This is a genomic window from Blastococcus litoris, from assembly GCF_003075095.1.
GTDB lineage: Bacteria > Actinomycetota > Actinomycetes > Mycobacteriales > Geodermatophilaceae > Blastococcus_B > Blastococcus_B litoris.
In genome coordinates this window covers 159,552-216,938 of record NZ_QCZF01000006.1, presented here as the reverse complement: position 1 = coordinate 216,938, position 57,387 = coordinate 159,552, and the positions used below count along the sequence as shown (strand labels likewise).

General features: G+C 73.3%; 50 protein-coding genes, 2 tRNA genes and 1 pseudogene (1 of these 53 cut by a window edge). 20 read left to right on the top strand and 33 right to left on the bottom strand.

Going from position 1 to position 57,387, the window contains the following annotated elements; translation table 11 throughout:
- Window positions 1–361, top strand: the 3' portion of a protein-coding gene (locus tag DCS98_RS14595; protein ID WP_116452084.1) for a carboxymuconolactone decarboxylase family protein. The gene continues 263 nt to the left of window position 1, outside the view; the window shows 361 of its 624 coding nt (coding positions 264–624); its start codon lies off the left edge, out of view; the stop codon is at window positions 359–361.
- Between the two features lie 430 nt (window positions 362–791).
- Here the strand turns inward: DCS98_RS14595 and DCS98_RS14590 are convergent, their stop codons facing one another.
- Both DCS98_RS14590 and DCS98_RS14585 read right to left on the bottom strand, forming a co-directional pair.
- Entirely contained in the window at window positions 792–1,361 is a 570-nt protein-coding gene (locus DCS98_RS14590) for a hypothetical protein (protein WP_097197168.1), read from the bottom strand.
- A 6-nt stretch (window positions 1,362–1,367) separates the two neighbouring features.
- Complete coding sequence (locus DCS98_RS14585; protein WP_097197189.1) at window positions 1,368–1,580, bottom strand: hypothetical protein; 213 nt, start codon at window positions 1,578–1,580, stop codon at window positions 1,368–1,370.
- A gap of 238 nt (window positions 1,581–1,818) precedes the next feature.
- Between DCS98_RS14585 and DCS98_RS14580 the strand changes: the two genes are divergently transcribed.
- A complete protein-coding gene (locus tag DCS98_RS14580; protein ID WP_116452083.1) occupies window positions 1,819–2,118 on the top strand; it encodes a thioredoxin family protein in 300 nt (99 codons plus the stop codon).
- Window positions 2,115–2,282 (top strand): hypothetical protein, encoded by a 168-nt coding sequence (locus DCS98_RS23075; protein ID WP_164704576.1) that lies wholly within the window; start codon window positions 2,115–2,117, stop codon window positions 2,280–2,282. Before DCS98_RS14580 ends, DCS98_RS23075 begins: the two co-directional genes overlap by 4 nt.
- Before the next feature lie 156 nt (window positions 2,283–2,438).
- Here the strand turns inward: DCS98_RS23075 and DCS98_RS14575 are convergent, their stop codons facing one another.
- The 4 genes from DCS98_RS14575 to DCS98_RS14560 form a co-directional block, all read right to left on the bottom strand.
- Window positions 2,439–3,029, bottom strand: a complete 591-nt coding sequence (locus tag DCS98_RS14575; RefSeq protein WP_176523087.1) for a DinB family protein — start codon at window positions 3,027–3,029, stop codon at window positions 2,439–2,441.
- 68 nt (window positions 3,030–3,097) lie between these two features.
- Window positions 3,098–3,706, bottom strand: coding sequence for a cadmium resistance transporter (locus tag DCS98_RS14570; RefSeq protein WP_116452082.1), 609 nt, complete (start codon window positions 3,704–3,706; stop codon window positions 3,098–3,100).
- Window positions 3,707–3,836: 130 nt separating this feature from the next.
- Window positions 3,837–4,085: a hypothetical protein gene (locus DCS98_RS14565; RefSeq protein ID WP_097197170.1), complete on the bottom strand. Its 249-nt coding sequence runs from the start codon at window positions 4,083–4,085 to the stop codon at window positions 3,837–3,839.
- Window positions 4,082–4,474 carry an ArsR/SmtB family transcription factor gene (locus DCS98_RS14560; RefSeq protein WP_116452081.1) on the bottom strand — a complete coding sequence of 131 codons (393 nt, stop codon included), beginning with the start codon at window positions 4,472–4,474 and terminating at the stop codon, window positions 4,082–4,084. Before DCS98_RS14560 ends, DCS98_RS14565 begins: the two co-directional genes overlap by 4 nt.
- A 379-nt stretch (window positions 4,475–4,853) precedes the next feature.
- Between DCS98_RS14560 and mobF the strand changes: the two genes are divergently transcribed.
- From mobF to DCS98_RS14545, 3 genes and pseudogenes are all read left to right on the top strand, one after another.
- Window positions 4,854–8,489, top strand: a complete 3,636-nt coding sequence (gene mobF, locus DCS98_RS14555; RefSeq protein ID WP_116452080.1) for a MobF family relaxase — start codon at window positions 4,854–4,856, stop codon at window positions 8,487–8,489.
- A 159-nt stretch (window positions 8,490–8,648) separates the two neighbouring features.
- Entirely contained in the window at window positions 8,649–8,873 is a 225-nt protein-coding gene (locus DCS98_RS14550; protein ID WP_116452079.1) for a helix-turn-helix transcriptional regulator, read from the top strand.
- Between the two features lie 162 nt (window positions 8,874–9,035).
- Window positions 9,036–9,983, top strand: a pseudogene (locus tag DCS98_RS14545) (tyrosine-type recombinase/integrase); the annotation flags it as partial.
- Between the two features lie 205 nt (window positions 9,984–10,188).
- Here DCS98_RS14545 and DCS98_RS14540 read toward each other — a convergent pair.
- The 7 genes from DCS98_RS14540 to DCS98_RS14515 all read right to left on the bottom strand — a co-directional run bounded on the left by DCS98_RS14540 (window position 10,189) and on the right by DCS98_RS14515 (window position 17,607).
- Window positions 10,189–10,261: transfer RNA gene (locus tag DCS98_RS14540), tRNA-Ala, on the bottom strand.
- Window positions 10,262–10,288: 27 nt separating this feature from the next.
- A complete protein-coding gene (locus DCS98_RS23070) occupies window positions 10,289–10,432 on the bottom strand; it encodes a DLW-39 family protein (protein ID WP_164704575.1) in 144 nt (47 codons plus the stop codon).
- A gap of 63 nt (window positions 10,433–10,495) precedes the next feature.
- Window positions 10,496–10,569 (bottom strand) — tRNA-Ile (locus tag DCS98_RS14535).
- 76 nt (window positions 10,570–10,645) lie between these two features.
- Window positions 10,646–11,302, bottom strand: a complete 657-nt coding sequence (locus DCS98_RS14530; RefSeq protein ID WP_116452078.1) for a DUF3566 domain-containing protein — start codon at window positions 11,300–11,302, stop codon at window positions 10,646–10,648.
- Between the two features lie 79 nt (window positions 11,303–11,381).
- Entirely contained in the window at window positions 11,382–13,850 is a 2,469-nt protein-coding gene (gyrA, locus tag DCS98_RS14525) for a DNA gyrase subunit A (protein ID WP_116452077.1), read from the bottom strand.
- A 59-nt stretch (window positions 13,851–13,909) separates the two neighbouring features.
- The gene (gyrB, locus tag DCS98_RS14520; RefSeq protein WP_116452076.1) at window positions 13,910–15,943 is read right to left on the bottom strand and encodes a DNA topoisomerase (ATP-hydrolyzing) subunit B; all 2,034 of its coding nucleotides are present in this window, start codon (window positions 15,941–15,943) and stop codon (window positions 13,910–13,912) included.
- 257 nt (window positions 15,944–16,200) lie between these two features.
- Window positions 16,201–17,607 (bottom strand): APC family permease, encoded by a 1,407-nt coding sequence (locus DCS98_RS14515; protein ID WP_116452075.1) that lies wholly within the window; start codon window positions 17,605–17,607, stop codon window positions 16,201–16,203.
- Between the two features lie 118 nt (window positions 17,608–17,725).
- On the opposite strand from DCS98_RS14515, the gene DCS98_RS14510 reads away from it, so the two are divergent.
- Window positions 17,726–19,210, top strand: a complete 1,485-nt coding sequence (locus tag DCS98_RS14510) for an SDR family oxidoreductase (protein ID WP_116452074.1) — start codon at window positions 17,726–17,728, stop codon at window positions 19,208–19,210.
- 91 nt (window positions 19,211–19,301) lie between these two features.
- Here the strand turns inward: DCS98_RS14510 and DCS98_RS14505 are convergent, their stop codons facing one another.
- The 7 genes from DCS98_RS14505 to dnaA all read right to left on the bottom strand — a co-directional run bounded on the left by DCS98_RS14505 (window position 19,302) and on the right by dnaA (window position 28,583).
- Window positions 19,302–21,014 carry an ABC transporter ATP-binding protein gene (locus DCS98_RS14505; protein ID WP_116452073.1) on the bottom strand — a complete coding sequence of 571 codons (1,713 nt, stop codon included), beginning with the start codon at window positions 21,012–21,014 and terminating at the stop codon, window positions 19,302–19,304.
- 67 nt (window positions 21,015–21,081) lie between these two features.
- Entirely contained in the window at window positions 21,082–22,032 is a 951-nt protein-coding gene (locus DCS98_RS14500; protein ID WP_116452072.1) for a hypothetical protein, read from the bottom strand.
- Between the two features lie 33 nt (window positions 22,033–22,065).
- Entirely contained in the window at window positions 22,066–22,566 is a 501-nt protein-coding gene (locus DCS98_RS14495; protein ID WP_116452071.1) for a DciA family protein, read from the bottom strand.
- Window positions 22,563–23,741 carry a DNA replication/repair protein RecF gene (recF, locus tag DCS98_RS14490; protein WP_116452269.1) on the bottom strand — a complete coding sequence of 393 codons (1,179 nt, stop codon included), beginning with the start codon at window positions 23,739–23,741 and terminating at the stop codon, window positions 22,563–22,565. The genes DCS98_RS14495 and recF overlap by 4 nt, the downstream gene beginning before the upstream one ends.
- 46 nt (window positions 23,742–23,787) lie before the next feature.
- Window positions 23,788–24,801 carry a phosphogluconate dehydrogenase (NAD(+)-dependent, decarboxylating) gene (gene gnd / locus DCS98_RS14485; RefSeq protein WP_277394617.1) on the bottom strand — a complete coding sequence of 338 codons (1,014 nt, stop codon included), beginning with the start codon at window positions 24,799–24,801 and terminating at the stop codon, window positions 23,788–23,790.
- Window positions 24,798–25,946 carry a DNA polymerase III subunit beta gene (dnaN, locus tag DCS98_RS14480; RefSeq protein WP_241038018.1) on the bottom strand — a complete coding sequence of 383 codons (1,149 nt, stop codon included), beginning with the start codon at window positions 25,944–25,946 and terminating at the stop codon, window positions 24,798–24,800. Before dnaN ends, gnd begins: the two co-directional genes overlap by 4 nt.
- Before the next feature lie 897 nt (window positions 25,947–26,843).
- The gene (gene dnaA / locus DCS98_RS14475) at window positions 26,844–28,583 is read right to left on the bottom strand and encodes a chromosomal replication initiator protein DnaA (protein ID WP_123059666.1); all 1,740 of its coding nucleotides are present in this window, start codon (window positions 28,581–28,583) and stop codon (window positions 26,844–26,846) included.
- A gap of 670 nt (window positions 28,584–29,253) precedes the next feature.
- Between dnaA and rpmH the strand changes: the two genes are divergently transcribed.
- The 8 genes from rpmH to DCS98_RS14435 all read left to right on the top strand — a co-directional run bounded on the left by rpmH (window position 29,254) and on the right by DCS98_RS14435 (window position 34,797).
- Complete coding sequence (rpmH, locus tag DCS98_RS14470) at window positions 29,254–29,391, top strand: 50S ribosomal protein L34 (RefSeq protein ID WP_040338882.1); 138 nt, start codon at window positions 29,254–29,256, stop codon at window positions 29,389–29,391.
- A 1-nt stretch (window position 29,392) separates the two neighbouring features.
- Window positions 29,393–29,773, top strand: coding sequence for a ribonuclease P protein component (rnpA, locus tag DCS98_RS14465; protein ID WP_116452069.1), 381 nt, complete (start codon window positions 29,393–29,395; stop codon window positions 29,771–29,773).
- Entirely contained in the window at window positions 29,770–30,102 is a 333-nt protein-coding gene (yidD, locus tag DCS98_RS24130) for a membrane protein insertion efficiency factor YidD (RefSeq protein WP_116452068.1), read from the top strand. Before rnpA ends, yidD begins: the two co-directional genes overlap by 4 nt.
- Complete coding sequence (yidC, locus tag DCS98_RS14455) at window positions 30,095–31,168, top strand: membrane protein insertase YidC (protein ID WP_116452067.1); 1,074 nt, start codon at window positions 30,095–30,097, stop codon at window positions 31,166–31,168. The genes yidD and yidC overlap by 8 nt, the downstream gene beginning before the upstream one ends.
- A 75-nt stretch (window positions 31,169–31,243) precedes the next feature.
- Window positions 31,244–31,903, top strand: a complete 660-nt coding sequence (locus DCS98_RS14450; RefSeq protein ID WP_116452066.1) for a Jag family protein — start codon at window positions 31,244–31,246, stop codon at window positions 31,901–31,903.
- 74 nt (window positions 31,904–31,977) lie between these two features.
- Complete coding sequence (gene rsmG / locus DCS98_RS14445; RefSeq protein ID WP_241038016.1) at window positions 31,978–32,577, top strand: 16S rRNA (guanine(527)-N(7))-methyltransferase RsmG; 600 nt, start codon at window positions 31,978–31,980, stop codon at window positions 32,575–32,577.
- A gap of 113 nt (window positions 32,578–32,690) precedes the next feature.
- Window positions 32,691–33,734, top strand: coding sequence for an AAA family ATPase (locus DCS98_RS14440; protein ID WP_116452064.1), 1,044 nt, complete (start codon window positions 32,691–32,693; stop codon window positions 33,732–33,734).
- Window positions 33,735–33,762: 28 nt separating this feature from the next.
- On the top strand, window positions 33,763–34,797 hold the full coding sequence (locus DCS98_RS14435; protein ID WP_116452063.1) for a ParB/RepB/Spo0J family partition protein: 1,035 nt from the start codon (window positions 33,763–33,765) through the stop codon (window positions 34,795–34,797).
- A 77-nt stretch (window positions 34,798–34,874) separates the two neighbouring features.
- On the opposite strand, the gene DCS98_RS14430 is transcribed toward DCS98_RS14435, so the two are convergent.
- From DCS98_RS14430 to DCS98_RS14390, 9 genes are all read right to left on the bottom strand, one after another.
- Window positions 34,875–35,879, bottom strand: a complete 1,005-nt coding sequence (locus DCS98_RS14430) for a D-alanine--D-alanine ligase family protein (protein ID WP_116452062.1) — start codon at window positions 35,877–35,879, stop codon at window positions 34,875–34,877.
- A complete protein-coding gene (locus DCS98_RS14425) occupies window positions 35,876–37,171 on the bottom strand; it encodes an aminotransferase-like domain-containing protein (RefSeq protein WP_241038014.1) in 1,296 nt (431 codons plus the stop codon). Before DCS98_RS14425 ends, DCS98_RS14430 begins: the two co-directional genes overlap by 4 nt.
- A 209-nt stretch (window positions 37,172–37,380) precedes the next feature.
- Entirely contained in the window at window positions 37,381–38,550 is a 1,170-nt protein-coding gene (locus tag DCS98_RS14420; protein ID WP_116452061.1) for an N-acetylmuramoyl-L-alanine amidase, read from the bottom strand.
- Between the two features lie 150 nt (window positions 38,551–38,700).
- On the bottom strand, window positions 38,701–39,030 hold the full coding sequence (trxA, locus tag DCS98_RS14415) for a thioredoxin (protein WP_116452060.1): 330 nt from the start codon (window positions 39,028–39,030) through the stop codon (window positions 38,701–38,703).
- Window positions 39,031–39,103: 73 nt separating this feature from the next.
- Window positions 39,104–40,114 carry a thioredoxin-disulfide reductase gene (gene trxB / locus DCS98_RS14410; protein WP_241038012.1) on the bottom strand — a complete coding sequence of 337 codons (1,011 nt, stop codon included), beginning with the start codon at window positions 40,112–40,114 and terminating at the stop codon, window positions 39,104–39,106.
- A gap of 56 nt (window positions 40,115–40,170) precedes the next feature.
- Window positions 40,171–41,886, bottom strand: a complete 1,716-nt coding sequence (locus DCS98_RS14405; RefSeq protein WP_116452266.1) for a hypothetical protein — start codon at window positions 41,884–41,886, stop codon at window positions 40,171–40,173.
- Between the two features lie 80 nt (window positions 41,887–41,966).
- A complete protein-coding gene (gene murJ, locus DCS98_RS14400) occupies window positions 41,967–43,970 on the bottom strand; it encodes a murein biosynthesis integral membrane protein MurJ (RefSeq protein WP_241038010.1) in 2,004 nt (667 codons plus the stop codon).
- Window positions 43,967–46,342 carry a hypothetical protein gene (locus DCS98_RS23065; protein ID WP_164704574.1) on the bottom strand — a complete coding sequence of 792 codons (2,376 nt, stop codon included), beginning with the start codon at window positions 46,340–46,342 and terminating at the stop codon, window positions 43,967–43,969. The genes murJ and DCS98_RS23065 overlap by 4 nt, the downstream gene beginning before the upstream one ends.
- The gene (locus DCS98_RS14390) at window positions 46,339–46,815 is read right to left on the bottom strand and encodes an NUDIX hydrolase (protein WP_116452264.1); all 477 of its coding nucleotides are present in this window, start codon (window positions 46,813–46,815) and stop codon (window positions 46,339–46,341) included. Before DCS98_RS14390 ends, DCS98_RS23065 begins: the two co-directional genes overlap by 4 nt.
- A gap of 121 nt (window positions 46,816–46,936) precedes the next feature.
- Here DCS98_RS14390 and DCS98_RS14385 point away from each other — a divergent pair, with 121 nt between their 5' ends.
- Window positions 46,937–48,424, top strand: coding sequence for a CCA tRNA nucleotidyltransferase (locus DCS98_RS14385; RefSeq protein WP_116452058.1), 1,488 nt, complete (start codon window positions 46,937–46,939; stop codon window positions 48,422–48,424).
- 43 nt (window positions 48,425–48,467) lie between these two features.
- The gene (locus tag DCS98_RS14380; protein WP_116452057.1) at window positions 48,468–49,469 is read left to right on the top strand and encodes a matrixin family metalloprotease; all 1,002 of its coding nucleotides are present in this window, start codon (window positions 48,468–48,470) and stop codon (window positions 49,467–49,469) included.
- 4 nt (window positions 49,470–49,473) lie between these two features.
- Here the strand turns inward: DCS98_RS14380 and DCS98_RS14375 are convergent, their stop codons facing one another.
- Window positions 49,474–50,751, bottom strand: a complete 1,278-nt coding sequence (locus tag DCS98_RS14375) for an MFS transporter (RefSeq protein WP_116452056.1) — start codon at window positions 50,749–50,751, stop codon at window positions 49,474–49,476.
- A 98-nt stretch (window positions 50,752–50,849) separates the two neighbouring features.
- Here DCS98_RS14375 and DCS98_RS14370 point away from each other — a divergent pair, with 98 nt between their 5' ends.
- Window positions 50,850–51,518: a YqgE/AlgH family protein gene (locus DCS98_RS14370; RefSeq protein WP_206340275.1), complete on the top strand. Its 669-nt coding sequence runs from the start codon at window positions 50,850–50,852 to the stop codon at window positions 51,516–51,518.
- A gap of 126 nt (window positions 51,519–51,644) precedes the next feature.
- Here the strand turns inward: DCS98_RS14370 and DCS98_RS14365 are convergent, their stop codons facing one another.
- The 3 genes from DCS98_RS14365 to DCS98_RS14355 form a co-directional block, all read right to left on the bottom strand.
- A complete protein-coding gene (locus DCS98_RS14365; protein WP_116452055.1) occupies window positions 51,645–52,418 on the bottom strand; it encodes a hypothetical protein in 774 nt (257 codons plus the stop codon).
- Between the two features lie 94 nt (window positions 52,419–52,512).
- Window positions 52,513–53,592: an inositol-3-phosphate synthase gene (locus DCS98_RS14360; RefSeq protein WP_116452054.1), complete on the bottom strand. Its 1,080-nt coding sequence runs from the start codon at window positions 53,590–53,592 to the stop codon at window positions 52,513–52,515.
- On the bottom strand, window positions 53,580–54,197 hold the full coding sequence (locus DCS98_RS14355) for a PadR family transcriptional regulator (RefSeq protein ID WP_116452053.1): 618 nt from the start codon (window positions 54,195–54,197) through the stop codon (window positions 53,580–53,582). The genes DCS98_RS14360 and DCS98_RS14355 overlap by 13 nt, the downstream gene beginning before the upstream one ends.
- Before the next feature lie 146 nt (window positions 54,198–54,343).
- Between DCS98_RS14355 and DCS98_RS14350 the strand changes: the two genes are divergently transcribed.
- Together DCS98_RS14350 and DCS98_RS14345 are read left to right on the top strand one after the other, a co-directional pair.
- Window positions 54,344–54,757 carry a DUF5318 family protein gene (locus tag DCS98_RS14350; protein WP_206340274.1) on the top strand — a complete coding sequence of 138 codons (414 nt, stop codon included), beginning with the start codon at window positions 54,344–54,346 and terminating at the stop codon, window positions 54,755–54,757.
- Window positions 54,758–54,976: 219 nt separating this feature from the next.
- Entirely contained in the window at window positions 54,977–57,364 is a 2,388-nt protein-coding gene (locus DCS98_RS14345; protein WP_241038008.1) for a transglycosylase domain-containing protein, read from the top strand.
- The last annotated feature ends 23 nt before the right edge of the window (window positions 57,365–57,387 follow it).

Genomic DNA, 57,387 nt, shown 5'->3' with positions numbered 1-57,387 from the left:
GCTGGCGTGGGGGAAGCGGCTCGCGGGGGAGGCCGGCGACGACGTCGCCGCGGCCGTGCTCCGGGGTAAGGACGACGGCCTGGGAGTGGGCGACCGTGCCCTGGCCCGGTGGGCGCGGCAGCTGGCCCGAGACCCCAACGCGACGACGGCCGGCGACGTCGCTGCGCTGCGGGAGGCAGGGCTGGACGACGCGCAGATCGCCGCGATGACGCTGTACGTCGCGCTGCGGATCGCGTTCTCGACGGTGAACGACGCGCTGGGCGCCCGTCCGGACCAGCAGCTGGTCGCCGCCGCGCCGGAAGCGGTGCGGTCAGCGGTCGCCTACGGCCGGCCGCCGGCGGGCGAAGCGTCGCCGGCCTGATCGTCAGCGGTGGGTGGAGACGAGGGGAATCGAACCCCTAACCCCCGCCTTGCAAAATCGACCGAGGGGTGGTTTGACAGAATGGGCTATGACTGAAAACCCATCCTGACCAGCGCTTTCATCGTCGGCCGTCGTCGGGCGATGTTGGCCGTTTTCGGCCGTTTTGCGGACTATCTGCGGACTGTGTGCGGACTGGACGCATCACAGCCGTCGCTCCGACTGCTGCGTTCGGAGGCGGCACCCGCCCCATCCCCGCAGGAGCCTCTCCGACTGCGCCGGCCGCCGGAAGGGCGCTGCGCGTCCCTGCGGGATGGGCCTGCGGCCCACCCTTCCCCCGGCGCTGCACAGTCGGAGGCGAGCTGGTTATGGGGAAGCGGAGTAGACACTCGGCTGACCGCCCACGTTCTGCTTCGGCGCGGGAGGGCTGACGTCACCGATCCGCTGGTGGCGATGGCGGGTCCTCCGACCAGGATCGGTAGAGCTGGTGGATGCCCTCGGACTCGGCCAGCACGGTGCGCCACCGGGGATTCTGCGGCTCCCCGCCCATCTCAATGCACCACTGCACCGCCGACTCGAGGGTCTGTCGCGGCGTGACGAAGTGCCCGTCAGGTCGGACGGTGTAGAGGTGGAGGTGCGGGAAGGTGGCGTGACTCCGACCGGTCGGGTGCCAGTGCATCGCCCACAGCTTCGCGTTGTCCGGAGTCCTGAACTCGTACAGGTAAGCCGAGGTGGTGACCCGCCAGCGCCCCTGCTCGATGTCGTACCTCTCGGGGTCGGTCGGGACGATCCGATAATGCATGGACGCCAGGAACCGGCAGCCGGCTGCGTCACCACGCAGGAGGAGGCCGTCGCCGCCGTTGAGGCTCCACAGGTGCGTCTTGCCCGCGGTGGCGCGGCCGCCCGGCGAAACGACGATCTTGCCGACTCCGAGGCAGGCAACCGCCCGCTCAAGAGGGGTCAGGAACGCCTCGACCGCTTGATACGGCGACGCTCCCGGCACGAGTCGTCAGCGCACGAGGGGCAGGGCCATGAGCACGTCGAGCAGCCCGGGATGGGCATCAGGATCGACGTCGTCGAACGTGCCCTCGTCCAGGGCGACGAGGAAGTCCTCCCCGCTCAGGTCCAGGGCACGGCGGGCGATCCGGTCGAAGGCGACGGCAGCTTCCTCGGGGGTGAGCTCCTTCGCTTCGACGGACGCATTGCTCTCCGCGATCGACACGAGCACCCCTCCTTCATCCACACGTCCCTCCACAAGGACGTCCACACCCACGTGTCTACAGGGTGCCACCGACGAAGCGATTCGGGGAGTCAAGGCGTATGCGCCCGTCACACGTTCGGGGCGGGCCGTCGCGCTCCCTGGCCGCCCGCGCCCGGCGTCGCACATCTGCCGCGACTGCGCCCGGCCCGCGGCCACGCAACCGCGGGAAGACGGCGCTGAGGCGGGAGGTTCTCCGGGCATGGACGTGACGCTGCTGTACTTCGACGGGTGCACGACCTGGCAGGTGGCTGACCAGCGGCTGCAGGAAGCGCTGGCCCGCGCCGGCCGCGACGACGTGCGTGTGCAGCGCCGCCTGGTCAGCACCCCGGAGCAGGCCGAGGCCGCGCGGTTCCGCGGGTCGCCGACGGTGCTGGTGGACGGGCGGGACCCGTTCGCAAATCCCGCTGCCCCGGTCGGCCTGTCCTGCCGGGTGTACCGCACTGCGGACGGCCTGGCCGGATCACCGACGGTCGACCAGTTGCTCGCGGTCCTGCAGTGAGGCTGCCCGGCCGCCGGCTCGTCGGCACCGACGAGATCCGGTCGTGCGGCTGCTGTGGCCGCGACCTGCCGGTGACGGCCGTGCACGAGCTCGGCGCCACCCCGGGCGTCTACATCTGCCGCCGCTGCGGGTTGTGGGCCGCGACCCGGATCGGCCGCCGGTAGGACGGCACCGCCCGGTGCCCATCCGGGTCGGCGGTCAAGCGATCGGCAGACGGGGAACGATGTCGGCCAGCGACGGGCACCGGCCGACTCCTTGCACGCAAGCCGTCGCGGTGTCTGTTCATCCGGTCCGGTGTTGGCCCTGCGCTGATGGCGGCGTCACCCGGCCGGTCGCTTCGGGGCCGCGGCGGCAAGGGTGAGCTGGCGGCGGTGATGCTCGAAGTGCCGGGCCGGATACCGGTACACGTCGGCCAGCGACATGAAGCCGAAATACGGGTCCCACCCGGTCGGGAACGGCATGCCGCGGTGCAGCGCCTCTTCGGGCTCGCGGTCCAGCTGGCGTTTCAGCGCAGCGGTCGTGCGGTCGGCCAACGACCCCATCCGGGCGTGGTCGAACACCCGCGCCGCGGCCACCGATCCCCAGTAGTTGATGACGTGGAACGGCCGGGTGGTGAAGTTGAGCAGCGCCGCCCATCCCCGGCCGACCGGGGCCGGCAGCCGGCTGACCAGGCGCACCAGCGGCAGCAGCACCCGCACGACGTGGAAGCCGAAGACCATGTGGAACAGCAGCTGCTCGTTGGTCCACCGGGTGCCGTCGCTGGGGCGGCGCAGGTCGGCGGCATCGGCGCCGGCGAGCAGCTCGTGTAGCGACGCCCGGGCCGCGTCCATCTCTCGCGCGATGGCCAGCCGGTCCACCAGCGATTCGCCCGCCGGCGTCGCCCCGGGCACCGTTTCCGGAGATCTGCTCATGTGACCACCGTGGCCGCCACCGCAGGCACAGGCAAGGCGCCTGTCCGCCGCATCCCCCTCCGCCGGTGCTACAGCCCGAACGCGCCGCCCTCGACGAGGATGACGATGCCGAGGCCGATCAGCACCAGCGGGAACAGTACGTGCTCCCAGCGCTCGAGAACCTCGGCGATCGGCTTGCGGGTGGCCACGAACCGGGCCGCAGCGACCAGCACCGCAACCAGGGCCAGGAACACCGCGGAGTAGGCGACGATGCCGGCGGTGCCGACGGTGGCGAACACCGGCACGTACACGCCGATGTTGTCGCCGCCGTTGGCGAACGTCACCGCCGCAACGGTCAGCGCGCTCACCGACTTCCCGGCGACCTTGCCCTCGTCGTCATCGTCATCGTCGTCGTCGCCGCGCCAGGCCCGCCAGGCTGCGAGCAGGCCGAGCGCCAGCGGGATGAGCCCGAAGTACGGGATTGCGGCCTCGGGCAGAAAGCTGCGCGCGCCCAGTGCGACGAGTACCGCCGCGGCCAGGATCGCGCCGAAGCCCAGGTACTGGCCTGCGAGGATCGCTGCGGTGGTGCCGCGCCGGCCGGCGCCGCGGGCGTAGAACAGCGACAGCACGATGATGTCGTCGATGTTGGTGGCCACGAACAGGCCGAGCGCCTGCAGCGTCCAGGTGGCGACGTCCACGAACAAGTTCTCCGATCAGTGTTTGCCCGGGTGGGCGTGGTGCGGCCTTCGGCCGGTCGTGCATGTGTGGGCGTGCCGGCGAGCGGGAGCGTCTGGTGGGTGGGTGCTCCGGCGAGCGGCGCCGGGCGGGTCAGGCGGCGATGCGCTCCCGGTCGGCCGGTGCGTGCAGACGGCCGATGCCGGGCAGGAACCGGCCGGCGCGGGTGGCGAAGGCGAGGTAGGCGGCGCCGTGCACCGCGCGCAGGTACGGCTCCTCGATGCTGCGGACCTGCAGCTGCACCGCGACCACCAGCGCGGCCAGCGCCGCGGCGCCCAACCAGGCCCGCTCGGCGTCGGTTAGCTCGGAGTGCGCGTGGACCTGGGCCGGGGCCACGCTCACCGGACCGTCGTTTCAGCGGTTTCCGCGGCGCCGACAGGCAGCAGCACCGACGAGCCGGCGACCGCGGTCAGCAGTCGGTGGCCGGCGTCGGTGAGCCGGTACATGACCAGCTTGCCGTCGCGGCGGGACGTGGACAGGCCCGCGGTGCGCAGGACGCGGCAGTGGTGCGAAGCCAGGTTTTGCGACAGCTCGGTGATCCAGGCAAGGTCGCACACGCACAGCTCCTCGCCCAGCTGCAGCGCCACAGCGATGCGCAGCCGGGTGGGATCGCCCAGCGCCTTCGCCTGCGCGGCCAGCGCCCGCGCCCGCTCCTCGCCGGTCAGCGCGGCACGGACCGCCTCAGCGTGCGGCAGATCGAGACACAACAGCTCGCAGGTGTCGCCGTTCATCGGTTCCCTTCGCATCCCGGTCGAGTCCAGACCAACATAGCAACAGGCGTTGGTACGAGCGAGCTGCGGCGGGATGTCGCCGCGATCTGGTCGAGGGTCACTGGGGCCGAGCGCGACGTGACGCCAGACCGGACCAGCATTCGCAAGCGGTGATCGTCCTCGTTCACGAGTTCAGTCAAGGCAATGGATTATTGCCAATAACCACCGGCACTGATCATCTAGATGCCGCCACGTGCTGAAAGAGAACGCCAATATTCCGTGAAGAACGGCACGAATGCTACCTTTGGAGGTAGTTCGGGCCCCGCTTTGCGGGGCCCATCGGCGTTTCTAGGGGTGACTAGTTGGTCATTGTCGGGTGGCGTTGAATATGCACGGTGGAATGAAAATCTACGCCGGCGCGCCGGCGGCTGCCCGGCACTACGTGGAGGCTGACCGCGGCCGGGCGGACGACTACTACCTCACCGAGGGCACCGGGATCGCCCGCCGGTTCACCGCCACCGACGGGCGCGTGGCCGAGCTGGCTCCGCTGACCGGCGACACCTACGAGACCTGGGTGGCCGGCCGCGACCCGGAGACGGGCGAGCCCAGGGGGCAGCTGCGCGGCGACGAGCACGCCGTGCGGTTCGCCGAGGTGGTGGTCAACGGCCCGAAGACCTGGTCGCTGGCCGCCGCGCTGCACTCGGACATTGCCCTCGCGTACGAGGCGGCGCAGGACCGCGCCGCCGAGCAGATCATCGCCTGGCTCTCGCAGCACGCCACCACCCGGGTCGGGCCGCGCGGCGGGCAGGTGCAGGTGCCGCTGGAGGTGCTGGAGGCGGCGACGGTGCGGCACTACACCTCCCGGGCGAACGACCCGCACTGGCACCTGCACCTACAGCTGCTGTCCCGAGTGTTCGCGGCCGGGAAATGGCGCGGCCTGCACACCGTCGGAATCCGCGACTTCCTGGGCGCGATCAACGGCATCGGGCACGCCGCGATGGCGTGTGACCCGGCATTGAACGCCGCCCTCGCCGCGAAGGGCTACACGAAGGGCGGTACTGGAGAAATACTGGAGCTCGCCGAGTACACGGGCCCATTCAGTGCCCGGCACGCGCAGATCGCCCGGAATGTGAACCGCTACGAAGCCGAATGGACCGCGGCGCACCCCGGCGAAACCCCCGTCCCGGGGCTGCGCCGGGCCTGGGACGCCCGGGCGTGGGCCGACGGCCGCCCGGACAAGGTCACCGCCCAGCCCGGGGTCGGGCTGCAGGAACGCTGGCGGGCCGAGCTGTCCGCCCTCGGCTACCGCGACCCCGCCAGCCCGGTCGACCTGACCCCCACCCCGATCGGGGCCCTCGATCGCGACGCGCTGGTGCAGCGCGCGCTGACCCGGCTCGCGGCCGGGCGGTCGGCGTGGAACGCCGCCGACATCCGGGGCGAGGCCGAGCGGCTGATCGCCGCCGCAGGCGTCGTCGGCGACGCCGGGGTGCGCATCGAGCTGGCCGAAGACCTCACCGCCCGCGCCCTCGATCGCTGCATGCCGTTGCTGGACCGCGACGGGGTGCCCGAGCACATCCGCGCCTGGACCTCCCAGACGGTCCTCGACGTCGAAGCCGACCTGACCACCCGGCTCGCCGCCCGCGGGGTACCGGACACCGACCTGGCACTCCCGATCGAGGGCGCGGCTGCCGCCGGCCGGTTGGATGCCGGCCAGGCAGCGGCGGTCGCCGCGCTCGCCGGCGACCGGCCCTTGGTGGTGGTGGAGGGCGCCGCCGGGGCGGGCAAGACCACCACGCTGGCCGCCACCCGCGACCTGCTCGAGGCGCAGGGCCGCCGGCTGGTGGTGGTCACCCCCACGCGCAAGGCGGCCAAGGTGGCCGCCGGCGAGGTGGGGACGGCCGCCGGGTCCGCGGCGTCTCTGGTCTTCCAGCACGGCTGGCGCTGGAACGACGAGGGGCGTTGGACCCGGCTCGCCGTCGGCCAGGTCGACCCGGTGACCGGCGGTGTCTACGCCGGGCCGAGCGAGGCGGCGCAGCTGCGGCCCGGGGATCTGCTGCTCATAGACGAGGCCGGGATGCTCGACCAGGACACCGCCCGCGCCCTGCTCACCGTCGCCGACGAATGCCAGGTCCGGGTGGCGCTGCTCGGCGACCGACACCAGCTGTCCGCGGTCGGCCGCGGCGGCGTCCTGGACCTCGCCATCGCCCAGGCCGACCCGGCGGCGCACCTGACACTCGACGCGGTGCACCGCTTCACCCGAACCGACGAGGAGGGCCGCACAACACCCGACACCGGCTACGCCGAGCTGACCCTGGCCATGCGCACCGGCGAGGACCCCGGCGCCGTCTTCGACGCCCTCCTCGCCCGCGGCCAGATCCGGCTGCACCCCGACGCCGCCGCGCTGCAGGACACGCTGGCCGCCACCGCCGCCGCCTCTCATGCCGAGGGCCGACCGGTGGCGGTGGTGGTGGTGGTGGACACCCGCGACCAGGCCGCCCAGTTCAACACCGCCATCCGCGAGCGGCTGGCCGTCGCCGGCCGGGTCGATGACCGGACGGTGGTCATCACCGGGGCCGGGGAGCGGATCGGCGCCGGGGACCGGATCGCCACCCGGCGCAACGACCGTCACCTCGACGTCGCCAACCGCGACACCTGGGTCGTTACCGCCGTCGGCCGCCGCGGCGGGCTGCTCGTCACCCCCGCTGTCACCCCCACCGGCACCGACCCCGGGAACGGGTCCGGCGGTGTCACCCCGGCCGGGGCGAGACCCCGGGTGCTTCCCGCGGACTACGCCACCGAGCACGTCGAGCTCGCCTACGCCTCCACCGCGTACGGCGTGCAGGGCGAGACCGTCACGGCGTCGCACGTGATGGTCGGCGAGCAGACCGGCGCCTCGTCGGCCTACGTCGGGATGACCCGCGGCCGAACGGCGAACACCGCCCACCTCGTCGCCGCCGACGCCGACGAGGCGCGGGAGCAGTGGATCGCCGTCTTCGCCCGCGACCGCGCCGACCTCGGCCCCGCCCACGCCGCCCAGCAGGCCGCCACCGAGGCCGCCCGCTACGCCCCATCCCGCCCGCTGGCCGACGTGCTGGCCGAGCTGCGCACGGCGTGGACCACCGAGCAGCGCTGCCTCCAGCGACTCGCCTACTGGGAACCACAGCGCGAGACGCTCCGCGAGGTGGTCGCGGTCGAAGCTCCCCACGCCGGCGAACTCGCCAACCTCGAAGCCACCCGTGAACGGACGGCGATCACCGCCGAACAGGCCAAGCAGCAGGCCGCAGCCAGCGGCGCGGCCCTCGCCGCCCACGCCGACTGGGTCCGCGACACCCTCCTCGCGCGCTGGGACGGCGAACGCCCCGCCACACGCGCAGCGGCAAAAACCGTGCTCGACGGCCCAGGCCGGCTCGGCCTCCGACGAGGCGCCGTCGCGCGGGCCGGCGAGCAGCTCACCGACTGGGCCGACCGGTGGCGGCCACACGTGCCGTCCCTGCCCACCGAGCGGAAGGACCTCGCGGAGGTTGCCGTCTGGTTCGACGACCGGCCCGCCCTGTGGAGGGCGCTCGACACCTCCGCCCACCAGGCGACCGAACAGGCCGACCCAGAACACGTCCAGCTCCGCGTCGCAGCCGACACCGCCCGGCACGCGGCAGGGCAGGCCAGGCGCGCACTGGCCGAGGCCAGCCGCCGGCGCGAGGAACGACTCGGCCCGTTTGGGCCGGTGGCCTGGGCCCCCGACCCGGCCGGCCGGCTCACCGACCTCCAGCGCGACATCGCCACCACCCGCCAGGAGCTGACCGACGCCCAGGCGCGCATCGCGACCCTCACCGCCGACCCGGCTCTCCGCGCCCAGTCGCCCGAGCGGCTCGATCGCGAGCGCGAGGCCTGGCGCACATGGCGCACGGCCGGCCCCGACCAACGTGGATCGGCGCGCCCGCGGCCGACCGCCCCCGTCCCGGGGGTCCCTCGGCCCGAAGAGGAGCGCCTCGGCTCGTCCCTCGCCCCGCGTGGCAGCGCCCCAGGCATCGGTCGATGAGCAGCGTGGCTCCGCCGGCGACCGCGGGTTCGGCCACGCGGAGCAGGAGAACAACTGGAGGTTTTCGGAAGCATCTGGCGGTCGGCTGTCAGCAAGGGCTCTGAATCGGCGCCTTCTCAGGTGACGGAGCCAGTCCACCCGACCAGAACGGAGCCAGCCATGCCCGACCATCCCGCCAGCCGCGAGCCCGAACTGCTCACCATCACCGAAGCCGCCGAGCTCCTCCGTGCTCCGGTCGCCACCCTGCGGTACTGGCGCCACCTGGGCACCGGCCCCCGCAGCTTCCGCCTCGGCCGCCGCGTCCTCTATCGCCACGACGACCTCCGCAGCTGGATCGACGCACAGCACGGCCAGGTCGCCCCTGGCCCACGAGGCAGGCAGTGAGCTGCCACCACCCGGCGCCCACAGGAATCCACAGAATGCCGATGCATCCACCGAAGAACAGGCGACCGACGGCAAGCTTGGCTCGGCAGATGCTCGCGTGAGCGGTAGAACCCCTCGTGCGCACGCCGTGGCCGGGGATCGAGGAGAGGCAGGTGGTCGGCGATGGTGTCGATCGCGAGAAGACCTGACGGTACGTACCGGCCGCGGTACCGCGACGAACACGGCAAGGAACACGCCCGCCACTTCAAGCGCAAGGTCGATGCCCAGCGATGGCTCGACGAGGTCACCGCGGCCGTGCAGACGGGCACCTACGTCGACCCCAAGCGGGCCAGGACGACCGTTGGAGAGCTGGCGCCCGTCTGGCTCGCCGGGAAGATCAACCTCAAGCCCACCAGTCGGGCCCGCTACGCCGACGTCCTCAAGACCCACGTCCTACCGCGCTGGGGGCACGTCGCGCTGATCCGGGTGACCCACGGCGACGTGCAGGCCTGGCTGTCCGAGCTCTCCGGCCGGGGGCTGGCCGGGGCCTCGGTCCGCAAGGCCCAGGGCGTCCTGTCGGGCATCCTCGGGCTCGCGGTGCGCGACCGGCGCCTGGCGGTCAATCCCGCCCTGGGCGTCGCCCTGCCGCCGATGGGCGAGAAGCGCCGGCGGTACCTCACCGCCGAGCAGCTCGACGCGCTCGCCGAGGCCGCCGGGCCCGGCCGGGTGGCGGTACTGGTGCTCGGCTACTGCGGGCTGCGCTGGTCGGAGCTGGCGGCGCTGCGGGTGCGGCACTTCGACCTGTTGCGCCGGCGGGTCCTGGTGGAGGAGGCGGTCACCGAGGTCGACGGCTCGCGCCTGGTGTGGGGTACGCCGAAGACCCACGGCCGCCGCTCGGTGCCGCTGCCGCGGTTCCTCGTCGACGAGCTCGCCCGGGCGGTCCTGACCCGCCCTGCCGACGAGCTGGCCTTCCCCTCGCCGCAGGGCGCGGTGCTGCGCAACCGGAACGCCCGGTCCGCCTGGTTCGACGCCGCGGCCCGGGCCATCGGGGAGCCCGGGCTCACGCCGCATGAGCTCCGGCACACCGCGGCCTCGCTGGCGATCAAGGCGGGAGCCAACGTCAAGGCGGTGCAGCGGATGCTCGGGCACGCCTCGGCGGCCATGACCCTGGACCGCTACGCCGACCTGTTCGATGACGACCTGGACGACGTGGCAGACCGGCTGGACGCCCTGCGGGCCGCAGCCCGCGGACGAGTTGCGGACCTTTTGCGGACTGAGACCCGGCGGGAGGGTTCGCCGGAGCCCCCGACGGAGGTGAATCCGCAGGTCAGCGGAGTGGAGACGAGGGGAATCGAACCCCTAACCCCCGCCTTGCAAAGGCGGTGCTCTGCCAATTGAGCTACGTCCCCGGGACGACCGCCGTGGCGGCCGGTGGTTCAGCGGGTGGTCGGAGTGCTGACCGCGTTCGGACCCCTGGTGGCCTCGTGCCACAGGTCCGCCTCGGCCTTGCCGCTCGAGCGCTTCCGCACGGCGGCCAGGGCACCGGCGGCGAGTGCGGCCAGCGCCAGCTTCTTCAGCACGCGGAGTGCCTCCTCGACCGGTCGGCGCCGGAGGCTGGTGCAACCGGCGGGCGTGCACACGGGTGGGCCTGGGAGGACTTGAACCTCCGGCCTCATCCTTATCAGGGATGCGCTCTAACCGCCTGAGCTACAGGCCCGTGAACCTCGGACAGCTTACCTGGCCCGTTCGCGGCGCTGACCGCGGGGGCCGAGGCGTTCGACAGAGGGCGGTCCTCAGTCGCGCTCGGAGAGCGTGAGCTCCAGGCCGCCGACCAGGTCGGAGCAGAGGTTGTAGATGAACGTGCCGACGGTGCACAGCGCGGTCATCAGCACGATGTTGATCGCGCCGATGATCGCTGCACCGCCGAACACCAGGCCCGGGGTGACGACGTCGCCGCCACCACCGTCACCGGACGCCGACCCGATCTGGCCGAACAGGTCGTTGAGGGTGTCGAAGACGTCGAGCGCGTTCAGCACCCCGTAGAGGATGCCGACAGCCACCATCCAGATGAAGAACAGCGCGATCGACAGGACCAGCGAGATCTTCAGCGCCGACCAGGTGTCGATGTGCCGCAGCTGCAGCCGCGCCCGACGGGGACCGCGTCCGCCGCCCGACCGCGGGCCGCGGCCCCGGGAGCCCTTGCCACTGCCCGGATCCGCCTCGGCCCCCGCCGACGACCCGGCCGCCGCGGCACCCGCCTGCGGCGCCCCGGCGGGCTGGCCCGCCGCCGGCGTGCTGCCCGTGCCGGGACCCTGCGCCCGCTGGCTGCCCGTCGCCGGGATGGTCTGCGTGGCGGATGCGGGAGGAGTGGCCGCCGGAGCGCCCGTCGACGCAGCACCGTCCCCGGCGGGGGAGTCGGTGCGCACCGAACTCTGCGTCCGGTCGCTCATGCCTGTCTCCCCATCCCCGGGCGGCGCACGCCGCTCCCCCGGCGTGACCGGGTCGGCCACGCTGTCATCTGCACCCAGATTAGGCGTCGGGCTCGTCGTTGTCCGTCGTACGGGCGATCGCCACGATCGACACGTCCTCCGGCAAGTTCATGAGCTTGACACCCATGGTGGCGCGGTCCTTGTTGTGCCGCACCCCGTTGACCGGCGTCCGGATGACACCGCCGCCGGACGTGATGGCGTAGAGCTCGTCGCCGAGGGTCACCGCCAGCGCGCCGACGAGGGCGCCCTTGCGCGCCTTCGGGTCGGCGGTCAGCACGCCCTTCCCACCACGCCCCTGGTTCGGGTAGTTCTCGATCCCGGTCCGCTTGGCGAAGCCCCGTTCGGTGGCGACGAGGACGTCGACGCCCTCCTGCACGACCATCATCGACAGCAGCTGGTCGTCCTCGCCGAGCGAGATGCCCCGGACGCCCTCGGTCGCACGGCCCATGGGACGCAGCGCGGTGTCGTCGGCCGTGAACCGGATGGACATCGCCTTGCGCGTGACCAGCAGCAGGTCGGAGTCCTCGCTGATCAGCGAGGCGCCGACGAGCTCGTCGCCGTCCCGCAGGTTGATCGCGATGACGCCGCCCTGCCGGGGGGAGTCGAAGTCGGTCAGCCGGGTCTTCTTCACCTGCCCGCGGGCGGTGGCCAGGACCAGGTACGGCGCGACCGAGTAGTCCTTGATCTGCATGACCTGGGCGATCTTCTCGTCCGGCTGGAACGCGAGGATGTTCGCCACGTGCTGGCCGCGGGCCGTGCGGTTGGCCTCCGGCAGCTCGTAGGCCTTCGACCGGTAGACCCGCCCCTTGTTCGTGAAGAACAGGATCCAGTCGTGGGTCGAGCCCACGAAGAAGTGGTCGACGATGTCGTCCTGCTTCAGCTGGGCGCCCATCACGCCCTTGCCGCCGCGGCGCTGGGAGCGGTAGAGGTCGCTCTTCGTGCGCTTGGCGTAGCCGGTGCGCGTGATGGTGACGACGACCTCCTCCTCCGCGATGAGGTCCTCCATCGAGACGTCGCCCTCGTTGGCGACGAACTGCGTGCGGCGGTCGTCGCCGTACTTGTCGACGATCTCCTTGAGCTCGTCGCGGACGATCTGCCGCTGCCGCTCGGGGGAGTCGAGGATGGCCTGCAGGTCGGCGATGCGGGCCTCGATCTCGGCCAGCTCGTCCATGATCCGCTGCCGCTCGAGGGCGGCCAGCCGGCGCAGCTGCAGGTCGAGGATGGCGACGGCCTGGATCTCGTCGACCTCCAGCAGCTCCATCAGGCCGGTGCGCGCGGCGTCGGCGGACTCGCTGTTGCGGATCAGGGCGATGACGGCGTCGAGCTGGTCGAGGGCCTTGGCGTAGCCGCGCAGGATGTGCGCGCGCTCCTCGGCCTTGCGCAGGCGGTAGCGGGTCCGGCGCTGGATGACCTCGATCTGGTGGTTGACCCAGTTGCGCACCAGCTCGTCGAGCCGCAGCGTGCGGGGCACGCCGTCGACGATCGAGAGCATGTTGCAGCCGAACGACGTCTGCAGCTGGGTGTGCTTGTAGAGGTTGTTCAGCACGACCTTCGCGACGGCGTCGCGGCGCAGCGTGATGACCAGGCGGCGCCCCACGCGGTCGCTGGACTCGTCGGCGATCTCGCTGATGCCCTGGAGGCGGCCCTCCTTGACCGACTCCGCGATCGACTCCGCGAGGTTGTCCGGGTTCACCTGGTACGGGAGCTCGGTGACGACGAGCTGCACGCGGCCGCGGGAGTCCTCCTCGACCGTGACGACGGCCCGCATGCGCACCGAGCCGCGGCCGGTCCGGTAGGCGTCCTCGATGCCCTCGCGGCCGACGATCAGCCCGTACGTCGGGAAGTCCGGCCCCTTGATCCGCTCCATGCACGCGGTGAGGGCTTCCTCGGCCTCGGCCTCGGGGTGGTCGAGCATCCAGAAGACGGCCTCGGCGACCTCGCGCAGGTTGTGCGGCGGCATGTTCGTGGCCATGCCGACCGCGATGCCCGCGGAGCCGTTGACCAGCAGGTTGGGGATGCGCGCGGGCAGGACGACGGGCTCCTGGGTGCGCCCGTCGTAGTTGCCCTGGAAGTCGACGGTCTCCTCGTCGATGCCGGCCAGCATCTCCATGGCCAGCGGCGTCAGGCGGCACTCGGTGTAGCGCATGGCGGCCGCCGGGTCGTTGCCCGGGGAACCGAAGTTGCCCTGGCCGTCGATGAGCGGGTAGCGCATGGACCACGGCTGGGCGAGCCGGACGAGGGCGTCGTAGATCGCCGAGTCGCCGTGGGGGTGGTAGTTGCCCATGACCTCGGCGACCGGGCGGGCGCACTTGACGTAGCCGCGGTCGGGGCGGAAGCCCTGGTCGTACATGGCGAAGAGCACCCGCCGGTGCACCGGCTTGAGGCCGTCGCGCACCTCGGGCAGGGCGCGGCCCACGATCACGCTCATCGCGTAGTCGATGTAGCTGCGCTGCATCTCCTGCTGGAGGTCGACCGCCTCGATGCGGTCGCGGGTGGGGATGTCCGTCACGGTTCAGGTCCTCGGGTTCGTTGCGGAGATGCGGAGCTGGGGCCTCGGACGTCGAGGCTCTAGACGTCCAGGAACCGGACGTCCTTGGCGTTGCGGGTGATGAAGCTCCGCCGGGCCTCGACGTCCTCGCCCATCAGGATGCTGAAGATCTCGTCGGCGGCCGCCGCGTCCTCCAGGGTGACCTGGCGCAGGATGCGGGTCTCGGGGTTCATCGTGGTCTCCCACAGCTCGCTGGCGTTCATCTCGCCGAGCCCCTTGAACCGCTGGATCATCTCGTCCTTGACCTTGCGGCCGCTCTCGGCGCCGGCCTTGACGACGGCGTCGCGCTCCTTGTCGCTGTAGGCGTACTCGTCGCCGATCTTGCCGCCCCACTTGATCTTGTACAGCGGCGGCTTGGCCAGGTAGACGTACTGGCCCTCCACGAGCGGCCGCATGAACCGGAACAGCAGGGTCAGCAGCAGCGTGCTGATGTGCTGGCCGTCGACGTCGGCGTCGGCCATCAGCACGATCTTGTGGTACCGGAGCTTCGAGATGTCGAACTCGTCGTGGATGCCCGTGCCGAAGGCGGTGATCATCGACTGGACCTCGGTGTTCTTGAGGACCCGGTCGATGCGCGCCTTCTCGACATTGATGATCTTGCCGCGGATGGGCAGGATCGCCTGGAACATCGAGTCGCGGCCGGACTTCGCCGAGCCGCCGGCCGAGTCGCCCTCGACGATGTAGACCTCGGAGTTGCGCGGGTCGGTCGAGCGGCAGTCGGCCAGCTTGCCAGGCAGGCCGCTCACCGAGAGCAGGCTCTTGCGGGCGAGCTTGCGCGCGTCCTGCGCGGCACGACGGGCCCGCGCCGCGGACGTGGCCTTGGTGATGATCGTCTTGGCCTCGGTCGGGTTCGACTCGAACCAGTGGCCGATCTGGTCGTTGCAGACCCGCTGGACGAAGCCCTTGACCTCGGTGTTGCCGAGCTTGGTCTTCGTCTGGCCCTCGAACTGCGGGTCGCCGAGCTTGACCGAGACGATCGCGGCGAGACCCTCGCGGATGTCGTCGCCGGTGAGCTTGTCGTCCTTCTCCTTGAGCAGCTTCTTCTCGACGGCGTACCGGTTGACGATCGAGGTGAGCGCCGCGCGGAAGCCCTCCTCGTGGGTACCGCCCTCGTGCGTGTTGATGATGTTCGCGAAGGTGTGCACCGACTCGGAGTAGGCGTCGGACCACTGCATCGCGACCTCGAGGGACATCGCCGTGTCGTTCTTGCCGACGCCGTCGGCGGAGAAGCTGATCACCGACTTGTGGATCGGGGTCTTGCGCCGGTTGATGTGGGCGACGTAGTCGACCAGGCCCAGGTCGTAGCGGTAGGTGATCTCGGTGGGCTCGAACGCCTCGTCCTCGTGACCCGGCGCCGGCGCCTCCTCGGCGACCGAGGTCTCCTCGGCCAGGCCGGTGTCGGCCTTGCCGTGCCCGGGGCGCTCGTCGCGCAGCACGATGGTCAGGCCCTTGTTGAGGAAGGCCATCTCCTGCAGGCGGCGGTTGATGGTGTCGAACGAGTAGGTGGTCGTCTCGAAGATGCCGCCGTCGGCCCAGAAGGTGACCGCCGTGCCGCGCTTCTTGGTGGGGCCGACCTCCTCCAGCGGGCCCGGCTTGGCCTCGGCGTAGGACTGGTGCCACTCCTTGCCGTCCCGCCAGACGCGGACGTCGAGGCGCGTGGACAGCGCGTTGACGACGGTGACGCCGACGCCGTGCAGACCGCCGGAGACGCCGTAGCTCTTGCCGTCGAACTTCCCGCCCGCGTGCAGGACGGTCATGATCACCTCGACGGTCGGGCGCTTCTCGACCGGGTGCATGTCCACGGGCATGCCGCGCCCGTTGTCCTCGACCCGCACGCCGCCGTCGGCCAGCAGGGTCACCTTCACGGTGTCGCAGTAGCCGGCCAGGGCCTCGTCGACGGCGTTGTCCACGACCTCCCAGACCATGTGGTGCAGGCCGCGCTCGCCGGTGGAGCCGATGTACATACCGGGGCGCTTGCGGACCGCCTCGAGCCCCTCGAGGACGGTGATGGAGCTGCCCGAGTAGGCATCCTGGGTCTGCGGTGCTGCAGCCACGTGCGGCCTTCCTTTCGCGCAACCGGGCACGCGACACCCCCGCGTGAGGGAGGGCGTGGAGGCGCACAACGGCGCTGAGCCGGTTGCTGGCGGTTTCTGTCACCGAGGATACCGGGTCACCGGCGCCGAATGCCGCCGTCCACGCCCTGACGTCGTGTCTGAGCCCCTTGCGGCTCGTCCGCCACCTCCGGTGCTGCCCGGCCCGGGGACACGCCGTCCCCGGGCCGCTGGACCGATCGCGGCGGGTCGGGGGCTCCCTACGGGCGGTCGCCGGACAGCGCCGCCGGGTCCAGGTCGGGCGTCCGCCCGCCGCTGCGCCGGTTCACCAGGACGGTCACACCCCACAGGACGACGCCGATCGCCAGCAGGACGCCGGCGATCCGGTACTGCTCGGCGGGGCGGCCCGCCCACGGCGAGGCGAGGAACGCGCACGCCAGCGCGCCGACGACCGGGAGCACCGTGGGCGTGCGGAAGTGGTCGCCGTCGACGTGCTGCCGGCGCAGCACCAGGACGGCGACGTTCACGACCGTGAAGACGACGAGCAGCAGCAGCGCCGTCGTCCCCCCGAGGGCCGGCACGGCACCGACGAAGGTGACCAGGCCGAACGCCAGCGCCGTCGTGAACAGGATCGCGACGGTCGGCGTGCGCCGGCCGCGGTGCACCCGCCCCAGCACCGGCGGCAGCACCCGTTCCCGGCCCAGCCCGTAGACCAGGCGGCTGGCCATGAGCATGTTGATCAGCGCGGTGTTCGCGACGGCGAACATCGTGATGACGCCGAAGATGCCGAGGGGGAACCCGGGTGCCCCGGCCTCGACGACCTGCAGCAGCGGGGTCTCGCCCTCGCTGAGCCGGTCGGCGGGGACGAGCGCGATCGCGGAGATGGACACCAGCACGTAGATGAGGCCGGTGATGCCCAGCCCGAGCAGGAGCACCTTCGGGAAGATCCGCCGCGGCTCCTTGCACTCCTCGGCCATGTTCACCGAGTCCTCGAAGCCCACCATCGCGAAGAACGCCAGGCCGGTCGCCGCGATCACGCCGGTGAGCACCGACTTCTCGCCCGTGTCGAACTCCGTCACCCGCGAGAAGTCGCCGTCACCGATGCCGAGGGCCCAGGCCCCGATCCCGATGACGATCAGCAGGCCGCTGAGCTCGACGCAGGTGAGCACCACGTTGGTCTTGACGCTCTCGCCGACCCCGCGGTGGTTGACCAGCGCGATCAGCGTCATGAAGCCCAGCCCGATGAGCGTGATCCCGATGCCGTCGCCCAGGTCGAGGCCCAGCACCTCGGCGGCGTTGGCGCTGAACGCCCGGGCCGCGGTGGACGCCGACGTGATGCCCGAGCTCATGACGGCGAAGGCGACGAGGAACGTCAGGAAGTGCACCCCGAACGCCTTGTGCGCGTAGAGCGCCGCCCCGGCCGCCTGCGGGTACTTCGTGACCAGCTCGAGGTAGCTGAAGGCGGTCACGAGAGCGACGAGGAAGGCGACCAGGAACGGCAGCCAGACCACGCCGCCGACCTCGGCGGCGACGGTGCCGGTCAGGGCGTAGATGCCCGTGCCCAGGACGTCGCCGACGATGAAGAGCAGCAGCAGACCGGGGCCCATCACCCGCTTGAGCGCGGGCTGACCGTCGGTCGTCCGGTCCTCCGTCGCGGCGTCGGCCATCGGGACCTCCTACGGGATGCGGGGTTGACCACCGTCGCCGGGGCGCGTCCGATCGTCGCGCTCCGCCCGGGCTCCCGCGATTCGAGCGCGCCGTCCCGATCGCGGCGACACTCGGGGCATGGCCGCCGAGGAACCGAAGCTCTGCCTGGTCACCGGCGCGACCGGCTACATCGGCGGGCGGCTGGTCCCCGAGCTGCTGGAGGCCGGGTACCGGGTCCGGGTGATGACCCGGTCCCCCGAGCGGCTGCGCGACCGGCCGTGGGCGGGCGACGTCGAGGTGGTCCGGGCCGACGCGACCGACGCCGGTCAGGTGGCGGAGGCCTGCGCCGGCGCGGACGTCGTCTACTACCTCGTCCACGCCCTCGGCGGCGGGCCCGCCTTCGAGGAGACCGACCGGCGAGCGGCCCGGACCATGGCGGAGGCGGTGCGGGAGGCGGGTGCCGGCCGGCTGGTCCACCTCGGGGCGCTGCGGCCGCAGGGCGAGGAGCTGTCCCCGCACCTGCGCTCGCGCACCGAGGTCGCCGAGATCCTGCTGGACTCGGGCGTGCCGACCGTCGTGCTGCGGGCCGCGGTGGTGCTCGGGTCGGGGTCGGCGTCGTTCGAGATGCTCCGGTACCTCACGGAGCGGCTGCCGGTGATGGTCACGCCGCGCTGGGTGCACAGCCGGATCCAGCCCATCGCCGTCCGCGACGTGCTGCGCTACCTCGTCGGCTGCGCACGGCTGCCCGCCTCGGTGAACCGGGCCTTCGACATCGGCGGGCCCGACGTCATGAACTACGCCGAGATGATGCAGCGCTACGCCGTGGTGGCCGGCCTCCCCCGCCGCCGGATCCTGCGGGTCCCGCTGTTCTCGCCCTCGCTGTCGAGCCACTGGGTCGGGCTCATCACGCCCGTGCCGGCGGGGATCGCCCGCCCGCTCGTCGAGTCGCTGCGCAACACCGTCGTCTGCACCGAGCACGACATCGCCGAGTTCGTCCCCGACCCGCCGGAAGGGCTGCTCGGTTTCGACGAGGCGGTCCGGCTGGCCGTCGCCCGGGTGCGCGACTCCGCCGTCACCACCCGGTGGTCGGGCGCCTCGGTGCCGGGGGCGCCGTCCGACCCGCTCCCCACCGATCCCGACTGGGCCGGGGGCACGCTCTACGTCGACGAGCGCACCCGCGCGACGACGGCGGACCCGGCCGAGCTCTGGCGGGTCGTCGAGGGGATCGGCGGCGACACCGGCTGGTACTCCTTCCCGCTGGCCTGGCGGGTGCGCGGCTGGCTCGACCGGGCGGTGGGCGGCGTCGGCCTGCGCCGCGGGCGGCGCGACCCGCAGAAGCTCTTCGTCGGCGACGCCCTCGACTTCTGGCGGGTCGAGGAGCTGGAGCGCGGCCGGCTGCTGCGGTTGCGGGCGGAGATGCGCCTGCCCGGGCTGGCCTGGCTGGAGTTCCACGTGGAACACGGGGACACCGCCGACGGCGCCACCGTCCTGCGCCAGCGCGCCACGTTCGCGCCGCACGGGCTGACCGGGCACGCCTACTGGTGGGCGATCGCGGCCTTCCACGGCGTGGTCTTCGGCGGCATGGTCAAGGGCATCGCCCGCGCCGCGGAGCAGCGCGGCTGACCCGCGTCCTGGCTCACCGTGGCGGGTCCTGGCTCACCGTCCACCGTGAGCCAGGACCCGGAACGATCAGGTCTCCTGATCATCACGGGGCTCAGACCAGCAGCTGGGCGGCGGCCAGTTCCCGGTAGAGCGGGCTGCTGTCCACGAGCTCGTCGTGCGTGCCCCGCGCCACGACCCGGCCCTGGTCGAGCACCACGATCTGGTCGCTGTCGAGGACGGTGGACAGGCGGTGGGCCACCACCAGCAGCGCGCGGTCCGCGGCGGCCGCGGCCAGCGTCTGCCGCAGCAGGCCCTCGTTGCGGGCGTCGAGGCTGGCGGTCGGCTCGTCGAGCAGGAGCAGGTCCGGCCGGGCCAGCAGGGAGCGGGCGATGGCCAGCCGCTGCCGCTCGCCGCCGGAGAGCAGCACGCCGTCGTCCCCGACGAGCACGTCCAGGCCGCGCGGCGACCGCCGCACCACCTCGGTGAGGCCCACGTCGGCGAGCACCGCCCAGAGCTCGGGATCGGTCGCGTCCGGCCGGGTGAGGAGCAGGTTGTCCCGCACCGAGCCGGCCAGCACCGGCGCCTCCTGCTCGACGTACCCGAGCCGGGCCCGCAGCGCCGCGCGCGGCAGCTCGCGGACGTCGGTCCCCGCCCACCGGACCGCCCCGGACCCCACCGGGTAGAAGCCCTCGATCAGCGCCAGGACGGTCGACTTCCCCGCCCCCGACGGCCCCACCAGGGCGACCCGGCTGCCGGCGGGCACCTGGAGCGAGACCCCGCGCAGCACCGGGGTGCCGTCCGGATAGGCGAACGAGACGTCGTCGAGCTCCAGCAGCGGCGCACCGGCCCGCGCGGTGCCGACCGCGGGCCGCTCCGGGCGCTCGTCGTGCTCGGGCTCGAGGCCGAGGATCTCCTGGATCCGGGCGAGGGCGCCCAGGCCGGTCTGGATCTCGGTCCAGGCGTGCACGAACCGGCCCAGCGGCATGACCAGCAGGAACAGGTAGAGGATGAAGGCGACCAGGTCGGCGACCGCGATCGAGCCGGTCGCCACGCGGTACCCGCCCAGGCCGAGCACCGCCAGGAAGGCCCCCTGGACGGCGATGGAGCTGGCCGGGGACACCAGAGCCTGGAGCCGCGCCACCTGGACACCGGCGGCGTAGGCCCGGCCCGCCGTCTCGCCGATCGACGCCACCTCCCGCGTCGTCGCGCCGCTGGCCCGGATCGTCCGGACCGCCGAGAGCGCCCGCTCCAGCGCCGCGGTCATCGCCCCGACGGCCTCCTGCGCCTGGCGGGACAGCCGCCGGACGCCGCGGGAGACGCTGATCGCCACCGTCATCCCCGAGCCGACGGCGACCACGGTGACCAGCAGCAACCAGACGTCGACGAGCGCCATGGCGACGAGGGCGCCGACCGCGATCACCACGGAACCGGCGATCTCGATGACCCCCGAGGTGACCGTGGCGCGCAGCAGCGTGGTGTCGGCACCGACGCGCGACATGAGGTCGCCCGTGCGCCGGCGGTCGTACTCGACCACCGGCAGCCGCAGCAGCCGGTCGGTGAGCGTCCGGCGGGTGCCGAGGACGACGCCCTCGGCCGTGCGCTGCAGCACGAACTGCTGCGCCGCCCCGAGGAACGCCCCGGCGACGAGGACACCCACCAGGGCCGCGACACCGGGCAGCAGCGACCGGCCCGCGCCGACCGCCTCGATGACCCGCGCGACCAGCGCCGGCTGCGCCAGCGCCGCGACCGCGCCGACCAGGGAGAGGCCGGCCGCGAGGCCCAGCGCCCGGCGGTGCGGCCGCAGCAGCGGCAGCAGCTCGCGCACCCCGACACGCACCGGGCGAGCGGGAGCCGGCTCCGACGTGCCGGGCGCTGTCAGCGGACCGGCCCGGTCAGTAGCCGGCGGCGAGCGCGCCGACGATCGCCGTCAGCAGCCGGGCGTGGTGCTCGATGAGCTGCGGCCGGTGCCCGTCCGGCCGGACGGCGGCGACGTAGCCACCCGCCATCCCACCCCGACGGTCCTCGGCACGGGTCCAGAACTCGTCGCCGTCGTCGCTGCCCAGGAGCAGTCCCTGCACCGCCGGGTCCTGGACGAGGCGGCGCACCTGCGGACCGTCCTCGGCGACCAGCAGCTGCCAGCGGCTGTCGAACGCCTCGTTCCCGCTGGGCAGCGGGACCAGGCCGCCGGTGCGGTGCTTCCAGAGCCGCGCCGGTGACAGCCGCATGCCCGGGACGGCGCCGAGCAGGGGTGCGGCCGTGATCGCGTACTTGGCCACCCACTGCTTGCCCCAGGGGTAGACCACGTCGAAGGCGACCAGGTCCACCGCGCCCGCGCGGCCGCGCAGCACCGCGGCCGCCCGGGCCTCCTTGCCGGGGCGCACCGGTGATCCGGCCATCAGCTCGGTGAGGTCGGCGTCCTCGGGGCCGCTGCCGTCCGAGATCGTCCAGCCGTGCTGGAGCGCCCAGCTCTGCGCGCCGAGCTGGTCCCCCTCGTAGGTGAACGCCCGCGTCATCTCGGGGTCGCGCTGCCGCCGGCGGCCGCCGAAGAGGCCACCGGTCCGCTCGGGGGCCCCGGTGGCGGGCGGGGCGGCGGGCGGCGTGGCGGGCGGGGTCCACGACGGGTCGACCCCGGCTCCCCGGTCGGGCGTGGCCGCCGGCAGGTCCCAGCCCGGCGGCTGCCACGAGGCGCCCTCGGCGGTGTGGTCGCTGTCGCGCGGCTGCTTGCGGCGGTCGGCGAAGTTGGGCTGGTCGGCGGGCTCGTCGCCCGAGAGATGGGCCGGCTCCTGCCAGCCGCGACCCGCCTCGTCGTCGTCGAAGCCGTCACGGTCCCGCGGGGTGCTCATCGGTGCCCTTCCGTCGCCTGTCGTGGAGTCGTCTCAGCCGTACGTGTCGCGCGGCCCCCGTCCGCGCACGGAGCGCGGGCCCTTCTTCCAGCTCGGGGCCGTCGGTCCCACAACGCGCAAGCGGGTCACGACGTCCCCGCCGACCTGCGCGCGCAGCTTGCCGAGGATCGTCGGCGCCAGCAGCCGCAGCTGCGTCGCCCACGCCGTGGACTCCGCGACGACCAGCAGCTCGCCCTCGGTGAGGGTCTCGGGGCGGCAGTGCTCGGCGATGTCGGGGCCGACCAGTGCCGACCACCGGCCGAAGACCGCGCCGACCCGGGTGCGCTCCGACCAGTCCTGCTCGCTGACCAGCGAGTCCACCAGCTTGCCGAGCGGCTGGGGGTCGTCGGCTCCCGGTCCGGCACCCGTCCACTTCCGCCGGGGACCGGCGATCCGCCGGCGCGTGGGCTGCGGCCGCGCGGCCGACGCGGCCCGTGCGGCCTCGAGCGCGGCACGGGCGATGTCGCTGGGGCGGGCAGGCCGCTCCTCGCTCACGGCGCCCTCCCCTCGCCCGCCGGTACCGCGTCCTTGACCAGGACGGCGTACCCGCCACCCACCTCCACCCGCGCGCCGCGCAGCTCCTGCGGCACGTCCTCGAGCACGGCCGCGGTGATCAGCGTCTGCTCGGCGGAGGCCGCGACGGTGGCCAGGGCGGCCCGCCGTTCGGAGTCGAGGGTGGCGAAGACGTCGTCCAGGACCAGGATCGGGTCCTCGCCGTCGGCCCTCAAGAGGGCGAAGGTCGCGAGCTTCAGCGCCAGCGCCAGCGACCACGACTCCCCGTGGCTGGCGAACCCCTTGGCCGGCGCCGGCCCGAGGTGGATGACGAGGTCATCCCGGTGCGGGCCGACGAGCGTCATGCCGCGGTCGAGCTCGTCGCCCCGCCGCTCGGCGATCCGCTCGCGCATGGCAGCCGTCAGCTCGGCCGCGGACGGCACGGGGCCCTCCGGCGTCACCGCCGTCCCGTCGCCGGCCAGCGGCACGGTCGAGGTGTAGCCGAGCCCGGCCACCGCCGCTCCCTCGCCGGCGACCCCGGCGTAGGCCAGCGCCATGTGCGGGGCGAGGTCGGCGACCAGCTGCAGGCGGGCGGCCAGGAGCTGCCCGCCGAAGTCGGTCAGGTGGCCGTCCCAGACGTCGAGGGTCTCGATCGCCTTGCCGCGCGCGAGTCGCGCCGTCTTGAGCAGGGCGTTGCGCTGCTTGAGCACGCGGTCGTAGTCCGACCGGACGCCGGCCAGCCGGGGCGTGCGGGTGACCAGCAGCTCGTCGAGGAACCGGCGGCGCTCGGTCGGGTCGCCGCGGACCAGGCTCAGGTCCTCCGGCGCGAACAGCACGGTGCGCACGAGGCCGAGCAGCTCGCGCGGGCGGGGGAGCGGGGCGCGGTTGACCCGCACCCGGTTCGCGCGGCCCGGGTTGATCTCGATCTCGACCAGCAGCTCGCGGTCACCGCGCCGCAGCGCCGCGCGGACGACGGCCTGGGGGTCGCCGTGGCGGACCATCGGCGCATCGCTGGAGACCCGGTGGCTGCTCATCGTCGCGAGGTAGCCGACCGCCTCGACGAGGTTGGTCTTGCCCTCGCCGTTGCGGCCGACGAACACCGTCGGGCCGGGGCCGAGCGCGAGGTCCACGCGCTCCCAGCTGCGGAACGACCCGAGCTGCAGGTGCCGGACGTACACGGTCACCCTCCCCCGGGGCCGCAGTGGCCACGTCGGCCCTGCTGGTTCATGCGGGGCGCTCGGCCTCCTGGGCCTGGACGGCGTGGACCGCGTGACCACCGAACTGCTGGCGGAGGGCGGCGACGGCCTTCATGGTCGGCGAGTCCTCCTGCCGCGAGACGAAGCGGGCGAACAGCGACGCCGCGATCGTCGGCATGGGGACGGCGTTCTCGATGGCCTGCTCGACGGTCCACCGTCCTTCGCCGGAGTCCTCGGCGTACCCGGTGATGCGGTCCAGGCCCGGGTCCTCCTGCAGCGCGCGGACCAGCAGGTCCAGCAGCCACGAGCGGATCACGGTGCCCTGCGTCCAGGAGGCGATGACGCCCGGGACGTCCTCGATCAGGTCGACGGCGGCCAGCAGCTCGTAGCCCTCGCCGTAGGCCTGCATCATCGCGTACTCGATGCCGTTGTGGACCATCTTGCTGAAGTGGCCCGCCCCGACCGGACCGGCGTGCACGAAGCCCGCCCCCGGCATGGCCTGCCCCGACTCGTCCTCGGGCGACGGCGGCTTGAGGGCGTCGAAGATCGGCTGGGCCTTGGCGACGTCCTCCTTCGTGCCGCCGACCATGAGCGCGTAGCCGTTCTCGAGGCCCCACACGCCACCGGAGACGCCGGCGTCGATGTAGCCGATGCTCTTCTCGCGCAGCATGACGTCGTGCAGCTGGTCGTCGGTGTACTTGGAGTTGCCGCCCTCGATGACGACGTCACCCGGGCTGAGCAGCTCACCCAGCTGCTCGACGGTCGACCGGGTGGGCTCGCCCGCCGGGACCATCACCCACACCACGCGGGGAGCGGACAGGGCCTCGACCAGCTCGGGGAGGCTCTCCACGTCGCGCTTGCCCGGCGAGTGGTCGTACCCGACCACCTCGTGACCGGCGCGGCGCAGCCGCTCGGCCATGTTGCCGCCCATCTTGCCCAGTCCGATCAGCCCCAGCTGCACGACGGAAGTCCCCTCTTGTCGATCTCGGATCCAGTGCCCATCGTGCTGGCCGCGGGTTCGTACCGCGACACCGGGGCTCACCCCGGGAGGCGCACCGGCATGATCAGGTAGCGGTAGCTCCCCGTGCGCTCGGCCGGACGCGACTGCTGGTCGTCGTCGGCACCGGGGTCGTCGACCCCGGAGAGCACGGCCGGCTTGAGCGGGCTGGTGAAGTCCATGCGCGCCCGCTCGCTGTGCACGGCGGCCAGCCCGTCCAGCAGGAACGTCGGGTTGAAGCCGATGGTGAGGGGCTCGCCGTCGAACTCGACGTCGCAGCGCTCCTCGGCCTGCCCCTCCTCGTCCGTGCCCCCCGCGCGCAGGGTGACCTGGCCGGGCGTGAACTCGCAGCGCAGCGGGGTTCCCCGCTCGGCGACGAGGGCCACGCGCTTCGCGGCGTCGGTGAACAGGCCCACCGGGAGCGTGGCGTGGGAGTTCGACTCGTTCGGCATGATCGCGCGGTACTTCACGAACTCGGCGTCCAGCAGCCGGGTCGTGGTCTGCCGGTCCTTCCCGGACAGGCCGAGGATGCCCTCGCCGGAGCTCCCCGACGACAGCGAGAGCACGATCTCCGGCCCGCTCGTCAGCGTCTTGGCGGCGTCGGCGAGCGTGCGCGCCGGCACCAGGACCGCCGCGGACACCCCCGGGGTCTCCGGGCGCCAGGCGAACTCGCGCACGGCCAGCCGGTAGCGGTCGGTGGCGGCGAGGGTGATCAGGTCGTCCTCGATCTCCAGGCGGACACCGGTGAGCATGGGCAGCGTGTCGTCGCGACCGGCGGCCACGGCCACCTGACCGACCGCCTCGGCGAAGACGTCGCTGTCGACCAGCCCGGCCGACGACGGCATCGACGGGAGGGACGGGTAGTCCTCGACCGGCAGCGTCGGGAGGCTGAAGCGGGCGTTGCCGCAGGTGATCGAGAGCCGCGGGCCCTCGGCGGTGATGTCCACCTGGTGCGGGGGGAGCGCCCTGGTGATCTCGGCGAGCAACCGGCCGGGGACGAGGACGCGACCGGCCTCGGTGGCGTTCACGTCGACCTCGGCGCGGGCGGACACCTCGTAGTCGAAGCCGGAGACCGACAGCTGGTTGCCGTCGACCTCGAGCAGGATGCCGGCGAGAACGGGTACCGACGGACGCGGCGGCAGGCTGCGTGCCGTCCAGGCGACGGCGTCGGCGAGCACCTCACGTGCCACCCGGAACTTCATCTCTCGACCCACCCGATCTGTTCAGCGTCCACGGCGCACCGGTGCAGGAGCGCGGAGCTGCGCCGCCGGTGCGGTGCTCATCGTGCCTGTTGCTGTGCCTCCGGGGGAAACCCTGTCCCTCGATGAGTGCTCCTGAGCAGCGTCGGGCCCCTCGGGCCGCAGCTTCCCCACCCAGAGTGTGGTTCGAGAAATCTCCGAGATAACTCCCTCATCCTCGTCATCACTGGTGTGGAAGCTGGGGATCGAGGCCCTTCGTGCTGCTCAGGGCCGGAATGGGCCTGTTGGCCCGTTGTGGGTGGTGACCGCTCCACCTGTGTCGACACGTGGACATCTCGACGGTTGCCCACCGTCCCCCGGCGGCGTCCACCCTCTGTCCCCTGCCTCTCCCGGCGCGATCCCCAGGTCGTGCCCAGGGGGTGCGCCGGCGGAGACGGTCGTGGACGGCACGTGGATCCAGCCGGCGCACATAAGCCCAGGTCAGCGAGGTGTCAAGGGGTTGTGTGGATGCCCGGTGATGGGCTAGGGGTGGGCGCCGGAAGTCACCGGTGGTGACGTCACGGGCACGAGATCTCCCCAACCTGTGCACATGTCTGGGGACAACTTCTCGACGAGTAGACGACGGTCACCGGCCGGATACCGGCTGCTACCGCCTTCGATGGCGGCATCTCCGGTGTCGACTTCTGTCCACCGCTGTGGACAAACCCTGGGATAGGGGTTGAGGGATGACTTGGGGTAGCCGGCGGATGACCGACGAGCGAGGGTTGGGCACGGCACTGGTCGCGCCGAGTGGGGCCCGGAGGGTCCCGCGCAGTCGAAGGACCCCGTCCCTCTCACCCCTCGCAGGCTCGGGGCGAGCCTCCGGACGGGGCCACGGTCGTCGTCGACCTACTGCCGGGCGCGGCTCTTGATGCGGGCGGTGAGCTCGGTGACCTGCGTGTAGGTGGCGCGGCGCTCGCTCATCAGGTTGGTGATCTTCTTGACCGCGTGCATGACCGTGGTGTGGTCCTTGCCGCCGAAGGACGCACCGATCCGAGGCAGCGACAGCTCGGTCAGCTCGCGGCACAGGTACATCGCGATCTGGCGGGCGTTGACCAGCGTCCGGCTGCGGTTGGAGCCCTGCAGCTCCTCCATCGTCACGGAGAAGTACTCCGCGGTGGCGGCCATGATGATCGCGGCGGTGATCTGCGGGCCCTGCTCGTCGCTGATCAGGTCCTTGAGCACCAGTTCGGCCAGGGGCAGGTCGACCTGCTGCTTGTTGAGCGACGCGAACGCGGTGACGCGGATGAGCGCCCCCTCGAGCTCGCGGATGTTGGTCTGCACCTTGCTGGCGATGAACTCCAGCACCGCGTCGGGCACCTGCAGCCGCTCGCCCCACGCCTTCTTGCGCAGGATCGCGATGCGGGTCTCCAGGTCCGGCGCCTGGACGTCGGTGATCAGGCCCCACTCGAACCGCGTGCGCAGCCGGTCCTCGAGCGTCGTCAGCTTCTTCGGCGCCCGGTCGGAGGTGATGACGATCTGCTTGCTGGCGTTGTGCAGCGTGTTGAACGTGTGGAAGAACTCCTCCTGCGTCCGCTCGGCGCGCTCCAGGAACTGGATGTCGTCGATGAGCAGGAAGTCGATGTCCCGGTAGCGCCGGCGGAAGTCCTCGGCCCGGCCGGAGTGGACCAGGTTGATGAACTCGTTCGTGAACTCCTCGGTGCTGACGTAACGCACCTTGACGTTCGGGAACATCCGCGCCGCGTAGTGGCCGATCGCGTGCAGCAGGTGCGTCTTGCCGAGCCCGGACTCCCCGTAGATGAAGAGCGGGTTGTAGGCGCGGGCCGGGGCCTCGGCCACCGCGACCGCCGCGGCGTGGGCGAACCGGTTGCTGTTGCCGATGACGAAACTGTCGAAGACGTACTTGGGGTTCAGACCCGGGTCCAGCCCGGCCGGGCGGCCGGACTCGGGACGGCGCCCGCGGCCTCCCCCGCCGGCGGCACGACCGCGCTGGTCGGTGTCGGCCGGTGCGTCGAGGTCGAAGGGGAGGACGTCGGCCGGGCCGCCGTCGTCCGAGCCGCCCCAGTCACGGCCGGTGGGCTCGGCGCCCCAGGTCGTGGTGGCCCAGTCCTCCGGGGCCCCGCGGTCGACCGGCGCACGGTCGGCCGGGCGCAGCTCCCGGACCTCGGAGTCGGCGCGGGCCGGCTCGTCGGCGGAGTCCCGGTCCCACGGTGCGGAGCCGACGGCGTCGGCGCGGACACCGAAGGCGCTGCGGCCGTCGTCGGCTCGGTCGCGGCTGGCCCGGTCCTCCTCGGCGCGCTGTGCCTCGGCGGCCGACCACGGTCGGCGGGTGGGCTCGTCGTCCTGGATCTCGGTCTGCGGGCCGGCGGGCGCGTCCTCGAGCTGGACGGCGACGCGGATGTCGCGGCCGAACTGCTCGGACAGCGCCTCGGCGAGGACCCGGCGCATCCGGGACTCGAGCACGGTCTGGGTGAACTCGTTGGGCGCCGCGAGCACTGCGGTGTCCTCGACCAGCATCAGCGGACGGGTGAGGTTCAGCATCGCGTTCTGCTGAGGGGACAGGCTCGTCGCCAGCCGCTCGCGGATCTGGTCCCAGACGGTCGCCAGGTCCAGCGTGGCATCGGCCATGCCGTTTCTTCCTCCCCGATCGGTGTCGACCCCGGTCCCTCGTCCGGTTCCCCGGCGTCCCCGGCACCGGTGGACGGTCCAGGAGGACCACCCGTTGTGGATGCACGGACGCACTGGGTCCACACCGGTGTCCACAGGCTGTGCACGGCCGGCGAGCGAGGCTGCCGGGGCCGGGCGCGGGTCCGGCACCGATGGGCATCGCTGCTGGTCGGAGGCCAGTGGAGGCGGGAGGACGGACGGTTCGACGGTCGGTTGACCGAGGGGGTCGGCCCGCGCGCCGTGACCATGACGTCCGACGCGGAGCGACGGCGACGCTAACAGCCTCATCCACAGCCCGGCAACGCTCCTGCGACGCGCCCGGGCGCGTCGGCTCCGGCGTGCCGCCGCGCTCCGGCACCGCGCCGGGGGGACCATGCGGAGTCGCGATCCGCCCGGTTCCCGGCAGCGGCGTTTCCTCGGCTATGCTGGCGGGAGTCTGTGGACGGTTCCGGCCGCCCTCGCTGCCCGTGCGGTGCCCCCGCGCAGGTGGAGAACGCCGGTGAACCGCTCCGCAGTGACCAGCTTCCGGGGTCGGCAGGGGCGCGGCACATCGCCGTCCGTCCCGGTCGCCCCGCGCGCGCCCGCCCACCGGTGGGTGCGCACCGCCGATGTCGTGTAGTGGGAGTACCTCGTGAGCAAGCGCACGTTCCAGCCGAACAACCGCCGACGGTCGAAGACCCACGGCTTCCGGCTGCGGATGCGTACCCGCGCGGGCCGGGCGATCCTCGCCGGCCGTCGGCGCAAGGGTCGCGAGAAGCTCTCCGCCTGACGTGCTGCCCGCGCAGGCACGCCTGCGCCGGCGTCCGGAGTTCACCGCGGTCGTACGGACCGGCAGGCGCGCCGGGCGGCCGACCATGGTGCTCCACTACCTCCCCGAACGGCCCGAGCAGTCGGGTGGCGACGTCACGTCCCCACCCACCGCCCGGGCCGGTTTCGTGGTCGGGAAGACGGTGGGCAACTCGGTGGTCCGCCACCGCGTGACCCGCCGCCTGCGCGCGGTCGTGCGCGAGGAGCTGCACCGGCTCCCGCCGACCGCCGACCTCGTCGTCCGGGCCCGGCCCGAGGCGGGTGCGGCCACCTCCGGGCTGCTGCGCCGCGACCTGGAGTCCGGCCTGGACCGCCTGCTCGGCGACCGGGTCCGGCAGCCATGATCGGGCGCGCGCTCCTGGCCGGCATCCGCTTCTACTCCCGGGCGATCAGCCCGGCGCTCCCGCCCCGGTGCCGCTTCTATCCCACCTGCAGCGCCTACGCGGCCGAGGCGATCGGCCGGCACGGCGCGGCGCGCGGCAGCTGGCTGGCGCTGCGACGGCTGGTGAAGTGCGCGCCGTGGCACCCGGGTGGCGTCGACCTCGTCCCGGACGCCGTCCGTGGAACCGGGGGGCCCGCCCGCTCGTCGGGCACTGCAGCGCCGCAGACACCGCACCACCGAGCCGACCCGCCGGCCCACCGCCGGGCGAACGAGGAGTCCTCCGTTGCTTGACTGGCTGTACACCGCCATCTCCTGGGTCATGGCGCGGTGGCACTCGCTGTGGAACTGGCTGTTCGGCGACCCGTCCCCCGAGAGCGGGCTGGGCGGGCTGGCCTGGGTGCTGGCGATCGTCTTCCTCGTCGTGACGATCCGCCTCATCCTCTTCCCGCTGTTCGTGAAGCAGATCAAGTCGCAGCGGGCCATGCAGGAACTCCAGCCGGAGATGGCCAAGCTGCGCAAGCAGTACGGCAGCGACCGCCAGGGTCTGAGCCAGGCGATGATGGCGCTGCAGAAGGAGCGCGGGGTCAACCCGCTGGCCGGCTGCCTGCCGATCCTGCCGCAGATCCCGGTCTTCCTGTCGCTGTTCCACGTCCTGCGCCGGCTGCAGCCGGGTGCCGAAGGTCTCTACAGCTGGTCGAACGAGCTCACCGACGAGGCCGCCCGCGCGAAGCTCTTCGGCGCCCCGATCTCCGCGTCGTTCAACATGACCGGCGAGAAGGAAGCGGCGATCCTCGCGATCCCCGGGGTCACGTACACGAACATCCGCATCGTCGCGTTCGTGCTCATCGTGATCATGTGCTTCACGACGTTCTTCACGCAGAAGCAGATCATGAAGCGCTCCGGCCCGGTCGAGGGCCAGGCCGCGATGGTGCAGAAGATCCTGCTCTACGTCATGCCGGCCGGTCTGTTCGTCTCCGGCTTCCTCTTCCCCATCGGCGTCCTCCTCTACTGGTTCACCAACAACCTGTGGACGCTCGGCCAGCAGTTCTTCATCCTGCGCAAGATGCCGCCGCCCGGCTCCGACGCAGCGAAGGCCAAGGCGGCGGCGGACAAGCCCGTCATCGACCCGAAGACGCTGGCCCCGAAGCCCGGCGCGAAGCCGGTCCGCCCCAAGGCCGGCCGCCCCGTGACCCCGCCCGCTGCAGACACCGCGCCGGCCGCCGACACCGCTCAGGCCGGCGACGGCGCCCCGCCGACGGACGACGGGTCGGCCAACGGTCGTCCGCCCGGCAAGGCCGGCGGAGCCACGCGGGCCGGCCAGGCGCCGCCGAACCGGGGGAAGCGCAAGCGCCGCTGAGCGCCTGCCGCCCCCGACGCCCCACAGACCACCGGGTCCGCCCGGAACGCCTGCACCGACCTGGGAGGAACCCCCGTGAGTGCCCCGCAGCAGCCCACCGACACCGCCACGGACAGCGAGACCAGCACGGCGCCCGGCACCGTCCTCACCCCGGCCGCGAGCGGCGTCGGTGATCCCGACCTCGCCACGGACGACGCCCTCGGTGCCGACGCGGTCGTGGAGGACGCCGACACGGACGAGGCGGACGAGGCGGATGAGGACGACGACGCCGGGGACGACCTGCTCGTCCGCGAGGGCGACGTGGCCGGCGACTACCTCGAGCGCCTGCTCGACATCCTGGACAAGGACGGCGACATCGACCTCGACGTGGAGGGCGACCGTGCGTCGGTGGCCATCGTCGGCGGGAAGCTGACCGATCTGATCGGCCCCGATGGCGCCACCCTCGAGGCGCTGCAGGAGCTGACCCGCCTCGCGGTGGCGCAGTCCACCGGGGTGCGCAGCCGTCTCATGCTCGACATCGGCGAGTTCCGCGCCCGCCGCCGGGCGGACCTCACCGCCCTGGCCGGCGACACCGCCCGCCGGGTGGCGTCCAGCGGCCAGCCCGAGCGGCTGTCGCCGATGAACCCGTTCGAGCGCAAGGTCGTCCACGACGTCATCGCCTCGGTGTCGGGCGTGCACAGCGAGTCCGAGGGCGAGGAGCCGAACCGCCGCGTCGTGGTCCTGCCCGACAAGTGACGGCTCAGGGCGGCCCCGCCGGGGAGAGTGCACCGCCCGCGCCGGCGTCCGCGGCGCGGGTCTTCGGTGACGCGTTGCCGCTCGCGGAGCGCTACGTCGGTCAGCTCGCGTCGGACGGGGTCGTGCGCGGCCTGATCGGCCCGCGCGAGGTGTCCCGCCTCTGGGAGCGGCACGTCCTCAACAGCGCGGCCGTGGCCGAGGCGGTGCCGGACGGCGCCCGGGTCGTGGACGTGGGCAGCGGTGCCGGCCTGCCCGGGATCCCGCTGGGTCTGGCCCGGCCGGACGTCGTCCTCACGCTCGTCGAGCCGATGGCGCGGCGGGTGGAGTTCCTCGACCAGGCGGTCGCCGCGCTCGGTGCCCCGACGGGCCGCACGTGGCGGGTCGTCCGGGGTCGGGCGGAGGAGCGGTCCGTCGTCACGGCGGTCGGACCCGTCGACGTGGTCACCGCTCGCGCCGTCGCCCCGCTCCCCCGGCTGGTCGGCTGGTGCCGGGGGCTGATGCGGCCCGGGACGCAGCTGGTCGCCCTCGTGGGCGCCCGGGCGCTGGCCGAGCTCCCGGCGATGCTGCCCGAACTGACCGCGGCCGGGATGCGTGACGTGCATCCGCGGGCCGTCGGTGCCGAGCTGGGGGACGCTGCCACTACCGTGGTGGTCATGACGCGCGGGGCACGGTGAGCCTGCACATCGCTGTTCCACGTGGAACAGGTGCAGTTGCGACCCGTTCCACGTGAAACGGGGGCGCAGATGACCGTGCCGCCCCGACGCAGGCGAACCAGGAAGGACCCGCGATGACCGACCCCGGTGAGCGGCTGCGCAGCAGCCTCGCCGCCGACCAGGCGTCCGCTCCTTCCTCCGCCGGGATGGCGGACTTCGACAGCCCCATCGCGATGGAGGCGCTGCGCGCCACCCGCGTGCTGCACGCGGCCGACCAGGATCCCTTCCCGGCGCCCAGTCGCATCCGGGTCATCACGATCGCCAACCAGAAGGGCGGCGTCGGCAAGACCACGTCGACGGTGAACCTGGGGGTGGCCCTCGCGCTCTACGGGCTGCGCACGCTGGTCATCGACCTCGACCCGCAGGGCAACGCCAGCACCGCCCTCGGGGTGGAGCACACGGTGGGGACGCCCTCGGTGTACGACGCCCTGGTCGGCGACAGCTCGCTGGCCGAGGTCGTCCACCCGACGACGGCGAGCCCCAAGCTGCTGTGCGTCCCGGCGACCATCGACCTGGCCGGCGCGGAGATCGAGCTGGTGTCCGTGGTCGCCCGCGAGCACCGGCTCCGGCGCGCGATCGAGGCCTACGTGCACGAGCTCCCGCCCGAGCAGCGGCCCCACTACGTGCTCATCGACTGCCCGCCGTCGCTGGGCCTGCTCACGCTGAACGCGCTGGTCGCCGGCGACGAGGTCCTCATCCCGATCCAGTGCGAGTACTACGCGCTGGAAGGGCTGGGCCAGCTGCTCAACAACATCGACCTGGTGCGCCAGCACCTCAACCCGGGGATCTCCGTCCGGACGATCCTGCTCACGATGTACGACGGTCGGACCAAGCTCGCCGACCAGGTGGCGGACGAGGTGCGCAACCACTTCGGCGACCTCGTCCTGCCGGCGGTCATCCCCCGCAACGTGCGCGTCTCCGAGGCGCCGGGCTACGGGCAGTCGGTCCTCACCTACGACCCGGGGTCGCGCGGCTCCACCAGTTACGTCGAGGCGGCCCGCCAGCTCGCCGAGCGCGGCGTGGACCTCCCGCCGCTCGAGCGCACGGGCATGGCCGGCGTCAGCCCCGCTCCTCCGGTCGCCGCACAGCACGCAGTCAGCACGCAGGAGAGCCAGTGAGCAGCCCACGGGTGAGCGGAGAGCGGTCATGACGAAGCGCGGCGGCCTGGGCCGGGGCCTGGCGGCCCTCATCCCCACGAGTGCTCCTCCCGAGCACACCGCGGCGGCGGCCGCCGCTCCCGCCCCGCCGGCTCCCGCCGCGGAGACACCGGCGGTCAGCCTCGTCCCCGACCCGGCACCGCCGGCCGAGGGCACGGCGCCCTCGCCGGTGCAGCCGGTGGACGACGCTGCCGGCGCCGTCGGTGTGCCGGGCGCGCAGCTGCGCGAGGTCGAGGTCACCTCCGTCGTCCCCAACCCGAAGCAGCCGCGGCAGGTCTTCGACGACGAGGCGCTGGAGGAGCTCACCCACAGCGTCAAGGAGTTCGGTCTCCTGCAGCCGATCGTCGTCCGCGAGAACGGGGACGGCGCCTACGAGCTCATCATGGGTGAGCGCCGGCTGCGGGCCGCCCGCGCCGCCGGGCTGGACACCGTCCCGGCCATCGTGCGGGACACCACCGACGACGCGATGCTCCGCGACGCCCTCCTGGAGAACATCCACCGGGTGCAGCTCAACCCCCTCGAGGAGGCCGCCGCCTACCAGCAGCTGCTCGAGGAGTTCGGTGCCACGCACGAGGAGCTCGCGGGCCGGATCGGGCGCAGCCGCTCGCAGGTCACCAACACCATCCGGCTGATGAAGCTCCCGGTGAAGGTCCAGACCCGTGTCGCGGCCGGCGTCATCTCGGCCGGCCACGCCCGTGCGCTGCTCGGCCTGCCCGACCCCGAGGCGCAGGACGCCCTCGCCACCCGCATCGTCGCCGAGGGCATGTCGGTGCGCGCCACCGAGGAGGCGGTCGCCCTGGCCGCCGCGGAGCGGCCGACCGCCAAGCGGCGGACGCGGAACATCTCCGCCCCGGGGGTCGAGGAGCTCGGCTCCCGCCTGTCGGACCGGTTCGAGACCAAGGTCAAGATCCAGATCGGCCGGTCCAAGGGGAAGATCGTCGTCGAGTTCGGATCGGTCGACGACCTCCAGCGGATCATCGGCGTCATGGCCCCGGAGATCACCGGACGGCGCCCCGAGGCCTGATCCGCCACACGTACGGAGAAAGGCGGGGAAACGTCACTGACGTTTCCCGGCCTTTCTCGTCGGCCGGCCTCCGGTCGTTAGCGGGCCATCGCCGCGCGGCGCGCGAGCAGACCGGCGAGGACCTCGCCCAGCTCGTGGCCGGCCGCCTCGACCGACATCGGGAACATGGACGTCTCGGTCATCCCCGGCGAGACGTTCACCTCGAGGAAGTGGACGTCGCCGTCCGGGGAGACGATCGCGTCGGTGCGGGACAGATCGGCCAGCCCGAGCACCTCGTGCACGCGGACGGCCAGCGCGGCGGCGCGGGCGGCGACGTCGCCGGACACCCGGGCCGGCGCGTGGTACTCGGTCAGCCCGGGTGTGTACCGGGCGGTGTAGTCGAAGACGCCCGACGCCGGGGCGATCTCCACCGCCGGCAGCGCCTGCGGCCCCTCCCCCAGGTCGATCACCGAGATCGCCAGTTCGGTGCCCTCGACGAAGCGCTCCACCATGACGGTGTCGCCGTACGCGAAGCAGCTGACCATCGCGGCCGGCAGCTCCTCGACGTTGCTCACCTTCTGCACGCCGAGCGCGGAGCCGCCGGAGGCGGGCTTGACGATCAGGGGCAGGCCGAGGCGGGCGACCATCAGGTCGAGGACGGCGCCGGCGCCGAGCTCGCGGAACGTGCTGTGCGGCAGGGCCACCCAGTCGGGCGTCGTGGCACCGGCGGCCCGGACGACGGACTTCGCGGCCGGCTTGTCCCATGCCAGCCGGCAGGCGGCGGCGGGCGAGCCGACGTAGGGCACGCCCGCGAGGTCGAGCACCGCCCGCAGGGCGCCGTCCTCGCCGGTCGCGCCGTGCAGCGCGATGAACACGGCGTCCGCCGGCGAGGCGGCCAGCCCGGGCAGCAGGTCGGCGTCGGCGTCGCGGATCTCCGCGTCCACGCCGGCGCGGGCCAGCTCCTCCCACACCTGCGTCCCCGACGAGAGGCTGACCTCGCGCTCGAAGGTCAGGCCGCCGCTGAGGACGACGGCGCGCAGCCCGACGGCGGCGTCCCGTGCCGGCGAGGGGGCCGTCGACCGGTCTGCTGAGGGATGGGTCATGCCCGTCCGTCCTCGTAGGTGTCGCTGTTGGCGGGTCCGACGATCGTGCCCGACCCGGTGAACGGCGCCTCGGCGCCGGGCCGGACGGCGCGGAAGGTGCCGGTGTCGACCGTGTCGAAGGTGGAGTGCAGGTCCAGCTCGGCCTCGATGACCCGGGCCAGGCGCCGCACCCCCTCCCGGATGGCGTCCGGCTCCGGGTAGCAGTAGGACAGCCGCATGTACTCGCGACCGCTGCCGTCGGCGTAGAAGCCGATGCCCGGGACGTAGGCCACCAGGGCGTTCACGGCGCGCGGCTGCATGAGCTTGGCGTCCAGGCCGTGCGGGAGCTTGAGCCACACGTAGAAGCCGCCGTCGGGGCGGGTCCAGGTCGTGCCGGCCGGCATCATCGCGTCCAGCGACTCCAGCGTGGCATCCCGGCGCTCCCGGTACAGCTCGGTGAACAGCTTGATCTGCTCGCGCCACGGCTGGGTGTCCAGGTAGCGGGCGACGGCGTACTGGGTGAGCGACGGCGGGCAGAGCACCTGCGCCTCCGTGGCCAGGACGAGCTTCTCGCGGACGGCGAGCGGCGCGAGCACCCAGCCGACCCGCAGCCCCGGCGAGAAGGTCTTGGAGAACGAGCCGAGGTAGATGACCCGCTGGGAGTCACGCGCCCGCAGGGCCCGCATCGGCTCGTGGTCGAAGCCGAGCAGGCCGTAGGGGTTGTCCTCCACGATCAGCAGGTCGTACCGCTCGGCGATGGCCATGACCGCCTCGCGGCGGGGCTCGGTGAGCGTCACGCCGGCCGGGTTGTGGAAGTTCGGCACGGTGTACAGGAACTTCACCCGGTCGCCGGCCGCCCGGCACTCGGCCAGCGCCTGCTCGAGCGCCTCGGGGATCAGCCCGTCGTCGTCCATGGCGACGTGCCGGACCCGGGCCTGGGCGGACTGGAAGACGCCCAGGGCGCCCACGTAGGAGGGCGCCTCGGCGAGGATGACGTCACCGGGGTCGACGAAGACGCGGGTGACCAGGTCCAGGCCCTGCTGCGAGCCGACCGTGACCACGACCTCGCTCGGCGAGGCGTCGGAGATCCCCTCGAGGGCCATGACGTCGCAGATCCGCTCGCGCAGGCGCGGATCGCCCTGCCCGGAGCCGTACTGCAGCGTCTGGGCGCCCATCCCGGACACCAGGTCGCCGATCATGGAGCCGACGGCGTCGAGGGGCAGCGCGGTGACCGCGGGCATGCCCCCGGCCAGGGAGACCACCTCGGGCCGGCTCACCACGGAGAAGAGCGCCCGGATCTCCGAGGTCTTCATGCCGTGCGTGCGTGCTGCGTACCTGTCCGCCAGCGGGTCAAGCCGCGGATGCCGCGGCACGACGTGGGGATGCGCACCGTGCGTCAGGTGCGTCCCCTGCTGACCGGGACCGGCGGGTGAGCCGGGCGGGGTGGTGGGCACCTTCACGAGTGTAAGGACGCCCGGCGGCGGCACGACCGGGCCGCCTGCAGAAATGGACTGGAATCGGGCTAGATGCGCTCGGGGAGCACGAAGGTGCCGGTGGGCGGGTCCGCCTCGGCCGGCAGGTAGAGCCGCTGGACGGCGGCCAGGACGGCGGAGGCGACCGCGCTGCGCACGCGGGCGTCGAGCAGCAGCAGACGGTCGACCGGGTGCGAGAGGTAGCCGCAGTCGAGGCGCACGGCGGGCATGCGGGTCATCCGCAGCAGGTCCCAGGTCTTGGGGTGCGACCCGAGGTCCAGCATGCCGGTGCGGGCGAGGACCTCGCGGCGGGCCAGGTTGGCGAACTCCTCGCCGACCGTGGACGAGGCGCCCGACCCGGTGCCGTAGTAGTAGCTGGCCACCCCGCGCGCGTGCTCGGAGCTGTGCGCGTCCAGGTGCAGCGCGATGAACAGGTCGGCGCGGGCGTCGTTGGCGAACGCGGTGCGCTCGGCCGGTGACGGGTTCTGGTCGCGGCCCCGGGTCAGGTAGACCGTGGCGCCGGCCGCGGCCAGCCGTCCCTCGATGCGCGAGGCCAGGTCGAAGACGAGGTCGGCCTCGGTGGTCTCGCCCTCGACGAAGCCGGTCTCGGCTGCGCCGTGCCCCGGGTCGACCACGATGCGGCGGCCGATCAGGTGCGGGCCGCTGTCGACGAACGAGGCGCTCTGCCGCAGCAGCTGCGGCCGGCCGCCGGTGACCTTGCGGCCGAGCTGGCGCAGCGCCCGCAGGGTGGCCGGGCCGCAGGTGCCGTCGGCGGTGAGGCCGTAGTCGCGCTGGAAGGTGCGCAGCCCCACCTCGGTCTCGGGCCCGAAGACGCCGTCGACGGGTCCGGCGTCGTAGCCGAGCTCGTGCACCCGCTCCTGGAGGCTGATGACGTCGTCGCCGCGGATGGGCCGCTCCGGGTCGTAGCGCAGCAGCCGGTCCCCCAGCGACCAGCGGGCCTCGTTCAGCGCCCGGTAGGTCTCCTCGCCGACCCGCCCGTCGACCGACAGGCCCCGGTTCTGCTGGAAGTGACGGACCGCCAGCTCGGTGGCGGCGTCGTACTCCGCGTCGTCCAGGGCGATGTTCGGCAGGGTGGCCATGGCGTGCGGCGGCCGGGCCTGGGCGGTGCCGTCACCGTCGGGCAGCAGGCCGAGGCTCCGGAGCGCCGTCTGCACGTCGGCGACGGCGGGACCGCGGTCCCCGAGGCGCAGGATCTGCATACGGCTGTCGGCTCCCATCGTGTCCCTGATTGTCGTCCTCGCGGACCGTGACGGCCCACCGGGGTCCACCCGGACGAGCAAGGGGCCCGCCCGTCCGGGTGGACGGGCGGGCCCCAGGTGGCTCAGCGTGAGCCCCGGCCTGGCCGGGGATCAGCGGATGTAGTCGGCGAGGTCGTTCAGGATCGCGCCCTTGGGCTTGGCGCCGATGATGCTCTTCACCGGCTTGCCGCCCTGGAACACCGTCATGGTCGGGATCGACATGACCTGGTAATCGCGGGCGATCTGCGGGTTCTCGTCGATGTTCAGCTTGGCGATCGTCAGCTTGTCGCCGTGCTCGGCGGCGATCTCCTCGAGGACGGGGGCGACCATCTTGCACGGGCCGCACCACTCCGCCCAGAAGTCGACGAGCACGGGCTTGTCGCTGCCCAGGACGTCGCTGGCGAAGCTGGTGTCGGTCACCGTGACGGTGTTGCCTGCCATGGGTCGTTCTCCCTTGTCTCGGCTTGCTGGGTGCCTGTCGGGTCAACCGACGGGCAGGTGGATGTATGCCCGGTCAGCGCTCGTCGAACGTGTCGGCGAGCCAGCGCTCGGCGTCGATGGCTGCGGCCGCACCGGTGCCGGCAGAGGTGATGGCCTGCCGGTAGATGTGGTCGACGACGTCGCCGCAGGCGAAGACGCCGTCGATGTTGGTGCGGGTGCTGGGGTGCTCGACCTGGATGTAGCCCTCGTCGTCCAGCTTGAGCTGGCCGGCGAACAGCTCGCTGCGCGGGTCGTGCCCGATCGCGACGAACATGCCGCTGACCGGCACGGTCTCGGTGGTGCCGCTGGAGACGTCGGTGAGCTGCACGGCCTCCACGGTGCTGTCGCCGAGGACGTCGGTCACCTGCTTGCCGAGCTCCCAGCGGATCTTCTCGTTGTCCTGGGCGCGCTTGACCATGATCTTCGACGCGCGCAGCTCGTTGCGCCGGTGGACCACGGTGACGCTCTTGGCGAAGCGGGTCAGGAAGGTGGCCTCCTCCATCGCGGAGTCACCGCCACCGACCACGACGATGTCCTGGTCGCGGAAGAAGAAGCCGTCACAGGTGGCGCAGGCCGAGACGCCGCGGCCGAGCAGCCGCTCCTCGTTCTCCAGGCCGAGGTACCGGTACTTGGACCCGGTGGCCACGATCACCGCGTGCGCGCGGTGCACCTCGTCGCCCACCTTCACGATCTTCGGCTCGGCGGTCAGGTCCACCTCGGTGACGTCGCGCGCGACCAGCTCGGCGCCGAACTTCTCCGCCTGGGTGCGCATGTCGTCCATGAGCTGCGGGCCCTGGATGCCCTCGGGGAAGCCAGGGAAGTTCTCCACCTCGGTGGTGGTCATCAGGGCGCCGCCGAACTGCGAGCCCTCGAACACCAGGGGGTGCAGGTTGGCGCGCGCGGCGTAGGTGGCAGCGGTGTATCCGGCCGGACCGGACCCGATGATGATGAGGTCGCGGACGCCGTCGTGCTCGGCGGGCGGGATCGCGGGGTTCGCGATCTCCTCCGTCGTCACGGCGGGGCCAGGGGTCGGGAAGTCACTCACGGGCGGCACAACGAGGATCGTAGGGGCGGCATTCCCCGGCAACGCGCTGCCCTGGCCTACCCGGCCGCCCGGACCCCGACCTCGGAGATGTTCGCGGAGAAGCCGCCCTCGCTCGGCACCAGCCCGGTCAGCCACACCAGCACGTACCGGGCCGACACGGGCTCGTCGAAGGCCAGCTCGGTCTCCTGGCCCAGTTCGGCGTCGGCGACCGGGGCGAACCCGTCCAGCCCCGCGTCGGCGGAATCGCCGGTGCGGATCTCGACGGTGGCGCCCGGCGCGCTGGTCGTGATGGTGACCGCCGCCAGGTCCTGCGCGGAACCCAGGTCGAGGAGGAGGCCGACGCCGTCCTTGAGGTTGCCGAAGGCCGGCGAACCCCGGTACTCGTAGGTCGACCACGACGTGACGGTGTCGCCGTCGAAGGCCAGCTCCACGTCGCCCGGGTTGTCGGGGTCGCCGTCGCCCTGCGGGTCGAAGACCTCGGCGCCGGCGATGGCGACGGCCGCGCCGGGTTCCGCCGCGGCGCCGGTGCCGGAGCCCTGGGCCGGCACGCTCGACGACGGCGTGGAGCCCGGCGTCTCGTCGACGTCGCCAGCGACGGAGATGACGCCCTTGCCGAACCAGAACGCCAGGGCGGCGACCACGAGGAGGGCGAGCAGGGGGAGGCCGACGACGACCAGGCGGTGCCGACGGGCGCCGTCCTCGTCGATGTCCGTGGTGCCGGTGGCCGGCTCCTCGTAGCCCTCGTCCAGGACGCCGAACGTCTCGTCGTCGTAGCGGGTGGGCGGGTTCGGCACCGCGGACCCGGCGTAGGCGCCGGCGGCGGGCGCGACCGATCCCGCGGCGATCGTGTCGCCGCCGAGCGCGGCGGGGGCGACGGTGGTGTCCGTGACCGGCCGCACCGGCGGCACGGGGGGCAGCGTCTGCGGGTCGAGCCGCACGGCCTCGCCCGCGGTACCCGGGGTCGCGCCGTCCGCGGGGTGGTCGGAGGGCTGCTCGGCCTGCCGGTCGCGGAGCCGGCGCAGCCAGCCGCTGTCGGTCTCCTCGGCGCGGGCGGCGGCCGACATGGGGCCCGGGCGCGACCGCTCGGCCAGCAGCGAGGCCATGGCGGCGACGCTGGAGAGGCCCTGCCCGGGCTCGGCGGAGCGCGCCCGGCGCACCAGCGCCACGAGGTCCGACGGGCCGGTGAGCCGCCGGGGGCCGGGCTCCGACGGGTCGAGCCCGGTCAGGCAGGCCTCGAGCAGGGCGCCGAGGGCGGTGATGTCGCCGTCGATCGTGCCGGTCGCGGCGGGCACGGCGCGAAGCCCCACCAGGCCGTTCGGGCGCAGCACCACGTTGTCCGGGGTGAGCCCGCCGACGGCCAGGCCGACGCGGTGCGCCTCGGCGACCCCCTCGGCGAGGCGGCGCAGCACCGTGCGGACCTCGCGGTCGGGCATCGGCCCGCGGGCGAGGCGCTCGGCGAGGGTCTCGCCGTCGATCCACTCGTTGACGACGTACGCGGCGCCGCCGGGGCTGGCGGGGTCTCCCGTCCCCTCGGAGGCGTCGTAGACCATCGCGAGGGCCGGGGTGGCCAGGCCGCCGGCGGTCAGCGCGCGGCTGATCCACGCATGCGCGGCCGGACCGGCCGGGGTGTGCACGCGGATCGCGACGTCGCGGTTGAGGACGCGGTCCTTGGCCCGCCAGCACTGGATGACGCCGGTGGGGGTGGGCTCGTCGGGGCCGATCTGGTCGAGCGGCCGGTAGCGGTCCGGGAGGCCGGTGGTCGTCGATGTCATCGACACTGTCGACCCCCTGTCCTGTGGCGGCCGCCGACGCGAGCGCTCCGACGGTGGCGGTGCACCGCGCGAGGATCCGCTCACCCGCGCTCCCTCCGACCCCTGAGCGCCGCGAGGGGCTCCCGGACCTCGGGCACACGGGCGATCACGAGACCCGCGAGAGCCACACCGCCGATGACCACGGTACCGACCAGGACCGTCCCGAGCGACCCTGCCAGGGCCGTGCCGAACAGGTCTTCGGTCACGTTCCGGACAAGGAACCCGGCACCGCCCGCGACCACCGACACCGCCGCCATGCGCAGCACCGGCCCGAAGGTGGTGCGCGAGCTCAGCCCGCCCAGCCGGCGCCGCAGTGCCAGGTCGCCGATCACCCAGCCCGCGACGTAGGTGACGCTGGTGACGAGCATCAGGCCGGCCACCACGTCGTCGGGCCCGACCACCGCGGGCACGAGGAGCAGCAGGGGGACCCGGACGGCGACCATGCCGACCTGGATCAGGGTGGGGGTGCGGGCGTCCTTCATCGCGTAGAAGACCCGCAGCTGCAGCAGCGTCACGGCCATCGGGAGCAGCCCGAACGCGCCCACGGCGAGGGCCACGCCGATGCTCTCCGCCTCGGCGACGGACGTGTTGCCCCGCGCGAAGACGACGACCGCCAGCGGGGGGCCGAGGACGACGAGCACGGCGGTGACCGGCAGCAGGCCGAGCGCGGACAGCCGCGTGCCGAGGGAGAGGTCCCGGACGACGCCGTCGACGTCGGAGCGGGCCGCGGCCCGGCTCATCCGCGGGACCAGGGCGGTCAGCAGCGCGACGCCGATGATCCCGTAGGGCATCTGGAACAGGAGGCTGGCGATCGCGAGGGCGCTCGAGCCCAGGCCGCCCTCGCGGCCGGCCTCGTTGGCGATGCGGGTGGCCACGACGACGCCGATCTGGCTGACCGCCACGTAGCCGATCACCCAGAGACCGAGCGTCCCGGCCTCGCGCAGCCCGGTCTCGCGCCACCGCCAGCTGGGCCGCAGCGGCACGCCCGCGCGGCGCAGGAGGGGCAGCAGGACCAGGGCCTGCACGGCGATGCCCAGGGTGGTCCCGACGCCGAGCAGCCAGACCTGGCCCGGCGTGATGGTCACCTCGGTCAGCTCGCCGGGGTCGCTCGCGGCGATGAACAACCCACCGGTGGCGATGACGACGACGTTGTTGAGCACCGGCGCCCACGCGGGGGGTCCGAAGACGCCGCGGCTGTTGAGGATCGCCTGGGCGAGCGCCCCGATGCCGTAGAACACGATCTCGACCAGCAGGATGCGGGCCAGCCAGTTCGCCAGCTCCACCTGCTCGGGGTTGTCGGAGATGCCGTAGAGGGCGGTGAGCAGCGGCGCCGCGAGGACCGCGATCCCGGTGACCACGACCAGGCCGGCGGTGGCCAGGGTCATCAGGCGCTGCGCGTAGCCGACCCCGCCGTCCCGGTCGCGCTCCTGCGCGTGCACCAGCAGGGGGACGACGACGGAGGTGAGGACGCCGCCGAGCAGCAGCTCGTAGACGATGTTCGGCAGCGTGTTGGCCGTGTTGTAGGCGTCGTTGACCAGCCCGACGCCGAGCGCGGCCGCCAGCACCATGGTGCGCAGCAGCCCGGTGATCCGGGAGACCAGCGTGGCGACCGCCATGGTCCCGGCGGCGCGCAGGATCCCCCCGGCGGCGCCGGGCGCCCCCTCCCGCTGGTCGGCCTCCTCCTCGGTCTCCGCGGCCGGCCCGCGGGGCACCGGCGGCAGCACGGTGATGACCTGGGTGAAGTTGTCGTCGGCGGCGGGTACCCAGCGGTTGCGCAGGGGTGGCACCGGGGGCAGCGGCCGGGCGGCGGGCCGCGGGGTCACCGACGGGGGGACCGGCGGCTGGTCCGGTGCCGTGGTCCGGGCGGCGTCCCCGAACGGCGTGGACGGTGGTGGGGCGGCGCGGTAGGGCGGTGGCGGCAGGCCGGGTCCGCCCCCGCGCCGCGGGGGACGGGGCGCCGGAGGCGGGACGGGCGGCCGGCCGGCGCGCACCCGCTCGTCGGCCGGCCGCCCGTCAGCCGGCCGTTCGTCGGGTTCCGCGGTCACACCGGGCTCCGGTTCGGCGGCGGCAGCAGGGGCGCGCCCTCGGGGCCGCCGTCCGCGGCCCCCTCGGCGGCGGCGCGGCGGCGGCGCAGCACGAAGTTGACCAGCCGGCGCAGGAAGAGCACCCCCAGGAGCCCCGCCGCACCGATGGTGATGATCAGCGAGATCGAGCCATAGGCCGTGCTCTTCACCTGCAGCGAGATCTCGTCGCCGAGGGCACGGCCACCGGGTGTCATCAGCTGCGCCCGGACGGCGAACCCGCCCGCCTGGCGCACCTCGGTGGGCACCTGGAGGGTCGAGCGCTGCCCCGGCAGCAGCGTCTGGGTGCCGATGTCGCCGATGGACAGGCCGCGGCTGCCGCGGGTGCGCACGTCGAGCCGCACCTCGACGGTCATGGGCAGGTCGTTGCGCACCGTCAGCACCAGCGGGGCGTCGCTGGAGCCGAGGCTGTAGGTGCCGTCGGCGGGCGCGAGCAGGGTCACCTGCTGCAGCGCGCGGTCCAGCGACGCGTGCAGCGCCGTGGCGACCTGGCGGAAGTCCTCCGCGTCGTCGCGCCGCGTCGCCGCGACGGTGCGCGCGATCGCGGCGTCGTAGCTGCGCAGCGCGGTGTCGTCGTCACCCACGACGGCGCCCGCGAGATCCTCGCGGGTGGTCACGGCCGCGACGACCTCGAGCATGCCGGCCGGGTCGAGCGACGAGGCGTCCGGCAGGCCGGTGAGCTCGCCGGCGGGGGAGGCCGGCCCGGCCGAGAGCCCGGCCAGCGTCGCCGCGCGCAGCCACGGGAGGCTCGCGGTGTCGGCCATCATCGAGCCGGCTCCCTCGGGTCCGGCCTCGACCTCGCGCGGCGGCGCCACGAGGACCGTCTGCTCCGTGCCCGCCGGGGCCTGCAGGCTGAGCAGGGCGAGCTCGGCGAGGTAGCGCTGCTCGGCCATCCGCGCCCCGCCGGGGGTCTGCTCGGCCGAGCCCACGACCGCACCCAGGGTCGGGTCGGCGACCAGGACGTCGAGCGGCCCGGCAGCGGTGGTCACGGCGGTGCGGGCGGCGGCGGTGGCGTCGGCGAGGCCGGTCGCGTCGTCGCCCTCGGAGACCGCGCCCGCGTCGAGGACCACCTGCCGCACACCTCCGGCCTGCAGGACGGGAACGGTGTCGGCGCGCAGGGAGCCGCCGGGCGCCCAGGCCAGGTCGGTGCGCGGCTCGACGTCGAGCGCGTCGGCGAGGATGGCCGCCCCGGCGCTCTCCGTCGGCTCCTCGGGCTCCGGTGCCGACGACTCCGCGGCACCGGTGGACTGGGTGGCCGCCGCGCCGTCCTCGCTGCGGGTGCTGCCGGGCGGGTCCTGGGCGGTGCCCTCCGGGGTCCCGGGCAGGCTCCGGGTGATGACGTCGGGCAGTCCGGCACCGGTGAGGGCGTCCGCGTCCACGTCGCCGTAGGGCAGCGCCACCACCGGGTGGACGGCCGCGGCGTCGGCGAGCCGGTCGAGGAACGCCGCCGCCTCCTCCGTGCCGCGGCCCGGCCGGCCGTCGACCTCGTAGGGCCCCGCCGCCATGAGCTGCAGCTCCTCGACCAGCGCCGGGTCGACGGCCAGCGCGACCTGCAGGACGGGGGCGATCTCGGCGCCGGCGCCGGTCACGCCGCTGGGCAGCCGTTCGACCACCGCGAGCGCCCGGTCCAGGCGCCCGCCGCTGCTCACGGCATCGGCGAGACCGTCGTCCCGGAAGCCGCCGGACGGCGTGCGGTGGGAGGGCTCGACGATCGGCCACAGCCAGGCGACCGCCGTCGTGGCCTGGGGCGCGGTCGGTTGCTGGACGACGTAGGTCGACAGCTCCCCGACGCGGCGCTGCTCGACCCCGTCGACGACGCCGTTGACGTTGAGCAGCACCGGGTAGACGCCGTCCTCGGTCAGGCGCAGCTCCTCGGCGGCGACCGTGTAGCTGAACGGCAGCTCGCCCCCGGGTGCCAGCTCGCCGTCGACCGGGGTGAACGGCGCGAAGACCGTGGTGGCCGGGTCGGGGTCCTGCTGGTCGGCGGCGAGTTCGGCGCGGGTGGTGAGGACGGCGCCGCGCTGCAGCCGGACACCTAGGTCGGTGATCGTCGAGCCGCCGGTGTTCGTGAGCGTGCCGGTGACGGTCACCAGCGAGCCGGGCGTGATGGTTCGCGGCTCGAAGCGGCCGACCTCGATGGCCACCGGCCGGTCGGCGTCGACGGCCTCGTCCTCCCGGGTCGACGGGTCCTGGTCGGCCGACGGGTCCTCCGCGGTCAGGCCCGGGAGGCCGGCCGGGGCCGCCAGGGCGGGCGCCGCGGGCCCGAGCACCGCGAGACCGAGCGCCGTGGCGAACAGGGGGGCGACGGCGGCGCGCGGCAGCGCCGTCGGCGTCACGCGCTGTCGGCCAGCAGTGCCGGCGCGCGCTCGACGAGTGCCCGTTCGTCGGCGTAGGCGAGACGGCCGCTGAGCTCCTCCAGCGGCACCCAGGCAACCTCGGTGACCTCGACGTCGGCGTCGGAGAGCGCTCCGCCGATCGCGCGGAGGAGGAAGTGGTGCACGGTCTTGTGCACACGGCGGCCGTCGGCGACGAACCAGAAGTCGATGATCCCCAGCGGGGCGACGACCTCGCCGATGATGCCGGTCTCCTCCGCCACCTCCCGGACGGCGGTGTCCTCGGGGGTCTCCCCGGCCTCGATGTGGCCCTTGGGCAGCGACCAGAGCAGTCGCCCGCGCCGGTCCGTGCGGCCGATGAGGGCGGCACGGGGCCCCGTCACACCGTCGTCGGCGACCACCAGGCCCCCGGCTGAGGTCTCGTCGACCCGGCGGAGCCGGCGGCCGGGGCGCCCGCGCCCGCCCGTCCCAGCCATGCCAGGAGGGTAGCGCGCGTGCGGCGACAGCTCCGGGAGCACGGAGCCGACAGGAGCGAGCACGGCGGCGGGTCCGGAGCCCGACCGAGGTCGCAGGGCCACGGCACTACCCTGACTCGTCGTGTCCGATGAGCCGTCGCGTCCTCCGTCGCCCGAGCCGGTCCCCCCGGCGGTGCAGGCGACGGTGCGGGAGCTCGTCGACCTCTCCCCCGTGCTGACCGAGCTGGGCGAGCGCTTCACCGCCGCCGGCTTCGAGGCGCACCTCGTGGGCGGCTCCGTGCGGGACGCGCTGCTGTCGGCCGGTGCCGGCGTGGCGCAGGTGCCCGGCGATCTCGACGTGACGACCGACGCCCACCCCGACCAGGTGCTCGACCTGCTGCGCGGGTGGGCCGGTTCCACGTGGAACACGGGGATCGCGTTCGGCACCGTCGGGGCGGAGGTCCGCGGGGTCCGGCTGGAGATCACCACCTTCCGCGCGGACCGCTACGACCGGGAGTCCCGCAATCCCGAGGTCGCCTGGGGGGACTCCCTCCTCGACGACCTCGTCCGGCGCGACTTCACCGTCAACGCGATGGCGGTCTCCCTGGGCGCGGACCGGACGGTCACCGATCCCTTCGGCGGGCTCGGGGACCTCCTCGCCCGGCGGCTGCGCACCCCCGGCCCGGCCACCGACTCCTTCGCCGACGACCCGCTGCGGATGCTGCGCGCGGTGCGCTTCGTGGCGCAGCTGGGCCTCACGCCGGCCGACGACGTCGTCGCGGCGATGACCGCGATGTCCGGCGAGCTGGCCCGGATCACCCCGGAACGGGTCCAGGCCGAGCTGTCCAAGACCCTGCTGCAGGACTCCCCCCGCGCGGCGCTGGAGCTCTTCGTCGGGACCGGTCTGGCCGACGTCGTCCTCCCGGAGCTGTCCGCGCTGCGCATGGAGATCGACGAGCACCACCAGCACAAGGACGTCTACACCCACTCGCTCACGGTGCTCGACCAGGCGATCGCGCTGGAGAAGGCCGACCCCGGCTCGGGGTCCCCGGACCTGGTCCTGCGGCTGGCGGCGCTGCTGCACGACATCGGCAAGCCCGCCACCCGCCGCCACGAGCCACGCGGCCGCGTCTCCTTCCACCACCACGAGGTGGTCGGCGCGAAGCTGGTCCGCAAGCGGCTGGCCGCCCTGCGCTACTCCAAGGAGGTCGTGGAGGCGGTCTCCCGGCTGACCTTCCTGCACCTGCGCTTCCACGGCTACGGCACCGGGGAGTGGACCGACTCCGCCGTCCGGCGCTACGTCACCGACGCCGGCGACCTGCTCCCCCGCCTGCACAAGCTGGTCCGCTCCGACTCGACGACCCGCAACCGCAGACGGGCGGCGGCGCTGTCGGCGACCTACGACTCCCTCGAGCAGCGGATCGCCGAGATCTCCGCGAAGGAGGACCTCGCGCGGGTGCGCCCGGACCTCGACGGCAACGCGATCATGGAGCTCCTCGGCCTGGGCCCCGGACCCGAGGTCGGCCGGGCGTGGCGGTTCCTCAAGGACCTGCGGCTCGAGCGCGGTCCGCTCGACCGCGACGACGCGGAGGCGGCGCTGCGCGAGTGGTGGGCGGCCGAGCAGGGCTGAGCCCCGGCTCCAGCTCGCCCCCGGCGTTGCCGACAATCCTCCCGTGGACCAGCAGCCCGACGGGCACGGCGACCCGGGTCGTCTCCCGGCCTCGCCGACCGGCCGGGTACCGCAGTGGGTGCTGGACGAGGCGGCCGGCCTCCGCGTGGAGCCGGTCCCCTGGCGCGCGCCGGTTCCGCCGCCTCCCCCGCCGCGGCGCCGTCGCGGCCGGTCGGTGCTGCGCGCGCTGCTCGTCGTCCCCCTGGTGGTGCTGCTGAGCCTGGGCGCCTCGGTGCTGGTGGGTCCGAGCACCTGGCCGTGGACCCGGGTGTCCCCCGACCTCCCCTCGGCCGCGCCCGAGGTCACGCCTCCGACGCCCACCTCGCCGCCGGACCGCCCGACACCCGGGTACGAGGCCGCCCGCACACCGCTGGGCCGCCCCCTGCCCGCGCCGCCCGAGGGCGGCACCCACTCCTTCATCGCCGTCCAGCCCGACGGCGTCACCCCCGTGGCCTACGACCCCTGCCGTCCCGTGCACTACGTCGTCCGGCCCGACAACGCGCCGGCCGGCGGCGAGGAGGCCGTGCACGCGGCGTTCGCCCGCCTCTCCGAGGTGACGGGCCTGCGGTTCGTGCACGACGGCGGCAGCGACGAGCCGTCGACGCTGGACCGCCCGATCTTCCAGCCCGAGCGCTACGGGGACCGCTGGGCGCCGGTGCTGGTCGCCTGGGAGACCGAGGAGCAGAACCCGGCGCTGGCCGGGGACACCGTGGGCCAGGCCGGCAGCGTCGCGGTGGCGCTGGGCAAGGGCACCCAGGTCTACGTCACCGGCACGGTCTCGCTGGACGCCGGCCGGATGCCGGAGATCCTGTCGTTCCGGGACGGCGCCGAGACGGCGCGGGGCATCATCCTGCACGAGCTCGGCCACCTCGTCGGCCTCGGCCACGTCGACGACCCCGAGCAGCTGATGTACCCCGAGGCACGCCGCGAGGTCCCCGACTTCGCGTCAGGCGATCTCACGGGGCTCGCGGTCCTCGGGAGCGGTCCCTGCGTCCCCGAGCTCTGAGGCCTCAGCGGGCCAGGCGCGCGAACCCGACCGCGGCCAGCAGGTAGCCGACGGCCACCACCACCGGCACGAGGGACGAGATGCCCGACTCCGGGAGGACGAGCGCCCCGATCAGCAGGGCGAGCACGAAGGTCAGGTTGAAGAGGGTGTCGTAGACCGAGAAGACCCGGCCGCGGTAGTCGTCCTCGACGGTCTCCTGGAGGGTGCTGTCGACGCAGATCTTCACCCCCTGTGCCACGAAGCCCAGCAGCACGCCGACCACGACCACGGCGACGGTGCTGAACCGCAGGCCGAGGACCACCTGGGCGACGGCGCCGAAGACCAGCAGGGCCGGCACCCACCGGCGGGTGCCGATGGCCCGCACCACCGGGGGCGTCACCACCGCGGCGAGCAGCGTCCCCACCGCGGCGGCGGCCACGACCTGCCCCAGGCCGAGGATGCCGCCCGGGAAGAGGCCACCGCCGTCGGCGAACGTGTTGCGGTAGAGCAGCAGCGTCGTGAGCGTGAAGATGCCGTAGCAGAGCCGGTGCAGGCCGATCGCGAGCAGCGCCGCCGCCGCCGGTGGGAGCGCCGCGACGTGCCGCGCGCCGGCCACCATGCCCATGACGGTGTCGCGGGCGGTCTCCCGGGCGGAGCGGTGGACGGCAACCATGTGGTCGGGCCCGAGGTAGGGCCGAGGGAAGCCGCTCACGACGACGGACGCGGCGAGGTAGGGGACCGCGGAGGCGAGGGCCATTGCGGCGTACCCCGGGTCGGCCGCGCCGGTCGCCTCCAGCGCCAGGATCGCCGCCGCTCCCCCGACGACCGTGGCCACGCCCCCGGCCGTCGTCGACAGCGCGTTGGCGGCGACGAGGGAGGGCTCGTCGGTGGTGTGCGGGAGACCGGCCGACAGCGCCGAGAGCACGAACCGGTTCACGGAGAAGACCGCGAGGCCGGCCGCGTAGAAGGTGGCACCCTCGACGCCGCCGAGGACGAGGGCGGCGACGACCGCCACCAGGCCCGCGCGGACGAGGTTGGCGCGCAGCAGCACCTGCCGGCGGCTCCACCGGTCCAGCCACACCCCGGCGAACGGCCCCACGAGCGAGTACGGGAGGAGGAGGACGGCGAAGCCCGCGGCGATGTCCAACGGCTCGGCGGCCCGCTGCGGGTTGAACAGCACCGTGCCGGCCAGCGCGGCCTGGAAGACGCCGTCGCCGAACTGCGACAGCAGCCGGGTGCCCAGCAGTCGCCGGAAGTCGCCCCGCTGCAGCACGTGGCGGACCCCGGTCTGCACCTGCGGCACCCGGTCACCCTACGGGCGGGCCCGTCCGGGAGGCCGCGTATCCGCAGGCCGCGAGGGATCCGCCACCGGGAGCGCGCGGGTGGGGCACACTTGTCCCGATGACCCCGGCGCCCTCGTCACCCGACCCCGAGTCCGGCCGCCCGGTAGGGCCGGCGACGGGGCGCCGACGCGTCCCCGCGGTACCCGTCCTCGACATCGGCCGGCTCGACGACGTCCGCCCCGGTTCGCTGCTGGTCGCGATGCCGGCGCTGACCGATCCCACCTTCGCGGGCACCGTCGTCTACGTCCTCGACCACTCCGACAACGGCACCCTGGGCGTGGTCCTGGGCCGTCCGAGCCAGGTGGAGATCCGCGACGTGCTGCCCGGCTGGTGCGACCTCGCCGTCTCCCCCGGGGTGTTCCACGTGGGCGGACCCTGCGAGACCGACACCGCGCTGTGCCTGGCCACGTCCCCCGTCGTCGTCGCCGACGGCGAGGGCCCGCTGCGCAAGGTGGCCGGCGACGTGTACCTCGTCGACCTCGACAGCGACCCGGACGACCTGCAGACCGAGCTCAGCGGCCTGCGGGTCTTCGCCGGCTACGCGGGCTGGTCGCCGGGCCAGCTGGCCGGGGAGATCGCCGAAGGTGCCTGGGCCTGCGTCCCCGGCCGGCCCCACGACGTGCTGAGCGAGGCGTCGGGCCCGGAGCTGTGGCGCGCGGTCATGGGTCGGCAGACCGGCCGGCTCGCGGTGCTCTCGACCGCCCCAGCAGACCCATCCGTCAACTGAGGGTGTCCGGATCGCTCCGGATCTGGTAGGAAAGTGCCTGGGAGAGGGCGGTCTGGGGAAGAGGCCGCCCTCTCCCGCTGTCTGGGGCCCCGTCCGATGCGGACGGGGCCGTCGTCATCTCCCGGGTCATATCCCGAGCAGGGCCGCGACGTCGGCGTGCTCGGCGGCGTCGGCGGTCTCCTCCTCGGCGGGCAGGTCGATCCGGCGGATCCCGTGGTCCGACAGCGTGATCGTCACGTCGAACCCGGCGTCGGCGACGGTGGTCACGAACTGCGTGAGCAGGTCCTCGGAGGCGTCCACCGCGATCGTGCGGCCGCCGGGCGCCCCGAAGAGGGTGGCCAGCCGGCTGTCGATCGACCGCTGCCCCTGCCAGGTCCAGTCGCCGTCGAGGAAGGCGCGCGGGTCGTCGTCGCTGCGTGCGGACAGGTTGAGCAGCACCTCGGTGAGCACGTCCACCAGCAGCGCTGCGCCGTCGGCCTCGGTGCCCGAGGTGGTCGGCCGCCGCAGGTAGGACACCGCCGGGGTGCCCGCACCGGCCAGCGCGTCGGTGAGGCCGGGCACGTCACCGACCCAGACCTCGTCGGGCGTGAAGAACAGCGTCCGGACGTCGTCGGGGCGGCCGTCGTCGAAGCTGGTCACCGCCTGCGCGCGGCCGACGTCCTCGCGGAAGTCGACGGTGCCGGTGAGGGTGAGGAGCTCGTGCTCGCCGTACGGGGCGGTGACGACGAAGTCCGCCCCGCCGCGCTGCTCGTTGCGCTGCAGCAGGGCGGCCAGCACGCCGGCCTCCTCCTCGGTGACCGCGTCGCCGGTGGCCCGCACCCCGGCGTCCGACGTGCAGCCGGTGGTGAGCGTCAGCCCCAGCCCGGCCGCGAGGAGCAGGCGGCGGGCACGGGACGGCATGCGGTGGAGCGTATTCAGCCGGGGGCCCGGCGCCCCGCAGGACGCGACGAGGCCCCCGCTCCGTGGCGGAGCGGGGGCCTCGTGCGTCAGCGGGTCAGCGCTCGACGTCGCCCCGGATGAACGCGTCGACGGCGTCCCGGGCCTCGCTGTCGCTGTACTGCACCGGCGGGCTCTTCATGAAGTACGAGGACGCCGACAGGATCGGGCCGCCGATCCCGCGGTCCTTGGCGATCTTCGCGGCACGGACGGCGTCGATGATGATGCCGGCCGAGTTCGGGGAGTCCCAGACCTCGAGCTTGTACTCCAGGTTCAGCGGGACGTCGCCGAACGCGCGGCCCTCCAGGCGGACGTAGGCCCACTTCCGGTCCGACAGCCACGGCACGTGGTCCGACGGGCCGATGTGCACGTTGTCGGTTCCCATGTCGCGGTCGACCTGGCTGGTGACGGCCTGGGTCTTGGAGATCTTCTTCGACTCCAGGCGCTCCCGCTCGAGCATGTTCTTGAAGTCCATGTTGCCGCCGACGTTGAGCTGCATGGTGCGGTCCAGCTGCACGCCGCGGTCCTCGAACAGCTTGGCCAGCACGCGGTGGGTGATGGTGGCGCCCACCTGGCTCTTGATGTCGTCGCCCACGATCGGGACGCCGGCGGCGGTGAACTTGTCCGCCCACTCCTTGGTCCCGGCGATGAACACCGGCAGCGCGTTGACGAACCCGACGCCGGCGTCGAGCGCCGCCTGCGCGTAGAACTCGGCGGCCTGCTGCGAGCCGACGGGCAGGTAGCAGACGAGGACGTCGGCACCGGACTCGCGCAGGGCGGCGACGACGTCGACCGGCTGCTCGTCGGACTCCTCGATGGTGGCCCGGTAGTACTTGCCGAGGCCGTCGAGGGTGGTGCCGCGCTGCACGGTGACGCCCAGCGGCGGGACGTCGGCGATCTTGATGGTGTTGTTCTCGCTGGCGACGATGGCCTCGGAGAGGTCGCGGCCGACCTTCTTGGCGTCGACGTCGAACGCGGCCACGAACTCCACGTCGGACACGTGGTAGTCGCCGAAGCGGACGTGCATCAGGCCCGGGACCGACGTGGTCTCGTCGGCGTCCTTGTAGTACTCCACGCCCTGGACGAGCGAGGCCGCGCAGTTCCCGACGCCGACGATGGCGACCTTCACTGACCCCATGGGTTCTCCTTCTCCGAGCTGCTGCTCTGTGTCTGTGCCGTGGCGGGGGATGTCGCCTCGCGACGTTCCGTGTCGATGAGTTCGTTGAGCCAGCGGACCTCGCGGTCCACCGACTCGAGGCCGTGGCGCTGCAGCTCGAGGGTGTAGCGGTCCAGCCGCTGCCGGGTCCTCGCCAGCGAGGACCGCAGCCCCTCGCGCTGCTGCTCGACGGTGCGACGACGTCCTTCGAGGATCCGCAGCCGCACGTCGGCGGCCGTGTGCCCGAAGAAGGCCAGGCGGACGCCGAAGAGCCCGCCGTCGTCGTAGGCCTCCGGGCCGGTCTGGCTGACCAGCTCGTGGAAGCGCTCCTTGCCGTCGGCCGTGATCGTGTAGACGACCTTTCCGCGCCGGCCGGTGAGCGGTGGTGCGTCCGCCGGCAGCAGGGCGTGCGGATCGGGCTCGTCCGTGGAGATGAGCCCGGCCGCCCGCATCCGCTTGAGCGCCGGGTACAGGGACCCGTAGGAGATGCTGCGCATCCCCCCGAGCACCTCAGCGAGTTGCTTGCGCAGCTCGTAGCCGTGCATCGGGGACTGGTGGAGCAGGCCGAGGATGGCGAACTCGAGCATCTCGCCCTCCCTTCCGACCGCAGCCCTCGATGTATCGAGACGATACATTGGGCCGATGTCTCACCGACAGCCGGACGTCGTGCCGGGCACCGTGACCGGTGTCTCGGACCGGCCACCCGTCCCCGCCGGTGCGTACATTGGCCGCCGTGCCCGGACGTCGATCCGTCGTGGACTACTCGCTGCAGCGGCGAGCCGTTCTCGCCGACGTGTACGCGGGCCGCACGGGTCTGTTCGAGGTCTGCGACGCCAGTCCCTACCTCTCCCGGGCGGCGAAGTACCACGGCGAGGCGACCTCGGTCGCCTGCCCGGTGTGCCGCAAGGAACGGCTCACGCTGGTGAACTACGTGTACGGCGACCACCTGGGCCCGACCTCCGGGCAGGCCAAGACGGAGGCCGAGCTGGCCCGGATGGACGCCGCGCAGGAGGAGTTCACGGTGTACGCCGTCGAGGTGTGCCGCGGGTGCGGCTGGAACCACCTCGCCTCGTCGTACGTCCTGGGTGCGGAGCCCGTGCCGGGGCAGCAGCCCCGCAGGGGCCGGCGGCGGGCCGCCACGGAGTAGCTCCCGGGCGGAGGGCGGCGGTCGTCCCGCCGGACCCCTCCGTCACAGCAGCCCCTGCGGGGCGCCGCTGGGCGGGGACCTCCCCCGCTCGTCCTGCCGAAGACGCCAGGCTGCAGGTCACGCGCTGATCCGGTGCACACCGGGCGGCCGCCGACTTGCTGCGAACGAACGTGCTGCGAACAGACTTGCCCGAACAGAACTGAGAGAGAGGGGTTCCTCGTGCCGAGCCACGACGAGACCTCGCCCGTCGCGCCGCGCGCCGGATCGGTCCGCCGTCCGCCGCCCGCGCGCACCCGGAGCACCGGCGGGGGCGGCCGTGGACAGGGCCGGCCGCCGGCCGGTGGCCGCGCGCGCACGACGGCGTCGCGCAGCGGCGGCACCCCGCCCCGGCCCCCGGGCAGCCGCCCGACCGGGGCTCGGCCGGCCGCCAAGGGCGGCAAGCCGAAGGGCAAGGCGAACCGCACCAAGAAGCAGAAGCGCATGCGGCGGCTGAAGATCGCCGGCGGCCTCCTCGCCGGCATGCTCGTGCTGCTCGGCGTCTTCGTCGGCGTCGTCTACGCCAGCACCGAGGTGCCCAGCCCCGACTCGATCACGACGTCGCAGACGACGGTCATCTACTACTCCGACGGCGTCACGGAGATGGCCCGGCTCGGCGACGAGAACCGCACCAGCGTCTCGCTCGAGCAGATCTCCGAGCCCGCGCAGAACGCGGTCCTGGCCGCCGAGAACCGCAGCTTCTACTCCGACCCCGGCATCTCGCTGTCCGGCATCATCCGGGCGACGTGGAACAACCTCACCGGAGGCTCGACGCAGGGCGGCTCGACGATCACCCAGCAGTACGTGAAGAACGCGATCCTGCAGAACTCCGAGCAGACCTTCAGCCGGAAGTTCCAGGAGCTGTTCCTGTCGATCAAGCTCGACAACAACTACACGAAGAAGCAGATCCTCGAGAACTACCTGAACACCATCTACTACGGCCGCGGCGCCTACGGGATCGAGGCGGCGGCCAACACCTACTTCGGTGTCCCCGCGGCGCAGCTGACCGCCCAGCAGGGCGCGGTCCTCGCCGTCCTCATCCGGAGCCCGTCCCGGTACGACCCCGAGGTGAGCCCCGAGGACGCGCTCGACCGCTGGGAGCGGGTCCTCGACGCGATGGTCGAGGAGGGCTGGCTCACCGCCGAGGAGCGGGCCGCGTCGGTCTACCCGCCGGTGCTGCCCAAGGCCGCGTCGTCGCTGGGCATCCCGACCGACTACAGCGGCCTCATCGTCAACCGCGTGCTCAGCGAGATGGAGAACGAGCACGGCTACGACGAGCAGCAGATCCGCGCCGGCGGTCTGCGCATCACGACGACCGTCGACCCGGCCATGCAGAACGCGGCGCTGGCCGCGGTCAACGACGTCATGGAGGGCGAGCCGCGCGAGGTGCTCCGGCAGGCGCTCGTGGCGGTGGACCCGCGCACGGGCGCGGTCAAGGCGTACTACGGCGGGGACATCGGCGCGGGCGAAGGCGCGATCGACTACGCCCGCGCCCAGCGGCAGCCGGGTTCCTCGGTCAAGCCCTACGTGCTGGCGACGGCGCTGGAGAACGGCATCAGCGTCGACGCCCGGCGCGACGGCAGCTCGCCGCTGACGTTCCCGGACCGGCCCCCGAACCGGCCGGTGCGCAACTCCGGCGGTGCCTCCTGCCCCGCCTGCACGCTCACCGAGGCGATCACCCGGTCGCTCAACACGACGTTCTACGGCCTCACCTACGAGCTCGGGCCGCAGAACGTCCGGGACACCATGCTCCGGGCGACCGGGCTGGGGGAGACCTGGGAGAGCGGCAACCTCGCGGGCTCGACCACCCTGGCCGATCCCCAGACCGGGGGTACCGACTCGGGGCTCGGCATCGGGCAGTACGAGATGCGCCCCATCGACCAGGCCGTCGGCTTCGCGACCTTCGCGGCGGGCGGGATCCAGCGGGACCCGTACTTCGTCGCGAAGGTGGCGGACAACGAGGGCACGGTGCTGCTGGAGAACGCGGGCGACCCGGGTGAGCAGGTCATCGACGCCGACGTCGCCAACGACACCACGTTCGCGATCGAGGGGGTGGCCTCCTACTCCCGCCGGGCGCTGGAGGACGGCCGCGAGGTGGCCAGCAAGACCGGCACCGTGGGCTCCTCCGACGAGGACAACTCCGACGCCTGGATGGTCGGCTACACGCCGTCCCTCTCCGCGGCGGTGTGGATGGGCAGCGACGGGAACGACCCGATCGTGGACGTCCGGGGCCGGATCATCTACGGCTCCGGTCTGCCGGGCGCCATCTGGCAGCAGTTCATGGACACCGTCCTCGCGGGCACCCCCGAGGAGAACCTGCCGGACAAGGCCATCATCCAGGGCGACACCGGCGAGGGCGTGCCCGAGCCGACGCCGACCCCCGAACCCACGCCGGAGGCACCGGCCCCGCAGCCGACGGCCGTCGTCCCGACGGAGACGCAGGTCGCGCCGACGACGTCGGCCGCGCCGACCACGAGCGTGCCGCCGACGACCAGCCAGCCCGGCGTGCCGAGCCTCCCCGGGCAACCCGGGCAACCCGGGCGACCGGAGAACCCGGGCGGCGGCGGCTGAGTCGCCGGCACCCCCCGATCCCG

Excerpts from the sequence above, each read along its gene's own strand:
- DCS98_RS14580 (WP_116452083.1), top strand. The coding sequence starts at position 1,819 with ATGGACGTGACGCTGCTGTACTTCGACGGGTGCACGACCTGGCAGGTG.
- DCS98_RS14575 (WP_176523087.1), bottom strand. The coding sequence starts at position 3,029 with ATGAGCAGATCTCCGGAAACGGTGCCCGGGGCGACGCCGGCGGGCGAA.
- DCS98_RS14560 (WP_116452081.1), bottom strand. The coding sequence starts at position 4,474 with ATGAACGGCGACACCTGCGAGCTGTTGTGTCTCGATCTGCCGCACGCT.
- mobF (WP_116452080.1), top strand. The coding sequence starts at position 4,854 with ATGAAAATCTACGCCGGCGCGCCGGCGGCTGCCCGGCACTACGTGGAG.
- DCS98_RS14550 (WP_116452079.1), top strand. The coding sequence starts at position 8,649 with ATGCCCGACCATCCCGCCAGCCGCGAGCCCGAACTGCTCACCATCACC.
- DCS98_RS14530 (WP_116452078.1), bottom strand. The coding sequence starts at position 11,302 with ATGAGCGACCGGACGCAGAGTTCGGTGCGCACCGACTCCCCCGCCGGG.
- DCS98_RS14515 (WP_116452075.1), bottom strand. The coding sequence starts at position 17,607 with ATGGCCGACGCCGCGACGGAGGACCGGACGACCGACGGTCAGCCCGCG.
- DCS98_RS14510 (WP_116452074.1), top strand. The coding sequence starts at position 17,726 with ATGGCCGCCGAGGAACCGAAGCTCTGCCTGGTCACCGGCGCGACCGGC.
- DCS98_RS14500 (WP_116452072.1), bottom strand. The coding sequence starts at position 22,032 with ATGAGCACCCCGCGGGACCGTGACGGCTTCGACGACGACGAGGCGGGT.
- dnaA (WP_123059666.1), bottom strand. The coding sequence starts at position 28,583 with ATGGCCGATGCCACGCTGGACCTGGCGACCGTCTGGGACCAGATCCGC.
- yidD (WP_116452068.1), top strand. The coding sequence starts at position 29,770 with ATGATCGGGCGCGCGCTCCTGGCCGGCATCCGCTTCTACTCCCGGGCG.
- DCS98_RS14440 (WP_116452064.1), top strand. The coding sequence starts at position 32,691 with ATGACCGACCCCGGTGAGCGGCTGCGCAGCAGCCTCGCCGCCGACCAG.
- DCS98_RS14435 (WP_116452063.1), top strand. The coding sequence starts at position 33,763 with ATGACGAAGCGCGGCGGCCTGGGCCGGGGCCTGGCGGCCCTCATCCCC.
- DCS98_RS14430 (WP_116452062.1), bottom strand. The coding sequence starts at position 35,879 with ATGACCCATCCCTCAGCAGACCGGTCGACGGCCCCCTCGCCGGCACGG.
- DCS98_RS14425 (WP_241038014.1), bottom strand. The coding sequence starts at position 37,171 with ATGAAGACCTCGGAGATCCGGGCGCTCTTCTCCGTGGTGAGCCGGCCC.
- DCS98_RS14420 (WP_116452061.1), bottom strand. The coding sequence starts at position 38,550 with ATGCAGATCCTGCGCCTCGGGGACCGCGGTCCCGCCGTCGCCGACGTG.
- trxA (WP_116452060.1), bottom strand. The coding sequence starts at position 39,030 with ATGGCAGGCAACACCGTCACGGTGACCGACACCAGCTTCGCCAGCGAC.
- DCS98_RS14405 (WP_116452266.1), bottom strand. The coding sequence starts at position 41,886 with ATGACATCGACGACCACCGGCCTCCCGGACCGCTACCGGCCGCTCGAC.
- DCS98_RS14390 (WP_116452264.1), bottom strand. The coding sequence starts at position 46,815 with ATGGCTGGGACGGGCGGGCGCGGGCGCCCCGGCCGCCGGCTCCGCCGG.
- DCS98_RS14370 (WP_206340275.1), top strand. The coding sequence starts at position 50,850 with ATGACCCCGGCGCCCTCGTCACCCGACCCCGAGTCCGGCCGCCCGGTA.
- DCS98_RS14365 (WP_116452055.1), bottom strand. The coding sequence starts at position 52,418 with ATGCCGTCCCGTGCCCGCCGCCTGCTCCTCGCGGCCGGGCTGGGGCTG.
- DCS98_RS14360 (WP_116452054.1), bottom strand. The coding sequence starts at position 53,592 with ATGGGGTCAGTGAAGGTCGCCATCGTCGGCGTCGGGAACTGCGCGGCC.
- DCS98_RS14355 (WP_116452053.1), bottom strand. The coding sequence starts at position 54,197 with ATGCTCGAGTTCGCCATCCTCGGCCTGCTCCACCAGTCCCCGATGCAC.